General features: G+C 71.5%; 44 protein-coding genes and 2 pseudogenes (1 of these 46 running past the window's edge). 18 read left to right on the top strand and 28 right to left on the bottom strand.

Going from position 1 to position 57,671, the window contains the following annotated elements; all coding sequences use genetic code 11:
* The 5 genes from SGA01_RS01935 to SGA01_RS01915 all read right to left on the bottom strand — a co-directional run.
* Window positions 1-623 carry the 5' portion of a hydroxyacid dehydrogenase gene (locus tag SGA01_RS01935; protein ID WP_141292644.1) on the bottom strand. The gene continues 391 nt to the left of window position 1, outside the view, so the window shows 623 of its 1,014 coding nt (coding positions 1-623); the start codon lies at window positions 621-623; its stop codon lies beyond the left edge, outside the window.
* A gap of 24 nt (window positions 624-647) precedes the next feature.
* A complete protein-coding gene (locus SGA01_RS01930) occupies window positions 648-1,613 on the bottom strand; it encodes a carbohydrate ABC transporter permease (protein WP_167533976.1) in 966 nt (321 codons plus the stop codon).
* Complete coding sequence (locus SGA01_RS01925) at window positions 1,610-2,506, bottom strand: carbohydrate ABC transporter permease (RefSeq protein ID WP_055645371.1); 897 nt, start codon at window positions 2,504-2,506, stop codon at window positions 1,610-1,612. The genes SGA01_RS01930 and SGA01_RS01925 overlap by 4 nt, the downstream gene beginning before the upstream one ends.
* Window positions 2,507-2,714: 208 nt before the next feature.
* On the bottom strand, window positions 2,715-4,025 hold the full coding sequence (locus SGA01_RS01920; protein WP_141292642.1) for an ABC transporter substrate-binding protein: 1,311 nt from the start codon (window positions 4,023-4,025) through the stop codon (window positions 2,715-2,717).
* Between the two features lie 135 nt (window positions 4,026-4,160).
* Complete coding sequence (locus SGA01_RS01915; protein ID WP_141292640.1) at window positions 4,161-5,252, bottom strand: LacI family DNA-binding transcriptional regulator; 1,092 nt, start codon at window positions 5,250-5,252, stop codon at window positions 4,161-4,163.
* 234 nt (window positions 5,253-5,486) lie between these two features.
* Between SGA01_RS01915 and SGA01_RS01910 the strand changes: the two genes are divergently transcribed.
* Window positions 5,487-6,311: an SDR family oxidoreductase gene (locus SGA01_RS01910; RefSeq protein ID WP_141292638.1), complete on the top strand. Its 825-nt coding sequence runs from the start codon at window positions 5,487-5,489 to the stop codon at window positions 6,309-6,311.
* A 75-nt stretch (window positions 6,312-6,386) separates the two neighbouring features.
* On the opposite strand, the gene SGA01_RS01905 is transcribed toward SGA01_RS01910, so the two are convergent.
* On the bottom strand, window positions 6,387-7,022 hold the full coding sequence (locus SGA01_RS01905; RefSeq protein ID WP_141292636.1) for a YitT family protein: 636 nt from the start codon (window positions 7,020-7,022) through the stop codon (window positions 6,387-6,389).
* A 279-nt stretch (window positions 7,023-7,301) separates the two neighbouring features.
* Here SGA01_RS01905 and SGA01_RS01900 point away from each other — a divergent pair, with 279 nt between their 5' ends.
* Window positions 7,302-7,763 (top strand): Lrp/AsnC family transcriptional regulator, encoded by a 462-nt coding sequence (locus tag SGA01_RS01900; protein ID WP_141292635.1) that lies wholly within the window; start codon window positions 7,302-7,304, stop codon window positions 7,761-7,763.
* Window positions 7,764-7,802: 39 nt separating this feature from the next.
* On the opposite strand, the gene SGA01_RS01895 is transcribed toward SGA01_RS01900, so the two are convergent.
* Both SGA01_RS01895 and SGA01_RS01890 read right to left on the bottom strand, forming a co-directional pair.
* Window positions 7,803-9,026 carry a molybdopterin molybdotransferase MoeA gene (locus SGA01_RS01895; protein ID WP_141292633.1) on the bottom strand — a complete coding sequence of 408 codons (1,224 nt, stop codon included), beginning with the start codon at window positions 9,024-9,026 and terminating at the stop codon, window positions 7,803-7,805.
* 144 nt (window positions 9,027-9,170) lie between these two features.
* Window positions 9,171-9,386 (bottom strand): annotated as a pseudogene (locus SGA01_RS01890) (MSMEG_1061 family FMN-dependent PPOX-type flavoprotein); the annotation flags it as partial.
* A gap of 328 nt (window positions 9,387-9,714) precedes the next feature.
* Between SGA01_RS01890 and SGA01_RS01885 the strand changes: the two are divergent.
* The 3 genes from SGA01_RS01885 to SGA01_RS01875 all read left to right on the top strand — a co-directional run bounded on the left by SGA01_RS01885 (window position 9,715) and on the right by SGA01_RS01875 (window position 11,310).
* Window positions 9,715-10,104 (top strand): TOBE domain-containing protein, encoded by a 390-nt coding sequence (locus SGA01_RS01885; protein WP_055645363.1) that lies wholly within the window; start codon window positions 9,715-9,717, stop codon window positions 10,102-10,104.
* Window positions 10,105-10,198: 94 nt separating this feature from the next.
* The gene (gene modA / locus SGA01_RS01880) at window positions 10,199-11,014 is read left to right on the top strand and encodes a molybdate ABC transporter substrate-binding protein (RefSeq protein ID WP_141292631.1); all 816 of its coding nucleotides are present in this window, start codon (window positions 10,199-10,201) and stop codon (window positions 11,012-11,014) included.
* A gap of 188 nt (window positions 11,015-11,202) precedes the next feature.
* Window positions 11,203-11,310: a pyridoxine 5'-phosphate oxidase C-terminal domain-containing protein gene (locus SGA01_RS01875; protein ID WP_229917711.1), complete on the top strand. Its 108-nt coding sequence runs from the start codon at window positions 11,203-11,205 to the stop codon at window positions 11,308-11,310.
* Between the two features lie 26 nt (window positions 11,311-11,336).
* On the opposite strand, the gene SGA01_RS01870 is transcribed toward SGA01_RS01875, so the two are convergent.
* Window positions 11,337-11,759, bottom strand: coding sequence for a TOBE domain-containing protein (locus SGA01_RS01870; protein WP_141292629.1), 423 nt, complete (start codon window positions 11,757-11,759; stop codon window positions 11,337-11,339).
* Window positions 11,760-12,639: 880 nt separating this feature from the next.
* Here SGA01_RS01870 and SGA01_RS01865 point away from each other — a divergent pair.
* From SGA01_RS01865 to SGA01_RS01850, 4 genes are all read left to right on the top strand, one after another.
* A complete protein-coding gene (locus SGA01_RS01865; protein ID WP_141292627.1) occupies window positions 12,640-13,014 on the top strand; it encodes a type 1 glutamine amidotransferase family protein in 375 nt (124 codons plus the stop codon).
* Between the two features lie 187 nt (window positions 13,015-13,201).
* Window positions 13,202-15,535, top strand: a complete 2,334-nt coding sequence (locus SGA01_RS01860) for a M9 family metallopeptidase (RefSeq protein WP_229917709.1) — start codon at window positions 13,202-13,204, stop codon at window positions 15,533-15,535.
* A 173-nt stretch (window positions 15,536-15,708) separates the two neighbouring features.
* Entirely contained in the window at window positions 15,709-19,818 is a 4,110-nt protein-coding gene (locus SGA01_RS01855) for a LamG-like jellyroll fold domain-containing protein (RefSeq protein WP_141292625.1), read from the top strand.
* Window positions 19,819-19,969: 151 nt separating this feature from the next.
* Window positions 19,970-26,068, top strand: a complete 6,099-nt coding sequence (locus tag SGA01_RS01850) for an RHS repeat-associated core domain-containing protein (protein ID WP_167533974.1) — start codon at window positions 19,970-19,972, stop codon at window positions 26,066-26,068.
* Between the two features lie 82 nt (window positions 26,069-26,150).
* Here the strand turns inward: SGA01_RS01850 and SGA01_RS01845 are convergent, their stop codons facing one another.
* Entirely contained in the window at window positions 26,151-27,365 is a 1,215-nt protein-coding gene (locus tag SGA01_RS01845; protein ID WP_141292621.1) for a glycoside hydrolase family 64 protein, read from the bottom strand.
* A gap of 246 nt (window positions 27,366-27,611) precedes the next feature.
* Window positions 27,612-28,823, bottom strand: coding sequence for a glycosyltransferase (locus SGA01_RS01840; protein ID WP_167533980.1), 1,212 nt, complete (start codon window positions 28,821-28,823; stop codon window positions 27,612-27,614).
* Between the two features lie 131 nt (window positions 28,824-28,954).
* Between SGA01_RS01840 and SGA01_RS01835 the strand changes: the two genes are divergently transcribed.
* Both SGA01_RS01835 and SGA01_RS01830 read left to right on the top strand, forming a co-directional pair.
* Window positions 28,955-29,335 (top strand): FKBP-type peptidyl-prolyl cis-trans isomerase, encoded by a 381-nt coding sequence (locus tag SGA01_RS01835; protein WP_141292618.1) that lies wholly within the window; start codon window positions 28,955-28,957, stop codon window positions 29,333-29,335.
* A gap of 61 nt (window positions 29,336-29,396) precedes the next feature.
* Entirely contained in the window at window positions 29,397-30,026 is a 630-nt protein-coding gene (locus SGA01_RS01830; RefSeq protein ID WP_229917708.1) for a TIGR03086 family metal-binding protein, read from the top strand.
* Between the two features lie 187 nt (window positions 30,027-30,213).
* On the opposite strand, the gene SGA01_RS01825 is transcribed toward SGA01_RS01830, so the two are convergent.
* Together SGA01_RS01825 and SGA01_RS01820 are read right to left on the bottom strand one after the other, a co-directional pair.
* On the bottom strand, window positions 30,214-31,734 hold the full coding sequence (locus tag SGA01_RS01825) for a catalase (protein ID WP_141292616.1): 1,521 nt from the start codon (window positions 31,732-31,734) through the stop codon (window positions 30,214-30,216).
* A gap of 256 nt (window positions 31,735-31,990) precedes the next feature.
* Window positions 31,991-32,914, bottom strand: a complete 924-nt coding sequence (locus SGA01_RS01820) for an NADP-dependent oxidoreductase (RefSeq protein ID WP_141292614.1) — start codon at window positions 32,912-32,914, stop codon at window positions 31,991-31,993.
* 126 nt (window positions 32,915-33,040) lie between these two features.
* On the opposite strand from SGA01_RS01820, the gene SGA01_RS01815 reads away from it, so the two are divergent.
* Window positions 33,041-34,117 (top strand): GlxA family transcriptional regulator, encoded by a 1,077-nt coding sequence (locus tag SGA01_RS01815; protein WP_141292612.1) that lies wholly within the window; start codon window positions 33,041-33,043, stop codon window positions 34,115-34,117.
* A gap of 134 nt (window positions 34,118-34,251) precedes the next feature.
* On the top strand, window positions 34,252-35,478 hold the full coding sequence (locus SGA01_RS01810) for a cation:proton antiporter domain-containing protein (RefSeq protein WP_141292610.1): 1,227 nt from the start codon (window positions 34,252-34,254) through the stop codon (window positions 35,476-35,478).
* Window positions 35,479-35,551: 73 nt separating this feature from the next.
* Here SGA01_RS01810 and SGA01_RS01805 read toward each other — a convergent pair whose 3' ends face one another.
* The 6 genes from SGA01_RS01805 to SGA01_RS01780 all read right to left on the bottom strand — a co-directional run bounded on the left by SGA01_RS01805 (window position 35,552) and on the right by SGA01_RS01780 (window position 43,819).
* Window positions 35,552-36,514, bottom strand: coding sequence for an ABC transporter substrate-binding protein (locus tag SGA01_RS01805; protein WP_141292608.1), 963 nt, complete (start codon window positions 36,512-36,514; stop codon window positions 35,552-35,554).
* A gap of 1 nt (window position 36,515) precedes the next feature.
* A complete protein-coding gene (locus SGA01_RS01800) occupies window positions 36,516-38,489 on the bottom strand; it encodes an ABC transporter permease (RefSeq protein ID WP_141292606.1) in 1,974 nt (657 codons plus the stop codon).
* 97 nt (window positions 38,490-38,586) lie between these two features.
* Window positions 38,587-39,657 carry a quaternary amine ABC transporter ATP-binding protein gene (locus SGA01_RS01795; RefSeq protein ID WP_141292604.1) on the bottom strand — a complete coding sequence of 357 codons (1,071 nt, stop codon included), beginning with the start codon at window positions 39,655-39,657 and terminating at the stop codon, window positions 38,587-38,589.
* Window positions 39,654-41,180: a GMC family oxidoreductase gene (locus tag SGA01_RS01790; RefSeq protein ID WP_141292602.1), complete on the bottom strand. Its 1,527-nt coding sequence runs from the start codon at window positions 41,178-41,180 to the stop codon at window positions 39,654-39,656. Before SGA01_RS01790 ends, SGA01_RS01795 begins: the two co-directional genes overlap by 4 nt.
* Entirely contained in the window at window positions 41,177-42,685 is a 1,509-nt protein-coding gene (locus SGA01_RS01785; protein WP_141292600.1) for an aldehyde dehydrogenase family protein, read from the bottom strand. Before SGA01_RS01785 ends, SGA01_RS01790 begins: the two co-directional genes overlap by 4 nt.
* A 279-nt stretch (window positions 42,686-42,964) precedes the next feature.
* Window positions 42,965-43,819: a LysR family transcriptional regulator gene (locus SGA01_RS01780; protein ID WP_141292598.1), complete on the bottom strand. Its 855-nt coding sequence runs from the start codon at window positions 43,817-43,819 to the stop codon at window positions 42,965-42,967.
* A 69-nt stretch (window positions 43,820-43,888) separates the two neighbouring features.
* On the opposite strand from SGA01_RS01780, the gene SGA01_RS01775 reads away from it, so the two are divergent.
* Entirely contained in the window at window positions 43,889-44,773 is an 885-nt protein-coding gene (locus SGA01_RS01775) for an EamA family transporter (RefSeq protein WP_141292596.1), read from the top strand.
* 62 nt (window positions 44,774-44,835) lie between these two features.
* Here the strand turns inward: SGA01_RS01775 and SGA01_RS01770 are convergent, their stop codons facing one another.
* The 7 genes from SGA01_RS01770 to SGA01_RS01740 all read right to left on the bottom strand — a co-directional run bounded on the left by SGA01_RS01770 (window position 44,836) and on the right by SGA01_RS01740 (window position 53,024).
* Window positions 44,836-45,126, bottom strand: coding sequence for an SHOCT domain-containing protein (locus tag SGA01_RS01770; protein WP_055645351.1), 291 nt, complete (start codon window positions 45,124-45,126; stop codon window positions 44,836-44,838).
* Window positions 45,127-45,183: 57 nt separating this feature from the next.
* Complete coding sequence (locus SGA01_RS01765; protein WP_174867191.1) at window positions 45,184-45,642, bottom strand: DUF6325 family protein; 459 nt, start codon at window positions 45,640-45,642, stop codon at window positions 45,184-45,186.
* Between the two features lie 190 nt (window positions 45,643-45,832).
* Window positions 45,833-47,950: a SpoIIE family protein phosphatase gene (locus tag SGA01_RS01760; RefSeq protein WP_229917707.1), complete on the bottom strand. Its 2,118-nt coding sequence runs from the start codon at window positions 47,948-47,950 to the stop codon at window positions 45,833-45,835.
* Window positions 47,951-48,323: 373 nt separating this feature from the next.
* Window positions 48,324-49,946 (bottom strand): alpha/beta fold hydrolase, encoded by a 1,623-nt coding sequence (locus SGA01_RS01755; protein ID WP_141292594.1) that lies wholly within the window; start codon window positions 49,944-49,946, stop codon window positions 48,324-48,326.
* Window positions 49,947-49,961: 15 nt separating this feature from the next.
* A complete protein-coding gene (locus SGA01_RS01750) occupies window positions 49,962-51,599 on the bottom strand; it encodes an alpha/beta fold hydrolase (RefSeq protein ID WP_229917705.1) in 1,638 nt (545 codons plus the stop codon).
* A gap of 308 nt (window positions 51,600-51,907) precedes the next feature.
* Window positions 51,908-52,576 carry a hypothetical protein gene (locus SGA01_RS01745; RefSeq protein ID WP_141292592.1) on the bottom strand — a complete coding sequence of 223 codons (669 nt, stop codon included), beginning with the start codon at window positions 52,574-52,576 and terminating at the stop codon, window positions 51,908-51,910.
* Between the two features lie 55 nt (window positions 52,577-52,631).
* Window positions 52,632-53,024, bottom strand: a complete 393-nt coding sequence (locus SGA01_RS01740; protein ID WP_141292590.1) for a hypothetical protein — start codon at window positions 53,022-53,024, stop codon at window positions 52,632-52,634.
* A 162-nt stretch (window positions 53,025-53,186) separates the two neighbouring features.
* On the opposite strand from SGA01_RS01740, the gene SGA01_RS01735 reads away from it, so the two are divergent.
* Window positions 53,187-53,714 carry an NUDIX hydrolase family protein gene (locus SGA01_RS01735; protein WP_141292710.1) on the top strand — a complete coding sequence of 176 codons (528 nt, stop codon included), beginning with the start codon at window positions 53,187-53,189 and terminating at the stop codon, window positions 53,712-53,714.
* Between the two features lie 52 nt (window positions 53,715-53,766).
* Here the strand turns inward: SGA01_RS01735 and SGA01_RS01730 are convergent, their stop codons facing one another.
* Together SGA01_RS01730 and SGA01_RS01725 are read right to left on the bottom strand one after the other, a co-directional pair.
* Window positions 53,767-54,447: a class I SAM-dependent methyltransferase gene (locus SGA01_RS01730; protein WP_141292588.1), complete on the bottom strand. Its 681-nt coding sequence runs from the start codon at window positions 54,445-54,447 to the stop codon at window positions 53,767-53,769.
* A 113-nt stretch (window positions 54,448-54,560) separates the two neighbouring features.
* Complete coding sequence (locus SGA01_RS01725) at window positions 54,561-55,646, bottom strand: hypothetical protein (protein WP_141292586.1); 1,086 nt, start codon at window positions 55,644-55,646, stop codon at window positions 54,561-54,563.
* 169 nt (window positions 55,647-55,815) lie between these two features.
* Here SGA01_RS01725 and SGA01_RS01720 point away from each other — a divergent pair, with 169 nt between their 5' ends.
* From SGA01_RS01720 to SGA01_RS01715, 3 genes and pseudogenes are all read left to right on the top strand, one after another.
* Window positions 55,816-56,550 carry a DUF7873 family protein gene (locus tag SGA01_RS01720; protein ID WP_055645343.1) on the top strand — a complete coding sequence of 245 codons (735 nt, stop codon included), beginning with the start codon at window positions 55,816-55,818 and terminating at the stop codon, window positions 56,548-56,550.
* Window positions 56,551-56,584: 34 nt separating this feature from the next.
* A pseudogene (locus SGA01_RS40820) lies at window positions 56,585-56,672 on the top strand.
* A 459-nt stretch (window positions 56,673-57,131) separates the two neighbouring features.
* Window positions 57,132-57,572, top strand: a complete 441-nt coding sequence (locus SGA01_RS01715) for a VOC family protein (RefSeq protein WP_141292584.1) — start codon at window positions 57,132-57,134, stop codon at window positions 57,570-57,572.
* The last annotated feature ends 99 nt before the right edge of the window (window positions 57,573-57,671 follow it).

Below are 57,671 nucleotides of genomic sequence, written 5' to 3'. Positions count from 1 at the left end.
AGTTCGTCGAGTTCCACCCGCCGGACGCCCATGGCCGCTGCCCGCAACGTGCTGACGTGCGGGTCGGCGAGGAGGACGTCGATGTCGTACGGCCGCAGCAGTTCGAGCACCTTGCGCCCGACGAGCGACGCTCCGACCACTCCCACGGTCCGGTGGTAGTTGCCGAACCCGGGGAAGTGCCGGGACCAGTCGAGGGGAGAGCGGTGGTCGCGGTAGAGGCCGCCGATCTCCAGGACCCGCTTGTTGGCGAAGAGGATCGCGGCGACGGTGTACTCGGCGACGGGGACGGCGTTGGCCGCCGCGGCCGAGGAGACCGTCAGGCCGCGGTCCCAACAGGCCTGGGTCACATGGTGCTTGACGCTGCCCGCCGCGTGGACGACGGCCTTCAGCGCCGGCGCCCGCGCCAGCACCTCCTCGTCGAGGACGGGACAGCCCCAGGAAGTGATCAGGATCTCCACGTCTTCCAAGGCCGGTTCTTCGGTGAAGTCCTCGGCGACGTGTGCGGGGTCGATGTCGACGTACGTGCTCAGGCGCTGGACCGCGGAGGGCGGGAACATCGTGTCCCGGTGGTGACGGCCCATGGCGAAGAGGGCGCGGGGGCGGGTGGTCGAGGTCGGAAGCATGGGTGAATTCCTCACGTTGGCCGCCTACTTGACGGCGCCGGCCGTCATGCCGGACTTCCAGAACCGCTGCAGCATGAGGAAGACCGCGATCAGCGGAGCCACGGCGACGAGCGAGCCGACGACGGCGAGCAGGTAGTCCTCGGGATGGCCTTGCGTGAGCGCGGACGAGTACCAGACGTACAGCCCGAGGTTGACCGGGTACAGGTCCTGGTCGGAGAGCATGACCAGGGGCAGGAAGAAGCTGTTCCAGATCTGGGTGAACTGGAAGAGGAAGATGGTCACGAAGCCGGGTGCGATCATCGGGAAGGCGATGCGGCAGAAGGTCCGGAACTCGCTGGCCCCGTCCATCCGTGCCGCTTCCAGGACCTCGTCCGGCACATAGGACGCGCTGAAGACCCGTGCCAGGTACACGCCGAACGGGAAGACGAGCCCTGGGATGAAGACGCCCCAGAAGGTGTTCACCAGCCCGGCCTTGGCGGCGAGCAGGTACAGCGGGATCGCCATCGCCGTGCCGGGCACCATCACGCCGAGGAGCACGAGCGAGAACAGGCGCTCCTTGCCGGGAAACGTGAGCTTGTCGAACGCGTAGCCGGCGGCGACGCCGAACACCGATGCCAGGAGGGCGCCCACACCGGCGTACAGCACCGTGTTGATCAGCCAGCGCACGTACACTCCGCCGTCGGCGGCGAACAGGTGGCTCAGGTTGGCGGCGAGGTGGGTCTCGCCGCCGAGTGCGAAGCCGTTCGTGCCGAACAGGTCCTCGCGGCTCTTGGTGGAGGACAGGAGCAGCCAGGTCAGCGGCAGCAGGGTGTAGAGCGTGGCGAGGCCCAGCATCGCCGTGACGCCGGCCTTGGACAGAAGCACGGACGGGGACTTGACGGGACGCCTGCGTCCGCGAGGCGCCGGACGAGGGCCGGACGACGACGGCGGCGACGGCGACGGCGTCACGGGTGTGCGAGCCGGAGCGTCGGCTGTGGAGGACTTGGTCACGACTTGCTCCCGCGGCGTGAGATACGGGTGACGGCGAACGACAGCACGGCGGCGAACAGGGCGATCAGCAGTGAGGCGGCTGCCGCCAGGCCGAAGTCGTTGTTCTGGAAGGCCGCCGTCTGGACGTACATGTTGGGGGTCCAGCTGCTGCCGATCGCGCTGGAGGCGTTGTAGATGACCTTCGGCTCGGTGAAGAGCTGGATCGAGCCGATGACGGTGAAGAGGACGGCGAGCGCTATCGCGGGGCCGATCATCGGAACCTTGATGGAAAGCGCCGTCCGCACGGCGCCCGCGCCGTCGACCTTCGCGGCGTCCAGCGTCTCGCGGGGCACCGCCTGGAGAGCCGCGTAGAAGATGACCATGTTGTAGCCGGTCCATTCCCAGACGGCGATGTTGGCCGCGGAGAAAACGGCGTTGTCGACCGACAGGAAGTTGATGCCGATGCCGCCGGACTCCAGGAGGTCGATCACCGGGCTCAGGCCGGGGGTGTAGAGGTACACCCAGATCAGCGCGGCGATCAGGCCCGGCACCGCATGGGGCAGAAACAGCGCCAGCTGGAAGAAGGACCTGGCCTTGGCCAGACCCGAGTCGAGCAACAGGGCCAGGACCAGCGATCCGCCGATCATCACGGGGATGTAGATCGCGCAGTACGCGGCGATGACGAGGAACCCGTCACGGAACGCCTCGTCGGACAGCGCGCGGGCGTAGTTGCCCAGCCCGGTGAAGACGTTCTCGGTGCCGCCGAACCCGAGGCCGGAGGTGCGGGTGGTGAACAGGCTCAGCCATGCCGCGTACAGCAGCGGGGCGAGGGTGACGGCCGCGAACAGGCCGAAGAACGGTGTGAGGAGCAGTGCGGCGGTCCGGCGCTGTCCTCGGGCGGATGGGCTTGCCATACCGGCCTTCCTTGGGTGGGGCGGGTGCGGGAGGGAGCCGGGGGCCGGCCCGCCGCGCGGGCGGGCGGGGCCGACGCTCAGGGCTGTGGGCTCCGGGCTGTGGGCTGGGGGCTGGGGGCTGGGGGCTGGGGGCTCCTACGGGCCTCGGGGCTGTGGGCTCCGGGCTCCAGCGGGCTCCGGGCTCCTACGGGCTCGGGGCTCCGGCCCTCTACGGGGCGGTGACCGTCAGGCCGCGCTGCTTCATCTGCGCGACCGTGGCCTGCTCGGCGGTGGAGAGGACTCCGGGCAGGGTCACCGTGCCGTCGGCGACCTTGGGGAGCTGGTCCACGATGGCCGTGTTGGTGGCACCCATGACCGGGCCCCACGTCCAGCCGGGCCTGATGGCGTCGTAGGACCGCGACATGAGGGAGTAGATGTCCTGCCCGCCGAAGTAGTCCGTCGCGAAGGCCGCCTTCGTGACCGGCACGAGCTTCGGATCGGCGGGGAACATGCTGCTGGTGCCGGACGACACCCATGCCTTCATGCCCTCGGGGTCAGTGGTGATCCACTTGATGAACTCGGCCGCGGCACCGCTGTTGTCGGCCCCCTTCGGGATCACGAAGGACGAGCCTCCGTACATGGCCGAGGCCGGCTTTCCGTCCCAGGTGGGCACGGACGCGACGGCCCATTTGCCCTTCTGGTCGGGGACGGTCGCCTGGTGGGCTCCGGCGCACCAGCTGGCGCAGACATACGCGACGGTCCGGCCCTTCTGGACGCTGGTCCAGAAGGGGTCCAGCTGGCTGAGCGGACGGACGAGGTCCTTGCGGGCGAGGTCGCCCCAGTAGGCGGCGACCTTCTTCGACGGGGCGTCGTCGACGGTGACCTTCCAGGAGTCCTTCCCGGCCGAGAACCACTGGCCGCCGGCCTGCCAGGAGAGCGCGCTCAGGAGCCCGGGGTTGTCGGTGTACAGGACGCCGCCTCGGGCGGCGGGGTCGGCCTTCTTCACCTGCTCGGTCATGTTCCGGTACGCGTCCCACGTCGTGGGGACGTCGATCTTGTGCCGGGTGAAGAAGTCCTTGCGGTACATCATCATCAGGGGCGCCGCGTCACGCGGGACGGCCCAGGTCCTGTCACCGAGGTTCACCAGCTGCCGCGCCGCCTCGGGGAACCGCTCCTTCACCACCGGGCCGAGGGAGCCGCTCAGGTCCTCGATCTTGCCCTGGGCGGCGAACTCCGGAAGGTGCGGGTACTCGACCACCGCGACGTCCGGCGCGGTGCCGGCCTTCACCGCGTTGGTGAGCTTGGAGTAGTACTCCTGGCCCGACGGAACCGTCTCGAACGTCACCTTGATGTCCGGGTGGCTGCGGTTGAAGGCCGCAGCCACCTTGTCCGAGCCCTTCACGAAGGACCAGAAGGTGACCTCTCCCGTCTTCCCGGGGGCCGGGAGAGCGCCCTGGTCCGCCTCGCCGCCGCAGGCGGTGGCGAGCAGGGCGAGAGCTGTGACGGAGCAGGCCAGGGCAGCCGTGGTTCTGCGAAGCATGATGGGCACCGATCGTTCGCTGGGGCGTTGACCGGAATCATTCGTCAGTAAATATGCTTCGTCAATGCTTTCGCTTCATTCGAAAGAAAGCGAAAGCAAGCGTTTTCACATGGCACCGCTCTCCCCCGCCGGTCTCTACGCGCGTCGGCCCGATGCAGGGGAAGCCCCGCTCGAGTCCCGTACGCGCAGCTCGGGGCGGAGCAGCAGCTCGGCCAGGGGTGCGTTCGGCTCGGCGAGTCGCCGCCGCATCAGGTCCACCGCCCATGCCCCCACCGCCCTCTTGGGCGGCGCCACAGCCGTGAGCGGCACATCGCTGAGCTCCGCGACCTCGTCGTCGTACGTCACGATGGCCAGATCCTCGGGAACGCGCAGACCGCGCGCCTGAAGGAGGCCGACCAGGGCGACGGCATCGAGATCGTTGTGGACCAGAGCGGCCCGGACCTCACCTGCCTCGACCACCTGCGCGAGCTCCTCGAACCACGGGGCCGCCATCGGCCCGTCGGTCGGATCGATGCCGTACTCCGGGCCTGCCTTCAACCCCAAGGCCCGGCAGGTCGCCGCATAACCCTCGCGGATCAAAGGAGTGTTGGGGCTCTCCGCCCGGGCCACCAGAGCGATCCGCTCGTGCCCCAGCTCGGCGAGGTGCCGCACGGCCAGGCCCGCGCCGTGGGCGTGATCCGACGCGACCTGCTCCAGCTGCCCGGCCCACGCACCGGCCCTGCGGTCCACGAGAACGACCGGTATGTCGAGCCCGGCCAGCCACTCCTCGGCCAGGTCCACGGGCTCGAGGCCTGCGCGCGGCATCAACAGCAGACCGTCGACACCCGCCGCGGTCAGCCGTCGCACCTGCTCCTGGTTGTCCGCGAGCGTCTCACCGGAAACCGCGAGCACGATGCGAACGCCGTGCATGCGCGCCGCGTCCTGCACCCCTCGGATGATCTCGGGGTAGTAATACGCGCCCGGCGGAACGATCAGCCCGAAGGCATCCCCATGCCGCGTCGCGGGCCGGGGGGCGGCGGGGCCGGCCACATCGGCCGTCTGCGCCGCGGTCAGCGACATGACTCCTCCGTGCACGCGGACGACCAGCCCCCGACCGGCGAGCTCCCGGACGTCCTGGCGCACGGTGACCGCGGAGACCCCCATCTCTTCCGCGACGTCCTTCACCTTGACCGCTCCCCGACGCTCGACCAAGCGCAGGAGCACCTCACGCCGCTCTTCAGCCAGCACTCACGGGCCCCTCTCGTCGTGAGCGAAGCCGTTTGCTTTCACTCGACAAGTGAAAGGTATCAACCAAGACACGGAGCGCCGGTGACGATGTACGGGACGGAATCGCCGACAACCGGAGAGCTCGCGGGGCAACCGCGGACGGGCGACGCCTTGCAGTGAGGGAGATCCGCCCCGCCCCCTCCTGCCTCCCTGCTCTGGCGCGTTCCGCACACGGCTGCGCTAGCGTGGACCGGCATGACGGCGCTCATCATCGGAGCCAGCGGGTTCCTGGGGACCGAGCTGGTACGGCAGGCGATCTCCGCGGGCCGCCCCACGGCCGCGACCTTCAACTCCCGTCCCGGCGAACTCCCTGATGCCTCGTGGCACCGCCTGGACCTCCGCGACATCGAGCAGATCGAGACGATCCTCGACGTGGTGGCGCCCGACGTGGTGATCAACGCCTCCAGCGGCGACGCCGACTGGACGGTCACCGCCGACGGGTCCGTCCGCCTGGCCGAGGCGACGGCGCGGCGGGGCATCCGGCTGGTGCACGTCTCCAGCGACGCGGTCTTCTCCGGGGCCGACGTGCACTACGACGAGTCGGCACTCCCGGACCCGATCACCCCGTACGGGGCCGCGAAGGCCACCGCCGAAACGGTGGTACGTCTCCTGCACCCCACCGCGGTCGTCGCCCGCACGTCCCTGATCATCGGCGACGGCGGATCCGTCCACGAGAAGATCGTGCACGAACTCGCCACCGGAACACGCGAAGGCGTCCTGTTCACGGACGACATCCGCTGCCCCGTCCACGTCAAGGACCTGGCAGCCGCTCTGTGGGAACTGGCTGCCTCCGAGGCCGCTGGTGTCTTCCACCTGGCCGGCGCCGACGCTGTCAGCCGCTACTCCCTCGGCGTGCTCCTCGCCCGACGGGACGGACTCGGCCCAGCCCTTCTTCCGGCCGGCCGCCGGGCAGACAGCCGGCTGCCCGGAGCTCTCGACGTACGCCTCGACAGCCGCGCCACGCAGAAACGGCTGAGTACCCGACTTCGCGGAGCGCGGGAGTTCCTGCACAAGAGCTGAGGACAGGCGCTCACCCGTACGAAGGGTCGGATAGGAGCTTGCAACGCATACCAGCGGCCGGCGCCCTTCGATCTTTCAGAGCGCAGCCGGGTAGCGGCCGGGGCGATGGTTCATCACCAGGACCACGTTGAGAATCGCGACGCCCGCAGCAGAGAGGAGAACGGTATGGAGCGGTGCCGTGAGAGCGGAAAGCGCGACGACGGTGGCATCGAGGCCCAGTAGTACGTATCCGGCTCGCCATCCCAGGCGGTCCTGGCACAGGAGCGCGACGACGTTGAACCCGCCGAGGCTCGAGTGGTGCCGGAAGACGATGAGGATGCCGATGCCCGCGGCGAGATTGCCCACGAGGACGGCGTAGAGCGGATTGACGTGAGCCGCTTCGATGAACTTGGGGTGCAGGAGGGAGAACGTGGAGAACAGCGATACGGAGATCACGGAACTCGCCACGAACGACCATCCCTTTCGCGTCCAGGCCAGCACGGCGAACGGAAGGTTCACCACGGCGAAGATGACGGCGAAGGGCCAGTGCAGCACCTGGGCAAGCAGGAGTACGAGTCCGGCCGTGCCTCCGGTGACCGCGCCGGCGCTGTTGATCAGGAAGAGCCCGAGGGAGGCGACCAGCGTTCCTACGAGGATTCCCACGATGTTCTCGGCAGGGCTGTGCCGTACGGCGGCGCTGGGGGGCGGGGTGTCGATGGCTGCAGTGCTCATCGGGCGGCTCCGCTCTGGGCACCGGTGGGTATGCGCAGAACCCGGTCGTTGAGGCTGCCGCCGGCGAAGGCCGTCTGGCTGTTCCTGGGCTGCCTCGCGCACGGGACGACCTGCCGCCCGGAGCGTGCAGGGGGTGCGGGATGTTGGGGGACTCGACGCGTTGAGTTGGACTGGCGCATGTCGCCAGATTGCAGAAGTGGGCTGCACAAGCGCAAATGCTCATCCCTCGGGTTGAGCATAGTGAAGCATGAAGGGTGAGATTGGAGGCAGAATGCTCAGATGGACAGTCTTGATGCACGGATCCTCCTGGCTCTCGACGACGAGCCGGACGCCACGGCCTTGGCGCTCGCCAGGCGGCTGGGGATCGCCCGTAACACCTTGAGTTCCCGCTTGCAGCGCATGCAGCAGTCGGGAGCACTCCGTGAGTTCACCCGTCGTGTCGATCCAGCCCTTCTCGGCCGCGGGCTGGTCGCCTTCGTGTCCATCGCGGTCAGCCAGACCAGTACGCCGCGCGCGGTGGAGATCCTCCGATCCCTCCCCGAAGTGATCGAGATGCATGCCACCACGGGAGAGGCGGACCTGCTGGTGAAGGTGGTCGCCCGCGACACCGCCGACCTCCACCGCGTCACCAGTCGGATTCTCTCTGCGCCTGGTGTGGTGCGGACCAGTACGGCCATCTCGCTCTACGAGGAGATGCCCTTGCGGATCCGTGCGCTCATCGAGGAGGCCGCGAAGGGCTGACCCGTCGCCCGGCGCCTTCGCCCCCTCTGACGGGCGTCTTCAACCGCCCTGGAGCAGCAGGGGCGCCGGGTCCCCGTCCATCCAGCCCGGCGGAAGCGCAGCCAGGGCGTCGGCCACGGCGGCGCCTCGGAGGAAGGCCGCCCCGTGACCGCCGACGATGCAGGCCTCGCCACCGGCCCAGGAGACGGGGACCACACGGGTGAGCCCGGGCGACATCTGCGCCCGGCCCCGGACCGGCAGGTGAGGGAGGGGCGCGAGGGGGCGCCCCGACAGTCCGGCGATCAGAGGGCCGAGGAGGGTGCGGGCGGCGACCAGGGCCGCGTACGGATTGCCGGGTAGTCCCACCACCCAGCGCCCGGTGCGGAGCAGGGCGAGCAGCATGGGATGGCCCGGGCGGCAGGCGACGGTGTCGATGACCAGGCGGGCTCCGGCGTCGGCGAGGAGCCGTCGGAGCTGGTCGGTGTCTCCTACGGAGGTCGAGCCGGTGACCACGACGACCTCGGCGTCGTGTCGCGCGTGCACGGCTGCGGCGAGGCCGCCCGCCGGCAGGTCCGGGACGTGCCGCGATGACACCGTCTCGCCACCGATTTCGGCCACCAGGGCGGGGATCAGCGGCCCGAGCGCGTCGCGGACCCGACCAGACCGCGGGACGCCCGAGAGGTCGAGTTCGTCACCGCTGACCAGCAGGCCGACACGCGGACGTGGACGGACCGGCAGGGTGTCGTGGCCGCAGGCAGCGGCAAGTCCGATCAGTGCCGGGCCGATGCGCGTTCCGCCCGGCGCGAGGCGGTCGCCCGCGGCGGCGTCCTCGCCCGTGCGCCGGATGTGCCGACCTTCCGGCTGCTCGGGCCCGCGCACCCGACCGTCGGCGAACGACGCCAGCTCCTTCGGCAGAACCGCGACCGCCCCTGACGGCACCAGGGCTCCGGTGGAGATCTCCACGCCGTCGCCCGCGCCCAGCGTCCCCCGCCACGCCGTCCCGGCCCGCGTGATGCCCCGAATCCGCCACGGCCCCGGGCCGGACACGGCGAAGCCGTCCATGGCCGCCGTGTCGAAAGCCGGGACGGGGCGGAGGGTACGCAGGTCCTCGGCGAGCGTCAGACCCGCGGCGTCATGGAGCGGGACGGACCGGCTCACGATCGGCCGCGCCGCTCCGTACGCCAGCATCCTTGCCTCGGCCCACGTCACCGCCTGGGCGGCCCGAGGATGTAGCTGCGCAGGCCCGGCGGGCGCTGAGGGGGTTGCATGCGTCGTGGGCGGCATGGCGCCCAGTGTCGGGCCTCGGTGTTTCCGGTCGCCGCCCGGGGGATTTCCCGGACGCGCCGTCCGGCTCACCGCCCACGCCGTGCACCTGTGAAGACTCCGCGCCCAGCTGGTCCGGTGGTTCCGCAAGCGCCGCTAGGCCCGTCACTCGTACCGGTACTTCAGCGAATCCGCCTCCGCCTGCTCGATGTCGTCGATCGTCAGCTCCGGCATCCGCAGCTGGGCCAGCGTCACCTCGGCGGAGGTCGGCTGGGCGTCCGCCGGCAGCCACTGCTCCTGCTTCCAGGCTCCGCTGCGCAGGAGCGACTTGGGGCAGTGCGGGTAGACCTCCTCGATCCCCACGACCAGCGCGCTGGCCGGACCAGGCGGAGAAGATGATCGACCTGCATACGGGACTCCTTGCTTACGCACGGGCCAGACCCGCTCCTCACATTCACGAGGTGAATGCGAGTTCAGCCATCGTAGGTGCGAAGACGATGAAGCGAAATGCCCCTTAGATGATCCCCCAGGGGGCGGGCGTCACGACTGGAGGAAAGTGGCGCCGCAGCTGTTGCAGCGACCCGCCGACGCGACCGGCGAGACGCGAGACCTCTCCCCTCGTCCCTTTCTCCAACTACGCTCTCATTCGCCATGGAGAGTCCTACGGGCTTGTTGCAGATGAGAGCCTGAGCGGCCTACGGTGTCGCACATGCAGTCCTACACCATCGGGCAGGCCGCACGGCTGCTGGGCGTGAGCCCGGACACCGCGCGGCGCTGGGCGGACGCAGGCAGGGTCTCGACCCACCGGGACGAGAGCGGCCGGCGTGTCATCGACGGCAAGTCGCTCGCGGCGTTCTCCACCGAGATCGCCCAGAGCGGCGACGACGACGCGTCGTACACCTCGGCGCGCAACGCCTTCCCGGGCATCGTCACGGGGATCAAGCTCGGCGACATCGCGGCGCAGGTCACCATCCAGGCCGGACCGCATCGCCTGGTCTCCCTCCTCACCCGTGAAGCCGTGGAGGAGCTGGGACTGGAAGTCGGTATGCAGGCCACCGCCCGCGTGAAATCGACCAGCGTGCACATCGACCGCACCTGACCATCCCTCACGCAGTACCGCAGGAACATCGGCCGTCGGCGCGGCAGGCCTCCCACCGCACTTTCCGTTCGTCCCCAAGGAGAATCAGACCCTCATGTCCACCATCCTCACCCCCGTCAGACGCCGCACGGCCGCCGCCGCCCTCACCGCCGCCCTGCTCGTCCCGCTGTCGGCGTGTTCGAGCGACGACACCAAGAAGGACACCGGCGGGTCCACCGCCTCCGGCTCCGCGAGCGCCGCACCCAAGGCGAACCTGACGGTTCTCGCCGCGGCCTCCCTCACCAACGTCTTCAAGACCGCCGGTGCCGCCTACGAGAAGTCCCACCCGGGTACGAAGATCACCTTCTCCTTCGCCGGCTCGCAGGAGCTCGTGGCCCAGGTCGCCCAGGGCTCCCCCGCCGACGTCCTGGTCACCGCCGACACCAAGAGCATGGACAAGGTCAAGGCCGACACGGGCACCCCCGCGATCATCGCCAAGAACCGGCTCGTCATCGCCACCGGCGAAGGCAACCCGCACAAGGTCGACGAGCTCAAGGACCTCGCCGACACCAAGCTCAAGGTCGTGCTTGCCGCGCCCGAGGTGCCGGCCGGCAAGTACAGCAAGCAGGTCCTCGACGCCCAGAAGGTCACGGTGAAGCCGGTCTCCCAGGAGCCCAACGTGCGCGCCGTCCTCAGCAAGGTCGAGCTCGGCGAGGCCGACGCCGGTCTCGTCTACAAGACCGACGCCGAGAGCGCCAAGGACAAGGTCGACGCCGTCGAGATCCCCGACGGCCAGAACGCCATCGCGAAGTACCCGGCCGCCACGATCAAGGACTCCAAGAACGCCGAGGCCGCCGCCGCCTTCGTCGCCTGGCTGTCCTCGCCCGAGGGCCAGAAGATCCTCCAGGACGCCGGCTTCCAGAAGCCGTAGCGGATCCGGGATCACTCAGGACGCGAGGGGCTGCCCGTCCCGGGGGAACGGGCAGCCCCTCGCCCCTATGTCTTCTCCCTCTCATCGCCACCCGGCCGAGGCGACGGTCGTAGTCCTCTGATTGCCCCGACACCAACGCCCGGAGACTGGGAGAGCCTCATGCCGGAGAACTCGGCCGGCACACGGTCGTGCCCGACGTCGTCGAGTTCTGGCAGGCCGCCGCGCCCCGCGTCCATGTCCGGCTCCGGTACGAGCGGGAGCCGGACGGCTGGCACCGACGTCAGCTCTGGTCCTGACGCCCGGTTCACCAGCGCGAGAGCAATCAGGCGGAAGCAAGCGAGATCTCGGTCGACTTGATCAGGGCGACGACGGAGGAGCCGGCCTTCAGGCCGAGGTCCTCGACGGCGTCCTTGGTGATCGCGGCGGTCAGCCCGCCGCCCTCCACGGAGACCTTCACCGAGCCCATGGCCCCACCGGTCGCCACCTCGGTGACGGAACCCGCGAGCTGGTTGCGGATGGAGATGCCCTCCACCGGGCCGGTCGCGAGGGCGACCTCGGTGGACTTCACCAGTGCCTTGACCGCGGAACCCTCGGCCAGGCCCAGGTCCTTGACCGCGTCGGCGGTGATGGCGGCGGTGATGTTCTGACCGCCGTCCAGGCGCACCTTCACAGACGCCATGGCCTCACCCGTGGTGACGGCGGTGACGGTGCCGGGGAGCTGGTTGCGAATGGACAGGAGGGTCATGGAAACACGCCTCACCAAGCCGGAAACGAACAGTCGTCACTTCTGTGACCTGCGTCTCGATCGACGCTACCGGAAAGAAAATTTCCTTCCGGACCATGCGTCGCATCCACCAGCCGAATGGACGAATTCCCCTTGCTCATTCCATGAAGGGGTCCCGACCTCGCCCTCTCCTGCCCGGCCCATCACTGCCCTGACCTGGGCCTCAACACCCTTCCCCGCTGATCCCGTTCCCCGCACGGAAAGGGTTCCAGGAAATTGCAGATCAGCGGACTTCACAGCAATCGGTGCCGCACATGCGGACTCATGTCTAAGATCACGCACCGGGTACCAGGAGAGTGCGTCCCGATAGGCCGGTCGCCCTGATCGCAATCGGGCTGCTGCCCCTCGTCGAGGCCGGACCTTCGGCCTGCAGCCGAACCGTCGGACCGCCCAGCACACGAACGCATCCGCGAGATCCAATCCGTATTGCTCCTCGCAGATGTGCCCCCTACTCGCAGATTTACCTCTTGGATGATTCTCTGTACGTCAGCCGCCCGCGAGGGCCTCATTCCGTGCCTCAGTCCAATCGCCTCTTCGATGTGAAGCCTGTTTGACTGCTCGCACCGACCCGGCGCGGAGGAGTGGCTCTCGACGCGACGGAAGGCCGGCCAGGAGGCCCCTGCGCGCCGCTCGCGGTGTTCGGCTCACAGGGGCCCTGCCGCGATCGCCCCAAGTGGCTCGAATGCGACGAGTAGGCGATGGTCGGTGGTCGTGGTGCGGGACCCGGCGACGGAGACCCGGGTCGACGTGAGCGCTGCACTCGCCGAAGCCGGACTGACCATCCGGCCCGACGCGCCGGAGGACGACGGGGCACTCACCCCTGACCTGACGGGCGTCGAGGGTGTCAACGTCCTGGGTGCTGGCGGGGCCGGAGGCCGTCGCCGCGGACTCGGGTTCCACCACGCCGACCAAGCACCGGGCCGTCGTACCGACTTCCGCCGCCGACACCGACCCGCTCTTCGCGAAGTGCGACCCTCTCCCGGTCGAGCTGCGCCCGGCAGGCGAACGGTTCCCACCGCCCGCCGGCGCCGCCACCCTGGCCGACTGCGAAGGACGCCCGCAGCAGGCGTTCCGCCTGGGGTCCACGACCTGGGGTGTGCGCTTCCTGGAGGACGCCCCGCTCAGCCGGTCGGGTGAGCACCTGTTGCGCCGGTTCGCTGCACGCGTGGCAGCCCGGGCCGAACACACCGCCACCCGGGCCGCCTTCACACGCTGATCGGCCCCGGGAATCTACGGCGCGCGCCACGGGGCTCCGGCAGGGGGAACGCCCAACTTGCAGTCGTAGGGGCCGATCAATCTGGCCGGAAGGCTTCCACCGGGCGAGGACTTGTGCAATTTTACATGTCACACATCATTGGCCGCGCGTCCCAGCGCGGCCACAACGGCCCCGGAGGCCCCCACAGATGCACCCGTTCCGGATATCGAGAGCCAACGCGCGCAGACTTCCCGCGCTCGGCGCAGCCGTGTTCATCGCGCTCGGCCTGTTCGCGCCGCAGGCCCAGGCCGCCTCCGCCGGCGCCACGACCCCGGCCCGTACGAACTCATCGGGAGCCGCGGCCTCGGCGCCGCGGTCGATCCCGGTGCCCAAGTCGCCCGACGCGATGAGCAACAGCTCCCGCTTCCGTATCTCCGCGCAGGACAGCACCGAGGAATCGGGCCCGGCACCCGCCCCGAAGGTCGCGTCCGTCAAGGTCGGCAAGCAGTCCTCGGCCGCCGCCGCCGACGAGTGCCCCGACCTCGGCGGGGTCGTCAACGCCACGGGCAGCGCCCTCGTCCAGCAGCTCAAGGCTCTCCCCCGGATCAACTGCACCTACCCGCTGTTCGGCCTCACCGGGGAGAACGCGCGCAAGGCCTTCCACGAGGCCCAGATGGTGACCGTCGCCAACGCGCTGCGCGACGCCTCCGCCACGTACGCCGGCACCAACAGTGCCTCCATCGGCCAGTTGGTCCTCTTCCTGCGCGCCGGTTACTACGTGCAGGACAACAACGCGGACGTCGTCGGTGACTACGGCACGGCGCTCGACAGCGCGGCGCGCGGCGCCCTGGACGCCTTCTTCGCCTCCCCGCGCAGCAAGGACGTCACCGACGCCAACGGCGAGATCCTCAACGAGGTCGTCACGTTGATCGACAGCACCCACACGGCCGGCCGGTACGCCGGCGTCGTCAAGTGGATGCTCGGCGGCTACGACGGCACCTGGCCCGGCCAGATGAACCTCGCCATGCAGCACGTCGAGTGGGTCGTCGAGAACGGCTTCAAGGCCAAGGACGACGGCCGCGGCTGGCGGGCCGCCCTCAAGGCCGACCCCACCATCCTCGACACCTGGGCCGGCTTCATCACGCGCAACAGCGCGCAGCTGAACCGCCTGGACGTCGTCAGCAACGTCGGCCGCCACCTCGGCCACGGCCTCGACGTCCCCGAGCTCAAGGACCGGCTCCGGCCGCTGCTGAAGGACCTGATCAACCGCTACCCGAACGTCGGCCCCACCGCGCCGATCACCATGAACCTGGGCTGGTACACGCGCCAGTACGACAGGAACAACTGCGCGGCCTACGGCATCTGCGACCTGGGCGACCGCGTGCTCCCGGCGATCCTGCCGATCCAGCACACGTGCACCCCGGGCCTGAAGATCCGCGCCCAGGACATGTCCCCCGGTCAGCTGGCGAGCACCTGTACCAGCCTGGTCAACCAGGACGCCTACTTCCACCGGATCATCGGCGACAAGGGCGCGATCCCCGGTGACGTGAACACCAACCTGGAGGTCGTCGTCTTCGACGACTACACCCAGTACGCGCTGTACGCCTGGGCCATCTACAACATCGACGTCGACAACGGCGGCATGTACGAGGAGGGCAACCCGGCCGCCGCCGGCAACCAGGCCCGCTTCATCGCCCACGAGGCCCACTGGCTGCGCCCGGACTTCCAGATCTGGAACCTCAACCACGAGTACACCCACTACCTCGACGGCCGCTTCAACATGCACGGCGACTTCGAGGCGGGCATGACCACGCCGACCATCTGGTGGGTCGAGGGCATCGCCGAGAACATCTCGTTCGGCTACCGGGGCGAGCGCAACGCCGACGCGATCGCCGAGGCCCGCAAGAACACGTACAAGCTCAGCGACCTGTTCGACACCGTCTACGGCCAGGACGAGGACCCCGAGGTCAACTCGAACCGGGTCTACCGCTGGGGCTTCCTCGCGGTCCGCTACATGCTCCAGGCGCACCCCGCCGACGTCGAGACCGTGCTCAACAAGTACCGCGCCGGTGACTGGACCGGGGCCCGCACCTTCCTCAAGCAGACCATCGGCACCCGCTACGACGCGGACTTCGCGACCTGGCTGACGACCACCTGCGCGACCGCCGACTGCGGTCCGCTGCCGGACGCCGCCGCGACCGCGTCCGCCCCGCTCTGCACCATCAGCGACCCCCGTCAGTTCGACAAGAACTGTCGCCGGGACAATCTCGCGGCCGCCGCCGGCAACTACAGCTACCACTTCGTGTACCTGCCCGCCGGCGTCAAGCAGCTGACCATCACCAGCAGCGGCGGCACCGGCAACGCCGACCTGTACTACGGCGGCAGCAGCTGGGCCACCACCGGCAGCTACCAGGCCAAGTCCACCAACGCCGGCAACGGCGAGACCCTGACGATCGACAACCCGCCGTCCGGCTGGGTCTACTTCAGCCTCGCCGCCGCACAGGACTTCAGCGGTGTGAGCCTCTCCACGCAGTCCAGGTAATCCGGTACGCCGGGGCCGGACCCAGCCGGCCGGCCCCGGCGAACGCTCCACCATGTTCGCCGAAATGAGTGGTTTCGGAGACGATGTCCCCACCTGCGACCTGCCTCTGTTACGTTGCGTGACGAGTCGTCACAACAATGTTCGAGGCAGTTCGAGCGGCAGGAGGGTTCGGCATGGTCACGGTTCGGCTGGGTCTCACCCATGCGCTCCTGCTGGCACTGGTCCTTCTCGTCGGTCCGGAGTCCTTGCCCGCTAACTCGGCGGCGGATGGCCGTCCCACCGTGGAAGCGACGGCCACCTCGGCGTCGGCATCGGCCCGGTCGACCGGTCGACGGGCGGAAGTCGTCGCCGAACGCACGACGACAGGGCAGGTCTTCGCCAATCCGGACGGAACCTTCACCCTCGAACAGCACCTCCGGCCGGTCCGCGCCCGCGACGCATCCGGCTGGCGCGATCTCGACACCACCCTGCGCGCCGGACCCGACGGATCGGTCGCGCCGCTGGGAACCACCGCCGCTCTCGCCTTCTCAGGCGGTGGCACCGCCCCGCTCGTCCGCTACGAGGCCGGCGGCGGACGGCTGGAGCTGAGCTGGCCGAAGCCACTGCCCCGGCCCGAACTGACCGGGGACACCGCCACGTACCGGGCTGTCCTGCCCGGCGTGGACCTCGGCGTCCGGGCGACCACGGACGGGTTCTCCCACGTGCTCGTCGTGCGTGACCGGTCGGCGGCGAGCAATCCGGCATTGGCGGAGCTCCGCTTCGGCCTGCGGACCGAGGGGCTCGCCGTCACCACCGACGCGGCCGGGAACCTCACCGCCGCCGACAGGAGCGGCCGTCCGGTGCTCCGCGCGCCCGCGCCGCAGATGTGGGACGCGACGGAAGACGATCTCGCCGGCCCGCACGCACCCGGCAAGGCCGCCGCCGGCCATCGGGCGACGATGCCGGTGAAGGTGACCGATACGACCCTCACTCTCTTCCCCGACAGGAAGCTGCTCTCCGACCCGCACACCCGGTTCCCGGTCACCATCGACCCCGAGTGGTCGTCCGGCCCGGGCGGCTGGGCGCTGGTCTACGGCGTGCCGGAGGGATACCGGAACCAGTCGTACTGGCTCGGGGACGGCGACGGCATCGCCAAGGTGGGGTACAGCACGTGGGAGCGCCCGACGGTGCTCGCCCGGTCGTTCTTCCAGTACGACCTCCGGGCGCTGGCCGGGAAGCAGGTGGTGCGGGCGGAGTTCAACGTCTTCGAGTCCTACGCGCCCTCGTGCTCGCCCCGGGGCGTCGAGTTGTGGCAGACCGGTGTCGTCGAACCGTGGACGACCTGGGAGAACCAGCCGCCCGGCATCCGGAATCTGGGCACCCAACACGTCGCGCACGGCTACTCGGCGTCCTGCCCGGCCAACTGGATCGGCTTCGACGTCACCCCGGCGGCGGTCGACGCCGTGGGCGGCGCGTCGTTCGTGACCCTGATGCTGCGGGCCGAGGACGAGGGAGACAGGTACGCCTGGAAGAAGTTCCGCACCGACCCGTCGCTGATCGTCACCTACAACTCCTTCCCCGACCCGCCGGAGCGGCTGTCCGCCGGAGACCTCGGCTGCGGGCTGCAGCCCCACGAGCCGTACACGCGGAGCGCCACCCCCGTCCTGTGGGCCACCGTGGCGGATCCCGACCGGGGGCCGCTGGCCGCGGAGTTCGAGTGGTGGGTGCGCGGTGATCACCGGGTGGACTCCCGTACGACCGTGATGCAGGAGTCCGGTACGCCGTTCTCGGTGACGATCCCGCCCGGGACGTTCACGGACGGCAGCAGGGTCGGCTGGCGGGTACGCGGCTGGGACGGCCGGGTGCACGGTCCCTGGTCCCCGTGGTGCGACCTGACGGTCGACCAGACCGCGCCCCGGAAGCAGCCGGTGGTCACCTCCGCCGTGTACCCGCCCGACGAGCTGGGCGGCGGCGTGGGCCGGACCGGCGGCTTCACGCTGTCGACGGACGGCGATCCGGACATCGTGCGCTTCCGGTACGGCCTGGTCACTCCCCCGACGCGGGAGGTCGCGGTGGTCGACGGAAAGGCCGTGGTGGAGGTGACGCCCGGCCGGGGCGAGCCGCACGACCTGTACGTCGTCGGTGTGGACCGCGCGGGCAACGAAAGCCGCCCGACGACGTACCACTTCCTCGTCCGCACCACCCGCTTCCCACCGGTGCACCATTGGCGGATGGACGGGCGGCTGTCCGCCACCACGGTCCCGGACGCCGTCGGATCGGGAGCGGACGGGACCCTCACGCCCGGCCCGACGGGCTGGACCACCGGGCGGCAGGGGGACGCCGTACGCTTCGACGGCCTCACCGGCCATGTCGCCATGGGCGAGCGGTCCACCGTGCACACCGGAGGCAGCTTCTCCGTCGCCGCCTGGGTGAGGCTGGACCGGCTCGACGGGCCCTGGCGGACGGCGGTCAGCCAGGACGGTGTCCGCGCCAGCGGGTTCTACCTGCAGTACCGCAGCGACACCCGGCAGTGGGCCTTCACCGTCCCGGTGTCGGACACGGACCACTTCGGCGGCGACCGGGTGTCCTCGGACATCCCCGTGCGCGCGGGTGTGTGGACCCATCTCGCCGGGGTGTACGACGCGGGCGAACAGCTGATCAAGCTCTACGTCGACGGCCGGTTCGCCGGGCAGGCCGAGCACCGCTCCCCGTGGCACGCGAGCGGACAGGTACAGATCGGCCGCGGCCGGTTCAACGGTGCGCCGGTCGACCCCTGGCCCGGCGCGCTGGACGAGGTCCGGCTCTACGACCGGGTGCTGAGCGACGGCCGGGTACACACCGGAGACCGGGTCGCGGTCGACAGCGACATCCACGCGCTCGCCACCGGAACGTCCGTCGAGGAAGGACGCTGGACGTTCGAGGAGAACACCGCCGACAGCGCCGCGGACTCCTCAGGCATGCGCCGGCACGGCGAGCCGCAGGGCGGTGCGGCGTGGGCTCCCGGGCACGGCGGCGGCAGCGCGGTGGCGCTCGACGGCGTCGACGACCACGTCGGCACCGCCGGACCGGCGGTGCGCACGGACGGAAGCTTCACGGTCAGCGCGCGGGTCCGGCCGAGCGGGCAGGCCACGGCCCCGATGACCGCGGTGAGCCAGGACGGGGACCGTGTCAGCGGCTTCCAGCTCGGCTACGACGGACCGCGCCGGCGTTGGGCGTTCACCATCGCCGGGTCCGACGCCGACGACCCCGTACGGTACGAGGCCTCCGCCCCGGCCGGGGCGGTGTCGAGCGAGTGGACCCACCTCGCCGGGGTGTACGACGCCTCGGCCGGGGAGCTGCGGTTGTACGTGAACGGCACGCTCCAGGCGGTGGGGCGTGACGGTGAGCACCGGCACCACGCCTCGGGAGCCTTGCGGATCGGCCGGGCCAAGGAGCGCGGAGCCGCGGCGGAGCACTGGGCCGGATCGGTCGACGACGTCCGGGTGCACTCCGGGGTGCGTACCCCGGGTCAGATCGCGGAAGAGGCCGCGGACCCCCAGGAGGGCCGGCCCTTCGCCCGCGACGGGCTGAACCGCTACCTCGGACACAACGGCGAGCACGTCACCACCGGTGGCCCGGGCAGCGGCGGTCTCGCTCCGCCCGGCTACCACATGGAGCACGAGCTCGGCTGGTTCGCACCGGCGGGCGCGCCGGACACCACTCTCCTCTACTCCTGTCTGACGGGTGAGGACCAGTTCACCTCCGTCGACGCCCGGTGCGAGGGACACCGTCGTCTGGCCGTCCTCGGCCCCGTGTACCGGAACGCGCCGGCCGGCGAGGCGACCGTGGCGCTGTACCGGTGCCGCACCACGGCCGGCGAGCACTTCGACTCCTGGCACCCCGGATGCGAGGGCCAGGAGACCGAGTTCCTCCTGGGCCATGTGCGGGCGTACGCACCGCTGGTGCGCCACGTACAACCGGACCGGCCGGGCGACCACTGGAGCAGCGTGGGCGGTGTCCCCTCCGGCTATCGGGCGGAGGGCCGCATCGGTGTCCTCTCCTTGGTCGAACGGCCCGACACCCGACCGTTGTACGCCTGCCTGGACGGCGTGGACGCGTTCAGTTCCCTCGCCGCGGACTGCGAGGGGGCCCGGCAGGTCCGGCTGCTCGGATGGATCCGTACGCGGGCACTGCCCGACGAGACGGGCTACGAGCTCAGACGCTGCCGGGTGACCTCCACCGGGGAGCGCTTCGATTCGACCGACGCGTCGTGCGAAGGCCAGACCGTCGACATGTCGCTGGGGCACCTGCTGCGCCGGCTCTGAACACCCCACCGCCCGGACCACCCGACTGATGACCGATGGCCACTGACCTTGGCCGCACACGCTGGATCGGAGAACTGCGATGGACCGGGCCGTTGCGATGCGACGCAGGCCGCGGACACGGCACCGTGCCCGCGCGACCGTTCTGGCCGCCGTGTTGCTGAGCTCCCTGCTCGCCGCCCTGCCGGCGGATGCCGGTCAGCTGTTGCCGGACAGGGCTCGACGGGGAACGCCCAGCCCCGTGCAGTACGACGCGCCGGTCGAGGTCACCCCGGTGAAAGTGCGGCCGATCGCGCCGGATCCGGCCGCCGCCGCCCAGCAGAGGGGCACTCCGCCGGTGGCCTGGCCCGCGGCCGAGGCCGCGGACGTGGATCTGCCGGCCTGGTCGTCGGACGGCCTGCCCGGCCTCGTCCACGCGGGCCGGACTCCGGTGTGGATCGGCCAGGTGGACCCCGCGCTCGACGCCCCTTCGCCCTCCGAGGTCGGCGTCACGGTGCTCCCCCGTGAGTCGGCCGTCGACGCCGGACTGCCCGCCGCCCTGCTGTTCGACCTGCGCGCGGCAGACCGCGGGAGCGACTCCGCCTCGGTGGCCGTGGAAGTGGACTACTCCTCGTTCCGTCATGCCTTCGGCGGGGACTGGGCCGCCCGGCTCCGGCTGGCCGCCCTCCCGCCCTGCGCGGCCCGGACCCCGCGACGCGCGGAGTGCCGCACTCTGACACCGGTCCCCACCCGCAACGACCTCGCGGCGGGCCGGGTCGCGGCGCGGCTGGACCTCTCCGGGCCCTCCACCCGGTTCGCGCTGGCGGCGACCCCTGAGGGGGCGACCGGCGACTACAAGGCCACTCCCCTGTCGCCGTCGGCGACTTGGCAGGTCTCGACGAACAGCGGGACGTTCGGCTGGACCTACCCGATGCGCGTTCCGCCGGTCCCGGGCGGCCTCCAGCCCACGGTCTCGCTGAGCTACTCGACCGGCGCGGTCGACGGACGGGTCGCCGCCTCCAACAACCAGCCGTCCTGGATCGGCGAAGGGTGGGACCTCTGGCCCGGTTACATCACGCGGTCGTTCGCCTCCTGCTCCCACGACATCAGCGACGAGCGCAAGAAGACCGGCGACCTGTGCTGGGCCGGTGACCACCATGTGTCGATGGTGAACGGCGGCCGCGCGACCGAGTTCGTCCACGACGGGTCGGGCGCGTGGCGGCCGAAGGACGACGACGGCTCCAGGATCGAGCTGCTCACCGGTGCCTCCAACGACGACAAGTTCGGCGAGCACTGGAAGGTGACCACGGCGGACGGCACCCAGTACTTCTTCGGGTCCCGCCCGGAGCGCCGGTCCACGTGGACGGTCCCGGTGTTCGGCAACGACGCGGGTGAGCCCTGCCACACCGGCACGTTCGCCTCCTCGTGGTGCCCGCGGGCGTGGCGCTGGAACCTCGACCACGTCGTCGACCGGCACGGCGGCACGATCTCGTACCACTACGGCAAGGAGACCAACTCCTACGGCCTGAACATGGCCAAGGCGAAGGCCGAGTACACCAGGGGCGGTCAGCTGGAGCGGGTCGAGTACGGCACCAGGGAGGGCGTGGAGGGACCCGCCCCCGCCCGCGTCCTCTTCGAGTCGGCCGACCGGTGCGCACCGCAGGCGGACTGCGCGCAGCACACTCCGCAGAGCTATCCCGACGTGCCCTGGGACCAGGACTGTGCGGCGACGGCCGCGGCATGCCCGGAGAAGTACGCGCCCACCTTCTGGACCACCAAGCGGCTCGCCAAGGTCACCACCCAGGTCCGCGGCGACTCCGGCTACTCCGACGTCGACTCGTGGTCGCTGAATCACCTCTTCCCGCTTCCGGGTGACAGGACCAGCCCGGCACTGTGGCTGAGCGACGTCACGCACACGGGGCTGGCGGGCGGACGCACGAGCGTGCCGCCCGTCGAGTTCCACGGCGAGGCGCTGCCCAACCGCGTCGACTCCAGCCCCGACGGACTTCCGCCGCTGAACAAGTTCCGCCTCCACGCGGTGCACAACGAGGCCGGCGGTGTGCTGAGTCTCGGTTACGCGCCGGCGAACTGCCGGGCCTCGGCCCTGCCCACCGCCGAGACCAACACGCTGCGCTGCTTCCCGGTCCACTGGGCGCACGAGCAGGGACAGGCGCGGGACGACTGGTTCCACAAGTACGTCGTCTCACAAGTCGTGCAGACGGACCGGGCCGAGGGCGCGCCGAGTCAGGTGACCACCTACGACTACCTCGACGGCGGCGCGTGGCGCTACAACGACAACGAACTGATCCCGCGGGAGCGCCGGACGTGGTCCCAGTGGCGGGGCTACGGCAGGGTGCTGGAGCGCAAGGGGGACCCGACCGATCCGGGCGTGGCGCGCACGGAGAAGGAGTTCCGCTACTTCCGGGGCATGCACGGAGACCGGCTCGACCCGGCCGGGGGCACCAAGCCACCCGTGCAGCTGGAGGACACGGACGGCCGCCTGGTCGAGGACTCCGAAGGCCTCCAGGGCTTCCTCCGCGGGGAGATCACCCGCCGGGGGCCGGGCGGGCCGGTGGTCACCGACGTCATCACGGACGCCTGGCGCAAGCAGACCGCGAGCCTCGGCAGCCGGACCGCCGTGATGGTCCGGCCGAGCCGGGTGGTCACCAAGACGGCGCTCGACGAGGGCCGGTGGCGGCGTGCCGAGCGGCACACCCGCTACGACGAGCACGGTCTGGTCTCCGAGACCGACGACCTCGGGGACACCGCGACGGCCACCGACGACCGCTGTGTGCGCACGAGTTACGCCCGCAACACCACGAGCTGGCTGCTGTCGCCGGTGAGCCGTACCGAGACGGTGGCCGTCTCGTGCGGTACGCCCGCCCGCTACCCCGAGCACGCCGTGTCGGACGAGCGCACCTTCTTCGACGGAGGCGCGTTCGGTGCCCCGCCGACCGCCGGTGACCCGACCAGGACCGAGCGGGTCGTGTCGTACCGCGACGGTGTTCCCGAGTACGCCGTCAAAGAGCAGGCCCGGTACGACGTCCACGGCCGGGCGGTGGAGACGACCGACGCGCTCGGCCGGCGGACCACCACCGTCCATACGCCGGCGACCGGACCGGCGCTCAGCACCACCGTCACCGATCCGCTGGGCCACACGACCACCACCGACCTGCGGGTCGAGTGGGGCGAGCCGCAGACCGTGACCGATGCCAACGGCCGCCGCACCGATCTGTCGCACGACCCGCTGGGCCGGCTGACCTCGGTGTGGAAACCGGGCCGGGCCAAGGCCTCCGAGGAACCGCACACGCGGTTCCGGTACCTCCTGCGCAAGGACGGGGCGAGCGCCGTCACCACGGAGAAGCTCGTCGGCTCCGGGGACTACACCTCCGAGGTCGCCCTGTTCGACGGTCTGCTGCGGCCTCGTCAGACGCAGAAGCCGGCCTGGGGCGGCGGCCGGGTCGTCACCGACACCCGGTACGACTCGCGCGGGCTCGTCGTGCTCACCAACAAGCCGTACAACACGACCGGACAGCACGGCCCCGACCTGGTCGAGGCCGACCCCATCGCGGTGCCGTCACAGGTGCTCACCGAGTACGACGGCGCCGAGCGGGTGACCGCCTCGGTCGCCAGGACTCCCGGCCGCGAGTGGCGGACCGTCACCCGCCACCACGGGGACCACACGGAGGTCGTCCCGCCGAGCGGCGGCACCACCACGTCCACGTACACCGACGCCAGGGGCCGCACCACCCAGCTGCGGCAGTTCCACGGCGCCGAGCCGCTCGGCGCCCACGACGCCACCGCCTACACCTACACCAAGGGCGGCGAGACCGAGACGGTCACCGACGCCGGGGGCAACATCCTGCGGTACGTGTACGACCTGGCCGGCAACCGCGTCGAGACCCACGACCCGGACAAGGGCACCACCCGGATGACCTACGACGCCGCCGGGCAGCTGCGCACCCGCACCGACTCGCGCGGGAAGACGACCGTCCACTCCTACGACGCCCTGGGCCGGCGGACCGCCGTCCGTTCCGGCTCGGAGACCGGACCGCTGCTCGCGGAGTGGACGTACGACACCGTCCCCGATGCGAGCGGGCGCCCCCTCAAGGGCCTGCTCGCCTCCTCCGTCCGCCACACCGACGACGGTGCCTACCGCACGCTCGTGACCGGGTACGACGCCGGGAACCGGACCACCGGCACGGTGCTGACCCTGCCCGAGGCCGAGGCGGGCCTGCCGCGCAGCTACGAGACGGTCACCGCCTACAACCCCGATGGCAGCCTGGCCGGCAGGCGCCTGCCCCGGGTCGGCGACCTGCCGGCGGAGAGCCTGGTGTACCGCTACGACGCGCTCGGTCTCCTCAAGTCGCTGACCTCGTCGGCCGGCGAGTACGTCACGAACATGCACTACACGGCGTTCGGGGAGCCCGCCCGGCTGTCGCAGGGCACGGAGGGCGCCTCGCTGTGGCAGAGCACGTACTACGAGCCCGGCACGCGCAGGATCGAGCGCACGCTGACGGAGCGGGAGAGCGGTTCGCTCAAGGTCGACGAGACGACCTACGGGTACGACCCGATCGGCAACGTGACCCGGATCCGCAGCGACGCCCCGGACGGCCTGGACACCCAGTGCTTCGCCCATGACCACCTTCGGCGCACGAAGGAGGCGTGGACGCCGTCCGGGGACTGCCAGGGTGCACCGGGAAGCACCGTCGGCGGGCCCGCGCCCTACTGGGCCGGCTTCACCTACGACCCGGCGGGCAACCGGCGCACCGAGACCCGGCACGGTCTCGCCGGCGCGGCCGACACGGTCCGGACCTACCACTACCCGGAGCCGGGTTCGGCCCAGCCGCACACCGTCCGGTCGGTGACCACGACCGGTCCCTCGGGAACGGCGGCCACGGGCTCGGGTTCCGGTTCCGGGGCCCTCGACGAGCAGACGCAGGTCTACGCGTACAGCCCCACCGGAGCCACCACGCTGCGGCCGGGCCCTTCCGGCACGCCCCAAGAGCTCACGTGGGACGTGGAGGACCGCTTGGCCTCCGTGGAACAGGACGGGCGGACGACCTCGTACGTCTACGACACCGAAGGGGTCCGGTTGATCACGCGGGATGCCGGCGGGCGTTCCCTCCACCTGCCGATCGGCGAACTGCGAGCGGACGCCGACGGCCGGCTGCGCGGGACCCGTTACTACGCGGACGGCAAGGACCGCACGATCGCGGTCCGGGTGGGCGCGCGCGTCAGCTACCAGGTCAGCGATCTGCACGGGACGGGCACCCTCGCCGTCGACGCGGCGAGCCTGGCGCCGACCCGCCGGAGGCTCGACCCGTTCGGACTTCCCCGGCAGGCCGCCGCCGGGCCGGACGCCGCGCAGCCTGCGCTGCCGGGCCGCCGTGGCTTCGTCGGCGGTACCGAGGACGCCGTCACCGGGCTCACGCGGCTCGGCGCCCGCGACTACGACCCCGGGACCGGCAAGTTCCTGTCGGTCGACCCGATGGTCAATCCGATGGACCCGCAGTCCCTGAACGGCTTCGCCTACTCGAACAACAATCCGGCCAGCTTCAACGACAGCACCGGCTTGATGATCTGCGCGCTGGTCGACGCTCCCGGCGGTGCCCGCTGCATCATTTCCGGTCTGACCCGCCCGCCGCTGAGGATCGAGAACGTGCCTCCGTCGTCGAGGGACGGGCACCGCTGCCTCGGGCCGCTGCGCTGCGACAGCCCTCTGGACAGGAAGTCCGGCATCTTCGGGAGCATGGACCTCTGCTCCGAGCGGGCGTCGGCCTACGCCGTGGGCTGCGCCGCCACGCGCAACCGCGACCGGGAGGCCCGGCAGGAGGCCGAGAAGCAGCGGCGCGCCCGCGAGGCCGCCGAGCAGCGCGAGGCCGCCCGTCGGAACATGCAGGGAAGCATCATGGAGTGCACGTCCTTCTCCGTCTCGCTCATCATCGTCGGCTTCGGCTTCGAGTACTGCAGCGGCCATGACTCCGCCGGACCTGGCGGAAGCGTCTCCGTGAAGTTGTCGGGCGGCTGGGGACTGCCGGGCGTCAGCGTCGCGAAGACCGTCAAGGGCAGCGAGGGCGACATCGACCCGCCCGGGACGCTGACCATCAGCAAAGACCTCTCGGCGACCACCGGCCACCTGGGCATCGGACTCGACGGCTCCCTCACGACGTCGACCCGCGACGGCTCGCTCACCGGCGGCACCGGGATGTCCTGGGGAATCGGAGGCCCACGGGTGTCGGCGGGCGTGGAGTTCGGCTGGAGCTTCCGCTGACCGAGGACGACTCCGGCCCTGAACCGAGGCAAGCTCGGTGCAGGGCCGGAGCCTTGGTCTGCGGGTCACGTCAGAGGTGGGCCTAGTCGAACGGGTCCAGCGTGATGTAGGCCTGTCGCGGATCGCCGTCGTGCACCAGGGACTCGTGTGCGCCGACGTCGTCGAAGGCGAAGCCGTACGCCTTGCCGTCGGCCATCTGGGCGTGGATCTTGCGGGAGTAGTGGTTGGTCACCGCGTCCTTGTAGAAGCCGGCCGACGAGGTGTCCGGCTGGTTCGGGTTGGTGAGCAGGGTGGAGCGGTTGTAACCCGCGCAGAGCGTGCGGGAGATGGGGCCGCGCACCTGGTCGTTCGGGGCGTCGAGGAGCTTGTAGCAGCCGAAGACGCTGTCGGAGTCGGGCTTCTGGAAGGAGGTGACGACGGCCCCCGCGCTGTTGGTGAAGTTCATGACGTTGCCCGAGACCCGGCCGTGGTACTTCACCGAAGGTTGGTTCGCGAAGGGCGTCACGGTCAGGGTCGAGGTGGCGTACTTGGTCCAGACGCGGTTGATGTAGTCGTTCATCACCCCCGAGGGCAGCGCGCCGGCCTCGATGCCGTGGCCCGGGGCCAGGGCGCGCAGCACGGTGCCGTCGGCGCGGGTCTGGATGAGGTTGGCCCAGCCTCCGGGCTGGCCGCGCAGTGCGTCGTAGAAGCCGCGGTAGCCGCCCGGCTTGAGGCGGCCCGTGTTCGCGACGGTGCCGTCGGGGCGCTTGACGCCGACGGCGTACGGCGCGGAGACCATGTCGACCTGGGTGCTGTTGATCCACAGGCCCGAGTCGTTGAGGGTGTACTCGGACCAGTTGAACAGGATGTTCCTGTTGGGATCGCTGGGGTTCTGCACCGCGGGCTGGACCAGGCCGCCCGTCGCCAGTTTGAAGACCAGCTTCTGGCCGTAGCTGAAGTAGATCCGGCCCGAGAACTTCGGCATCCGGATGGTGATCGAGCGGCCGGTGGCCGGGCCGGTGATGGCGGCGTCGGGTGCGGGCACGGGCGTGGAGCCCCCGGCCGGCCACGGGTGGAAGGTGCCGTTGGCGTCCGCCCACCCCTGCCGGCCGGTCGAGAGCTCGGTGCCGAGGTTGTAGACGTAGACCTGCTCGCCACGGGCCGAGTTGTTCGTGAAGGTGAGCGGGATCGTCGCGGGGACGGCGGCGGAGGCCGGGTCCGGGTCGGAGGCTCCGACGACGGTGACGGTGGCGCCGATCAGCGCGGCGGCGGCCAGGGGGATGAGCCGGATGCGGGTGCGCCTGTGCCGTGGGGACATGAGGGCTCCTCGGAGGTGGGGACTCCGTGCTGGGGGACGTGAGCTCGTGAGAGCGCTCTCAAGAGTGGCGAAGATGGCCTGGACCTGTCAATGAATCAGGCGGTGGCCGGGCAGAAAGACCGTGCCCACAACGCACAAATACGGTGGGTCAGCGGTCAATTCGGGAGGCGAGCCGAAAGCGCGTCAGGGGGCGAGCGGTCAGAGCGACGGCCGGTCGAGCGCTCAGCGCGACAGTCGGTCGAGCGGTCAGCGCGACAGTCGGTCGAGCGCGGCGAGCACCGGCGCGACCCCGTCCTCCGCGGCCAGGCGGTCGGCCAGCGCGCGGGCACGCACACAGTGGGATTCGTCCGTCGTGGCCCGGTGCAGGGCCCCGGCCAGGGCCCCGGAGGTGAGACGGCGCAGCGGCACCACCCCGGGCGCGGTGCCCAGCGCGGTCAGCCGGGACGCCCAGAACGCCGCGTCGAACTGGACCGGCACCGGAACGCTCGGCACCCCGGCCCGCAGGACGGCGCCGGTCGTGCCCGCCCCCGCGTGGTGGACGACGGCGGCCGTCCGCGGGAACAGCAAGGAATGCGGTACTTCGTCGACGGTCAGGATGTCGTCGCCCACGGCACCCAGTCCTGCCCAGCCCCGCTGGACGATCCCCCGCACCTTCGCCGCGCGCAGCGCGGTGACGATCTCGCGGCTCACGCGCTCGGGATCAGGAACGGTGGCGCTGCCCAGGCCGACGAAGACCGGTCGGGGCCCGGCGGCGAGGAAGTCCTCCAGTTCCCGGGACAGCTGCCCGGTCTCGTGCGGCCACCAGTACCCGGACACCTCAAGGCCGGCAGGCCAGTCCCGGGGCCGGGGGACGACGAGCTCGCTGTAGCCGTGAAGCACCGGCCGCACACGCCGAGTCCGGAACCTGCCCGCCGTCACGAGCCCGTGCCGCCGCCCCAGTGACCGTACGGCGTCGGAGAACAGCACCTCCACCGACGTCATGACGACCCGTCCGCTCAGCCGGTTCCCCACCGCGCCCAGGGACCTCGCCCCCAGGACCGGAGCGGGGAACTCCCCGGTCGGATGCAGCGGCTGAAGGTGCAGCCCCAGGGCGGGCACCGACAGGCCATCGGCGATGGCGTACCCGAGCGGCCCCAGCGACCCGCTGACCAGCAGGACCTCACCCTCCCGCGCCACGTCCACCAGCGCCGCCGTCATCTCGTCGGCCGCTCCCCGGGCCATGGACGCCAGCCGTACGAGCTTTCCCGCGCCGGTCCTGGCGTCATTCAGCCGTCGGCCCCGCGCGGAGTGCAGCTCGGCACGGGGGTCGATCGGCAGCGGACGGAACCGCACCCCCGACCCTGCCACCAGCGGCTCGAACACCCCGTGCGCGGCCAGCGTCACCTCATGCCCGGCCCGTACGAGACCGGCACCCAGACCCGTGAACGGCGCGACGTCGCCCCGCGACCCCGCCGTCATCATCACGATGCGCACGCCGCCAGTGTGCCCCACCCGATACCGGCCGAGCGCCGTGCTCGGCCGGATTGCCTATGCTCCCTGTGTCCGGCAGTGCTGTGCCCGGGCTTCCGGCGGAGAGTGATGAGGCTGCGATGAGTGAACCGACGAAACCCGAGGTCAACGTTCCGGAGGGGGACGCTCCGACGGAGCTGACCGTTCGGGACCTGGTCGTCGGGGACGGAGCCGAGGCGAAGCCGGGCACGGTCGTCCGGGTTCACTACGTCGGCGTCACGTTCGAGTCCGGCAAGGAGTTCGACGCCTCCTGGGACCGGGGCCAGCCGTTCAAGTTCGCCCTGGGCGGCGGCAGGGTCATCAAGGGCTGGGACCGGGGGGTGCGGGGGATGAAGGTCGGCGGTCGGCGCGAGATCATCGTTCCCCCGCGTCTCGGCTACGGCAAGCAGTCGCCCTCGCCGTTGATCCCTGCGGGTTCGACCCTGGTCTTCGTGGTGGACCTGCTGTCCGTCGCCACCTGAGGCAGGCGTGCCGGAAGCCCGGCCGCCTTCGCTCTCCGCGAGGATCGCACCGTATCGACCGATGAGTTTCCGGCGGCCCAGCGGTCTGCCCTGCATGGAGAACACGTCACTCACGGAACCGATCGATCTCGGAGCGGCCGCGGAGCGCGTCGCCCGGCTCGCGGAGGGCGTCGACGACGCGCGGCTCGACGACCCGACGCCCTGCCCCGAGTACGCGGTACGGGAACTGCTCGGCCATCTCACCGGGCTCGGCGTCGCCTTTTGCGACGCGGCTCGCAAGCAGGTCGGGCCGACGACCGGCACACCGCCCGGCTCGTCCCGTCCGGTGCTCGCGGACGACTGGCGGGCGGCCCTGCCGAAGGTGCTGGACGAACTGGCCGCCGCCTGGCGCGAGCCGGGCGCCTGGGAGGGGGACACACAGGCGGGCGGGATCGACCTGCCGGCCGCCGTCATGGGGCGGATCGCGCTCGACGAGCTGCTGATCCACGGCTGGGACCTGGCGCGGGCCACCGGTCAGGCGTACGAGGTGAGCGAGGAGGAGCTACGAGTTTCCGAGGCTCTGCTGACTCCGACCGACGACGCCTCCGACGACGGGTTCTTCGGCCCCGTCGTCGCGGTACCGGACGGCGCTCCCCTGCTCGACCGCGTGATCGGCCTCAGCGGCCGCCGACCCGACTGGCACCCGGCCTGAGACACGGCCATGCGGCGATCGGCCTGGACGGATCCGGCGCTGGCCTTCCCGCACCTGTGGTGTCGGAACGGACGGCCGCCGAAGGCGCGCGGGAGCACCCGGGCGCCTTCGGCGGAGTCGTCACCGCTCCGGCGGCCGTCGCGTTCGACCGGCCGGGATACGCGGCCGGACGCCGCGACGGGTTCCGTCAGGCCTTCCGTTGCATGGAACGGCGCGCCGGGTTGCCCTGTTCGGCCGCCTTGGGATCCTTCTCGTCGGCCTTGGTCCGGACGCCCTGGGCGATGCGCTTGCCGAGGGTCCCGTCGATGTTCGTCCAGTAGGCGAAGGCACGCTCCAGGACGGGCTCGGTGACGCCGTTGAGAAGGTGGCCGACGACGTTGTCCACCAGGCGGTCGCGGGCCTCGTCGTCCAGGACCTCGCGCACGAGAGTGCCGGGCTGGCCCCAGTCGTCGTCCTCGGCGTGGGAGACGTAGGCCGCCCGGGTGATCTCGCCGTCCGCCGCCCAGCTGGGCGGAGTCCCGTGGCGGGCGGTGTCGGCGGCCGGGCCGCCCTTGGAGTTCGGGGCGTAGACCGGGTCCGTCGTCTTGCGGTAGGCCATCGCGCCGTCCTTCGAGTACGTGTGGACGTCGACGACGGGCGCGTTCACGGGCAGCTGCTGGTAGTTGCCGCCGATGCGGTGGCGGTGGGCGTCCGCGTACGAGAACAGCCGGGCCAGCAGCATCCGGTCGGGGCTGGGTCCGATGCCGGGGACGAGGTTGTTGGGCTGGAAGGCGGCCTGCTCGATCTCGGCGTGGTTGTCGGTCGGGTTGCGGTCGAGCGTCATGCGGCCCACCGGGATGAGCGGGTAGTCCCCGTGCGGCCAGACCTTGGTGAGGTCGAAGGGGTTGAACCGGTACTCCGCGGCCTTCTCGTACGGCATGACCTGCACGTGCAGGGTCCAGCTCGGGAAGTCGCCGTCGCGGATGTGCTCGAAGAGGTCGCGCGTGTGGTAGTCCGTGTCGACGGCCGCCATCTGGTCGGCCTCGTGCTGGGTGAAGAACTCGATGCCCTGATCGGTCTTGAAGTGGTACTTCACCCAGAACCGCTCGCCGGACTCGTTGATCCACATGTAGGTGTGGGACGTGTAGCCGTTCATGTGGCGCCAGGAGCGCGGGATGCCACGGTCCCCCATCAGCCAGGTGACCTGGTGGGCGGACTCCGGGGAGAGCGTCCAGAAGTCCCACTGCATGTCGTGGTCGCGCAGGTTGTTGTCCGCGCGGCGCTTCTGGGACCTGATGAAGTGCTGGAACTTCATGGGGTCCTTGACGAAGAACACCGGCGTGTTGTTGCCGACCATGTCGTAGTTGCCTTCGCTGGTGTAGAACTTCACCGCGAAGCCGCGCGGGTCGCGCCAGGTGTCCGGGCTGCCGCGCTCGCCGGCGACGGTGGAGAAGCGGGCGACCAGATCGGTGCGGGTGCCGGGCTGGAACAGCGCCGCCTTGGTGTAGCCGCTGACGTCGTGGGTGACCTCGAAACGGCCGAACGCGCCGCTGCCCTTGGCGTGCGGCTGGCGCTCCGGGATCCGTTCGCGGTTGAACTGCGCCATCTGCTCGATCAGGTAGGCGTCCTGCATCAGGATCGGACCACCCGGGCCCACGGTGAGCGAGTGTTCGTCGCTCTCCACCGGGGCACCGGAATCGGTCGTGGTGGCGGGTCGGCTGTCGGTCATCGCTCGTACTGCCTTTCCTCGCGTCGGGCGGTAACGCGCCCCTCGATCGGGGGGCCTCGGGTGCGGGCGGGCGCGCGACAGCGGGGCGGCTGTCCTCGCCGCCCCGCACACACACGTCCCACCCTGCGCCCACTCGCCCGGGGCCACCACCGGAGGCCGGGCATCGCCCCTCTCCACAGCGGGCGGAAAGGAGTCGTGCGCCGAGGGCGAGGGCGGTACCGCCGTCGCCCACCGGCGCCGTGTCCACGCCGACCGGTCAGGCGACCGTCAGGACGATCTTCCCGGTGGTGCGGCCCCGTTCGCCGATCTCATGGGCCTTCGCGGCCTCGGCGAGCGGCAGGACGGTGTCGACCACCGGCCTCAGCCGCCCCTGCTCCACGAGGGCCGCGATCTCCCGCAGGCCGAGGTGGTCGGGTTCGACCAGGACCCAGGCCGCCAGCACGCCGTCCGGGGCGGCGGGGACGTCGTCCGGTCCCGGCAGGGTGATCAGCCTGCCGCCCTCACGGAGCACCGTGAGGGAGCGCTCGGCCGTCTCCCCGCCGAGGCCGTCGAGGACGACGTCCACTCCCGTGACGACGTCCTCGAAGCGGTGCTCGCGGTAGTCGATCACCTCGTCCGCGCCCAGCTCCCTCAGCAGGTCGTGCTTGGCGGCGCTCGCGGTCCCGATGACGTACGCGCCGCGCGCCTTGGCGATCTGTACGGCGAGGTGCCCCACCCCTCCGGCCGCGGCGTGCACCAGCACCCGCTCCCCGGGGCGGACGTCCGCGGTGTCGACGAGGGCCTGCCAGGCGGTGAGCGCGGCCAGTGGCAGCGCCGCGGCCTCCACATGGGTGAGCGAGGCGGGCTTGGGGGCGAGGTGCCGGGCCGGGGCCACGACGTACTCGGCGTACCCGCCGGCCTGCCGGGGGAAGAGCGGCATGCCGAAGACCTCGTCGCCGGGGCGGAAGATCCCCACGCCGGGCCCCACGGCCTCCACCGTGCCGGACACGTCCCACCCGACGGCCGGGACGGCGCCCCACTCGATGAGGGCCCCGCCCGCGCGGGTCTTCCAGTCCACGGGGTTCACCCCGGCCGCGTGGACCCGCACCAGGACCTCGTTCAGACCGGGCGTGGGGCGCTCCACCTCGCGCTCCACCAGGTTCTCGGGTCCGCCCCACTGCTCCACGACCACCGCACGCATGTGTCCGCCTCGTTTCCGTCTCGATCCTCGTGCCCCGGAACTCCTCCGGCGGCGATGAGTCCACGATCCGGTGCGCCGGCCTCCCACGGTATTGGCCGTCCGGCCAGCATGTGACAGGATCTGGCCATGAGAGAAACGGTCGGCCGGACGACGCCGGACAGCCACGAGGAGCCGCGGGTGACACCGCACCGGGTCGCCGTGCTCGCGCTGCCCGGAGTGCCGCCGTTCGAGCTCGGCATCCCCTCCCGGGTCTTCGGCTGCGTCGAGGACGCGGAGGGCCGCCCCCTGTACGAGGTCACGATCTGTACGGCCGACGGCGCCCCCGTCCTCAGCGACGCCGGGTTCACCGTGCAGCCCGCGGCCGGTCCCGAGGCTCTGGCCGCCGCCGACACGGTCGTACTCCCGCCCACGCACGCCATGCCGGAGCTCGGGCACGGCGGCCCGCTCCCGCCCGAGGTCGCCGCGGCCATCGCCGGCATCCGGCCCGGCACCCGTCTGGTGTCCATCTGCACCGGGTCCTACGTGCTGGCCGCCGCCGGACTGCTCGACGGCCGGCCGGCCACCACGCACTGGAACCTGGCGCCGGAGTTCCGCCGGGCCTACCCACGGGTCAAGGTCGACGAGGACGTGCTCTTCGTGGACGACGGCGACGTGCTGACCTCCGCGGGCGTGGCCGCGGGTGTCGACCTGTGCCTGCACATGATCCGCCGCGACCACGGTGCGGCGGCGGCGAACCGCGCGGCCCGCATGTGCGTCGTGCCGCCGTGGCGGGACGGAGGACAGGCCCAGTTCATCGACCGGCCCGTCCCCGAGCCCACCCTGGCCAGCACCACGGCCACCCGTGCCTGGGCCCTGGAGCACCTGGGGGAACCGCTCACCCTCGCCCGGCTCGCCGAGCACGCGCGGATGAGCCTTCGCTCCTTCACCCGCCGCTTCCGCGACGAGGTCGGCATGACCCCCGTGCAGTGGCTCACGGCGCAGCGTCTGGAACTGGCCAAGCAGCTGCTGGAGACCACCGACCTGCCCATCGACCTCGTCGCCCACCGCGCGGGCCTCGGCTCCGGGAACTCGCTGCGCGCCCATATGCGTACGGCCTTCGGCACCTCGCCCGCCGCCTATCGGCGCACCTTCGGCACCACGGCCCCGCCCGTACCCGTCGGGACCCATCAGGGAGCCGGAGCGCCGTCCGAGCGGCAGCACTGACGAAGCTCCGACGGAGGGCGCGCAGCCGCTGACAGAGGGTGAGCGGAGCCGCCGTCGGCGTGCTCGCGGGTGTCGGCGCCGGCCCCGCCTTACGCTGCGTCTGTCAGAAAACCCCTCCGAAAGCGCGGATGGTCTTGTCTGCCGGCACCGTCATCGCGGGCATTCTGTTCATGTGGTGCGTCCTGTCGTACCGGCTCGCGCGATGGAGCATCACCGCGCCGATCGCCATGATGCTGGCGGGCATCGCCCTCACCAGCGGTTCGGACCCGCCGCTCGCCTTCGACTTCGGCGACCTCGGCGGCCTCGAACGCACGGTGGAGTTCATCGTCGCCCTGCTGCTCTTCGTCGACGCGACCGAGGTGCCGGCCGGCGTGATCCGCCGGGAGCGGAACATCGTCGCCCGCCTCCTGGGGGTCGCGCTGCCGCTGACCCTGGGCGCCGCCTTTCTGATCTCTCTCGCGTTCTTCCCCGACCAGCCCGGATGGGTCCTGGCGGTACTGGCGACCGTCGTCGTCCCTCTCGATCTGGCGCTCGCCGGTGCCCTGGTCAGGGACAGGCGCGTGCCCGCTCGCCTCCGGGACGTACTGAACGTCGAGGGCGGTCTGAACGACGGCGTCATCTCACCGGTCTTCCTGCTCTGCGTCGCCGGCGCCGCCGCGTCCCGCACGGCCGGCGGCGACTACGCCGAGGCCCTCCTCACCGCCGTCGGAGCGGCGGGCTGGGCGGTCGGAGCGGGTTCGCTCGTCGGCTGGCTGGCCGGACGGCTGCTGCGCCGGTCCTGGGCGAAGGGCTGGACACTGCCCGCCGCGACGCGGCTCGCGGTGCTGAGCGTGCCGATCGCCGCGTACACCCTGTCCGTGTCCCTGGGCGGCAACGGCTTCGTCGCGTCCTTCGTGGCCGGTGTCTGCATCGCACCGGCGCTGCGTCATCTTCCGGAGGACGCCGTGCAGATGACCGACGACCTGTCGACACTGCTGACGCTCGCCCTGTGGTTCCTCTTCGGCCAGATGGTCAACGACGAGTTCTGGGACGGTTTCCACCTCTCCGTCATCTTCTACGCCGTCCTCGCCGTCACCCTGGTGCGCCTGGTGCCCGTGATGCTCGCGCTGATCGGTACGGAGCTGCCCCTGGCCGACCGGCTGTTCCTCGGGTGGATGGGGCCCCGAGGAGCGACCACGGTGGTCTTCGGCCTGCTCGCCGCGATCGAGCTGCCCGCCGCCGGCGGCGGTGACTTCATCTCCCGGGTGATGGTGATCACGGTCATGGTCAGCATCGTGCTGCACGGACTGAGCGCCGAACCCGTCGGCCGCCTCTACGCCCGCCGCCGGCGCGCCTCGCGGGAGCTGCGGGGCGCGGAATGAGGCGTGGAGGGCGGGGCCGGACGGTGGGAGGGTGCGGCGGACCGGGGTGCGTGTCCGGGCCGCCGCACCGGTGTCAGGACGGGAGCCATGCCCGCCAGGTGGTCTCGTTCTCCTTCACCCAGCGCCCCGCCGCCTCCTGCGGCGACAGCTTCTGCTCCGCGATCATCAGGGCGACCTCGTTCTGGTCCTCGGTCGTCCAGCGGAACTTCTTCAGGAAGGCGGCGGCGTCACCGCCTCCGTCGGCGAAGCGGGTGTTGAGGAACTTCTGCAGCGGCGTGTGCGGATACGCGCAGGCCACCTTCTCCGGGTCGGCGTCGCAGCCCTCCTTGTAGGCGGGCAGCTTCACCTCCGTCATGGGGACCTTCTCGAACAGCCACTGGGGCTTGTACCAGTAGGTCAGGAACGGCTTCTTCTCCTTGGCGAACTGCTTGATCTGCGTGATCTGCGCCGCCTCGGAGCCCGCGAACACGACCTGGTAGTCGAGGTCCAGGCTGTTCACGAGTGCCTTGTCGTTCGTGACGTAGGACGGGGAGCCGTCCAGCAGCTGGCCCTTGCCGCCGCTCTCCGCGGTGCGGAACTCGTCGGCGTACTTGTTCAGGTTCCGCCAGTCGGTGACGTCCGGGTGTCGCTCGGCGAAGTACGTCGGCACGTACCAGCCGATGTGGCCGGTCACCCCGAGGTCTCCGGCCCGGGCGATCGTCCCCTTGTCGTCGATGTACCGCTTCTCCTGCTCCGGGTGGCCCCAGTCCTCCAGGATGGCGTCCACCCGGCCCTGGCTGAGCGCGTCCCAGGCGGGGACCTCGTCGATCTGGACGGTGTCCACCCGGTAGCCGAGCTCGTGCTCCAGCAGATACTGGGCGACGGCGACGTTGGCCTGCGCGCCCACCCACGACTGCGTGGAGAGGGTCACCGTGCGGGAGCTCTTCGCGTCGGCGTACGGGGACGCCTGCCGGGTCATGTCGGCGGCGCCGCAACCGGTGAGGCCGGCCGCCAGGGCGGCCGCGGTGACGAGTGCGGCGATGCGTGTACGGGTCATCTCAGGCCCCCTTTCCGGTGAGGCCGCGGCGTTCCGTCGGCTGGGTGACGCGGTCGAGCATCAGGCCGAGGCAGACGATCGCGGCACCGGCGACCAGGCCGGTCGCGAGGTCGCCCTGGGCGAGGCCGAAGACCGCGTCGTACCCGAGTGCGCCACCGCCCACGAGGCCGCCGATGACGACGACGGCGAGGACCAGGACCACGCCCTGGTTGACGGCGAGGAGCAGCGCGGGCCGGGCCAATGGCAGTTGTACGTGGAAGAGCTGCTGCCGCCCGGTCGCGCCCAGGGAGCGCGAGGACTCCAGCGCGGACGGGTCCACCGCGCTCAGCCCCTGGGCGGTGATCCGCACCACCGCGGGCAGCGCGTAGACCACGGCGGCCGCGACCGCCGGGGCGCGGCCCACACCGAACAGGGCGACGACGGGGATCAGATACACGAACTGCGGCATCGTCTGGAAGACGTCGAGAACCGGACGCAGCGCGCGTCCCGTTCGGCTGCTGCGGGCCGCGGCGACCCCGAGGGCGACGCCGAGCAGCAGCGTCACGGCGACGGCGGCCAGGACCTGGGACAGCGTGTCGAGCGCCGGGTCCCAGACACCGAGCACGCCGATCGCCGCCATCGCGAGGACGGCGGTCGCGGCGGTGCGCCAGGTGCCGATGAGCAGGGCGAGTGCGCCGACGGTCAGCAGAACCGCCCACCAGGGCAGCCATTGGAGGCCGTCGCGCAGGGGGTTGAGGACCCAGGTGGTGAAGCGTCCCGCCCAGTCGGCGGTCCCCCCGACGAGGGGGACACCGGAGTAGAGGTGGGCGGTCATCCAGTCGACCGCCCCGTTGACGGGTCCGGCGATGTCGACCGTCCAGGAGGGGGGCCAGGCGAGCCGGTCGGACAGGCGGCCCGCGACGGCGACGGCGGAGGTCGCCGCGAGAGCGACGGCCCAGCCGAGTCCGGCCCGGCGGGCCGGAGCCGTGCCGAGCCGCTCCCCGGCGGCGGCGGTGACCCGGTCCAGGACGACGGCGAGCAGCACGATCGGCACGCCGGCGGCGAGCGCGGCACCGACGTCGACGGAGCCCAGTGCCTGGTAGACGCGGTCGCCGAGGCCTCCCGCGCCGATGACGGACGCGATCACGGCCATGCCGAGGGCCATCATGATGGCCTGGTTGACGCCGAGCAGGAGTTCCTTGCGGGCCAGTGGCAGCCGGGCCGTCAGCAGCCGCTGCCGGCCGGTGGCGCCGAGGGACGCGGCGGCCTCCATGACGCCGGCGTCCGCGCCGCGCAGCCCGAGCGCGGTGAGACGGGCCATGGGCGGGGCGGCGTAGACGACGGTCGCGAGGACGGCCGCGGGTACGCCGATGCCGAAGACCAGGACGACGGGCAGGAGATACGCGAAGGCCGGCAGCACCTGCATGGTGTCGAGGACCGGCCGCAGGATCCGGTGCATGCGGTCCGACAGTCCGGCGGCGAGGCCGAGGAGTCCCCCGAGCAGTACGGACGCGGCGACGGCGACCGCCATCAGGGCGAGCGTCTGCAGGGTGGGCACCCACATGCCGAGCAGTCCGCACACGGCGAAGGCGGCGACGGAGGTCAGAGCGAGCCGCACGCCCGCGACACGCCAGGCGACGAGCCCGGCGGCGGCGGTGACGCCGGCCCAGCCGAGTGCGAGCAGGACCAGGTACACGGCGCGGACGGACACGACCACGACGTTGCTGACGTGCCCGAGGAAGTAGAGGAACAGCGGGTGGCCGTCGCGGTTGTCGATGATCCAGTCACTGGTGCGGTCCAGCGGCCCGGACAGATCGACGGAGAGCGAAGCGGGCCAGCTGCCGCCGCCCAGGAGTACGGCGCCGAGCACGAGCGCGACGACCGCGCCTGCTCCGATCAGTCGGCCGCGATGGCACGCGAGGGAGCGCAGCGCACCGGGCCCGGGGGCAACGGCGGTCGTGGAGCCCGGAGTGACAGGAGTGGCGGTGGCGGTCATCGGCCCCACCGCCCCTGGCCGGGAGCGCCGGTCGGGCGCCCCGGGACGGTGGTGCCCGTCGTGCCGCCCGGCGGCGGCCAGGTCGTATGGGAGTGCATCAGGCCACCGCCTTCCCCGTCGCGGCCGGGATCCCGGCGACGACACCGAGGAGTCCCGCCCGGTCGACGACGCCGAGGCAGCGGCCGTCCTCGACGACCCGCGCGTTCTCGCCCGTGCGGGCGACGGCCTCGATGGCCTCGTGGACGGTGGCGCCGGGGGCGAGCGCGGGGCCGGTCTCGCACTCGTCGGCGACCGCGGGGCGCATCGCCGAGCGGACGGTGAGCACCTGCTCGCGCGGTACGTCGCGGACGAAGTCCCTGACGTACTCGTCGGCGGGGGCGCCCACGATCTCCTCGGGCGTGCCCAGCTGGACGACGCGGCCGTCGCGCATCAGCGCGATGCGGTCGCCGAGCTTCAGCGCCTCGCTCAGGTCGTGGGTGATGAAGACCATCGTGCGTCCCTCCTCCCGGTGCAGGCGTACGACCTCCTCCTGCATGTCGCGGCGGATGAGCGGGTCCAGCGCACTGAACGGCTCGTCGAACAGCAGGACTTCGGGGTCCACCGCGAGGGCGCGGGCGAGTCCGACCCGCTGCTGCTGGCCGCCGGACAACTGGCTCGGCCTGCGGTGCTCCATGCCGTCGAGGCCGACCTTGGTGACGAACTCCGCCGCCCGCTCGCGTCGTTCGCCGCGCGCCACGCCCTGGATCTCGAGCCCGTAGGCCACGTTGTCGAGCACCGTCCGGTGCGGCAGCAGCCCGAAGTGCTGGAAGACCATGGCCGCCCGGTGCCTGCGCAGCTCGCGGAGCCGGCCGGCGTCCATGGACAGCACGTCCTCGCCGTCGATGGAGATCCGTCCCGAGGTCGGCTCGATGAGCCGGGTCAGGCAGCGGACGAGCGTCGACTTGCCGGAGCCCGAGAGGCCCATGACGACGAAGACCTCGCCCTTGCGGACGTCGAAGGAGACGTCCCGGACGGCGGCGGTGCAACCGGTCCGCTCACGCAGCTCGGCGGCGTCGAGGGAGGCGAGTGCCTCGTCGGAGGGCACGCGGTCGGCCTTCGGGCCGAAGACCTTCCACAGCTCGCGTACGGAGAAGACGGGTTCGGCGGTGTCCTGCGTCAGGCCGTTCATCGTCGGGTGCCTCCCAGCAGGTCCACGCATTTCTCGCCGACCATGAGGACGCCGATCATGGGGTTGACGGCGGTCATGGTCGGGAAGACGGACGCGTCGGCGATCCGGATGTTGTCGAGTCCCCGGATCCTCAGGTCGGGTGCGACGACGGCGAGTTCGTCGTCCACGGCCCCCATGCGGCAGGTGCCCGCCGGGTGGTAGACGGTGTGCGCGACATGGCGGGCGTACGCGCTGAGTTCCTCGTCCGAGGTGACCTCGGGCCCGGGGCACACCTCGCGCTTCAGCCATCCGGCCAGCGGCTCGCTCGCCGCGATCTGCCGGGCGATCCGGATCCCGTCGACCAGGGTCCGGCCGTCGTAGTCGTCCTCGTCGGTGAAGTACCGGAAGTCGAGCGCGGGCTTGACCTCGGGGTCGGCGCTCGTCAGGTAGAGCCGGCCGCGGCTGCGCGGCTTGGGGATGTTCGGTGTCATCGACACACCGTGCGGGGGCCGTTCGTAGCCGATCCGCTCCGGGTTGTCGGTGAAGGGGATCTGGTAGAAGTGGAACATCAGGTCCGGCCCCTTGGACTCCGGGTCCCGTCGTACGAAGAGCCCGGCGTCGGAGTCCATCGCGGAGTTCTCCGGGATCGGGCCGTGCGTCTCCCACACGATGACCGACTCGGGGTGGTCGAGCAGGTTCTCCCCCACGCCCGGCAGGTCGTGCGCGACGGGGATGCCGAGCTTCTCCAGGTCGGCACGCGGCCCGATGCCCGAGTGCAGCAGCAGGCGCGGGGTGTCCACGGCGCCCGCGCAGACCAGGACCTCGCGCCGGGCGCGTACGACGTGCTCTTCGCCCTCCTTGGTGCGGACGTGCACACCGGTGGCGCGGGTGCCCTCCAGCTCCAGCCGGAACGCCCAGGTCTCCAGGGCGATGTGCAGGTTCGGCCGGTCCAGGAACGGGTGCAGATAGGCGACGGACGCGGACGACCTCTTGTTGTTCTCGGGGTGGTAGGCGAGGTCGAAGAAGCCAACGCCCTCGTGGAAGGGCTGCCGGTTGAAGCCCTCGACGTGCGGAACACCGAGCGTGGTCCGGGCGGCGTCGACGAAGTCCCGGGCTATCGCGTTCCGGTCGGCCTCGTCGACAGGGACGATGTTGTTGCGCAGCCGGGCGAAGTAGGGGTCCATGGCCGCCGCGTCCCACCCCTCGGCACCGGCCTCGGCCCACTCGTCCCAGTCGGAGGGAAGGGGCTTGAACGCGATGAGGGTGTTGTGCGAGGAGCAGCCGCCGAGGACTCGCGCCCGGCTGTGCCGGATGTACGAGTTGCCGCGCGGCTGCTCGGTGGTGGGGTAGTCGTAGTCCAGCTCACCGCCGAGCAGGCCCATCCAGCGGCGCAGGGTGAGGACGTCGTCGCGGCCGACGTCACTGGGGCCGCCCTCGATGACGGCGACGGTGACGTCCGGGTCCTCGGTCAGCCGGGACGCGATCACCGAGCCCGCGGTGCCGCCGCCGACGATGACGTAGTCGTACATGTGCTGGTCGTTCATGCCTGGTCCTTCGCCGCCGTGCCCGCGAACCAGCGCACGGGGCGCGGAGCGAGGTTCTGGTAGATGTGCTTGGCCTCGCGGTACTCGGCGAGACCGCTGGGGCCCAGCTCGCGGCCGATGCCGGACTTTCCGAAGCCTCCCCATTCCGCCTGCGGCAGGTAGGGGTGGAAGTCGTTGATCCAGACGGTGCCGTGGCGCAGCCGGGCCGCGACCCGCCGGGCGCGGTCCTCGTCGGAGCTCCACACCGCTCCGGCGAGGCCGTACTCGGTGTCGTTGGCGAGGGCGACGGCCTCCTCCTCGGTGCGGAAGGTCTCCACGGTGAGGACGGGGCCGAAGACCTCCTCCCGCACGACCCGCATACGGCGGTGGCACCGGTCCAGGACCGTGGGCCGGTAGAAGTAGCCGGGGCCGGCCGGCTTCTCGCCGCCCGCGCGCAGGACCGCGCCCTCGCCGAGGGCGGAGGCCACGTACTCCTCGGTCCTCGCCAGCTGGGCCGCGGAGACCAGCGGCCCGCATTCGACGCCCTCGTCGGTGCCTCGGCCGAGGCGGATCAGTCCGGCCCGGCGGGCGAGTTCGGCGACGAAGCGTTCGCGCAGCGAATCCTCGACGATGAGGCGCGATCCGGCGGAGCAGACCTGGCCGCTGTGGATGAAGGCGGCGTTGAGCGCCTGGTCGACGGCGGTGTCGAACCCGTCGGGCGTCGAACAGGCGTCGGCGAAGACGACGTTGGGGTTCTTGCCGCCCAGTTCGAGGGCGACCTTCTTCACGCTGTCGGCTGCCGCCCTCGCCACCTTCGTACCGCTGGCCAGGCCGCCGGTGAACGACACGAGGTCGACATCGGGATGTTCGGCGAGCCGGGCCCCGACCGTGGCGCCGGGACCGGTGACGATGTTGGCCGCGCCGAGCGGCAGACCCGCTTCCAGGAGCAGTTCGATCAGCACGACGGTGGTCAGCGGGGTGATCTCGCTGGGCTTGACCACGAACGTGTTGCCGGCGGCGAGGGCCGGTGCGATCTTCCAACTGGCCTGGAGCAGCGGGTAGTTCCACGGTGTGATCAGGGCGCAGACCCCGACCGGTTCGTGCACGACGACACTGCGGATCTCGTCCGAACCGGCGTCGACGACCCGCCCGCCGCTCTCGTTCGCCACGAGGTCGGCGAAGTACAGGAAGGCGTCACGGACGCAGTCGACGTCGACGCGGCCCTCCTCCAGCGTCTTGCCCGCGTCCTGGCTCTCCAGGGCCCCGATCCGCTCGCGGTCCCGCTCCAGCAGAGCGGCGACCCGGCGCAGCAGGGCGGCGCGCTCGGCGACCGGCGTACGCGGCCAGGCCCCGTCATCGAAAGCGGCTCGCGCCGCGGCCACGGCGTCGTCGGTGTCCTGGACGTCACCCTCCGCCACGACCGCGAAGGCGGTCGCGTCGACGGGGTCGATGATCTCGCGCGTGGCCCCGGTCAGGGCCGAGCGCCATTCTCCGCCCACATGGATGGTCTGTAGTGCTGCCGTCACGTCGCGTCTTGCCTTCCGTTCCCATGGATCCCCCTGCCGGTCGGACCGGCGAACCCGCCGCCTGCCCTGCCTCCCGGGATCCATGCGCAATGCATGACGGAGAGTGTCCTGCGTCACTCCGGAAACGGGCACAGACAGGGGCATAGGCGCCATCGCGTCGGGCAGGCGGAGCCGGGCGGCCCGCGTCACACGCGGACTGCGGCCGGGCCACTCACGGGCCGTGGCCACGTCACTCGTGGACCGCGTCCGCGTCACTCGTGGACCGCGGCCGGGGTCGCGTCAGGCCTCGCGGTAGAGGGCGGTGAGCAGTTCGATCACGTGCTGCGCCGCCGGGTGCGGATCGTCGCGCCACCAGGCAAGCCGCACCGCGACCGGTTCGGCATCGCGCACCGGGCGGTACACCACACCGGGCCTGCGGTACTGGCTGGCGGTGGCCTCCGCGCTCATGCCCATGCGGCGACCCGTAGAGATCGCCGTGAGCCAGTCGTCCACGTCGTACGTCTCCTCGGTCGCCGGCCGGGAGTCCGGCGGCCACAGCTCCGGCGTCGTGGTGCCGGTGCGCCGGTCGATCAGCAGGGTGTGACCGCTCAGGTCCGCGAGACGCAGCGACCGGCGCCTGGCCAGCGGGTCGTCGGCAGCCATCGCGCACAGGCGTCGTTCGAGCCCCACGATCGCCGAGTCGAAGCGGCGGTCCTCCAGCGGTCTGCGCAGCACGGCCAGGTCGCACGAGCCCTCCGCGAGCCCGGCGGTCGCCGAGTTGACCCGGACCAGGTGGAGCTCGGTCCCCGGATGCGCCGCGGCCCACCGGCGCTGGAAGGCCGGGGTGTGGCGGCCGAGGGCCGACCAGGCGTAACCGATCCGCAGGACGTGCTGCCCCGCTGTCGCCTCCCGGACCAGCTCGTCCGCCTCCGCGAGCACCCGCCTCGCGTGCGTCACCACCCGCACCCCGGCGGCCGTCGGCGTCACCGACCGGGAGGTGCGCCGCAACAGCCGTACGCCGAGGGCTCGTTCGAGTGACGCCAGGGTCCGCGAGACCGCGGCCTGCGAGACGCCGAGCGCCAGCGCGGCGTCGGTGAAGGTGCCCTCGTCGACGATCGCGACGAGACAGCGCAGCTGCCGCAGGTCCACATCCATGACTTCAGCGTATAGATCCGATGCGCACATGCATTTTGTGCAAGGACGGTCCGGCGCCACGATCAGCCCATGCACACAGCCCCGGCCGGGCCCGCCCCGGCGACGCACACCGAGCCGACGCACCGCACCTCCCCGGCCGGTGTGGCCGCCATGCTCGGCAGCGGCATGTCCAATCAGATCGGCGCCGCGACCGGCTCGCTCGCCTTCCCCGTCCTCGGCCCCGTCGGGGTCGTCGCGGTCCGCCAGTACGTCGCGGCCGCCGTGCTGCTGGTCGTCGGCCGGCCCGCGCTGCGGAGCTTCACCTGGTGGCAGTGGCGGCCCGTCATTCTGCTCGCGGTCGTCTTCGGCACGATGAACCTCTCCCTGTACACCGCGATCGACCGCGTCGGCCTCGGGCTCGCCGTGACCCTCGAGTTCCTCGGCCCGCTCGCCATCGCCCTGGCCGCCACCCGCCGCCGGGTCGACGCGCTGTGCGCCCTGATGGCGGCGGCCGGGGTCGTCACCCTCATGCGCCCGCAGCCCTCGACCGACTACGTCGGGATGGGCTTCGGTCTGCTCGGGGCCGTCTGCTGGGCGTCGTACATCCTGCTCAACCGGACGGTGGGCAGCCGTGTCCCCGGCGCACAGGGCAGCGCGGCCGCCGCGCTGCTGTCCGCCGTGATGTTCCTGCCGGTCGGGCTCTACGTCGTACTGCGCCACCCGCCGACAGCCGCGTCCCTCGGGTACGCCGTGGCGGCCGGCGTCCTCGCCTCGGCAGTGCCGTACCTGGTGGACCTGTTCACCCTGCGCCATGTACCGGCCGCCGCCTTCGGCCTGTTCATGAGCGTCAACCCCGTGCTCGCGGCCCTGGTCGGCTGGATCGGGCTCGGCCAGGGCCTCGGCTGGACCGAGGGGGCGGCCATCGGAGCCGTCGTCGGCGCCAACGTCCTCAGCATCCTCACCTCACGCCGCTGACTCATTCCCGGCCAGCGGGTGCGCGACCGAGATGCGCGACGACGGAGCCGTCGTCGACCGGGTCAGGAGCCGAGGATCTTGCTCTTCTGCGCCGCGAACTCCTCCTCGGTCAGGATGCCTTGCTCCTTCAGCTCTCCCAGCTCCTTGAGCTGCTCGATCTTGCTGCTCATGTCGGTGGCCGGCGGGGCGGCGGGCGGGGGCGGCTCGGCCGGTGGCGGTGCGTACCGTTCCGTCTGGGCCGATTCCTGCTGGGCCCAACGGCCCGCCTGCCGTCGCGAGACCCTGTTGGAGACGGCGGTCGCCGTCCCTGCCACCACTGCCGTACGCGCCACGCCTCGAAGAAGTCCTGGCATGTCGTCCCTCCTTGGCCGCTGTTCGAGTGGATCGGTTTACTCGGCAGTCCGGAGACGTCAGGCAGCGGCGCTGCCGCCCTCCGCCTCCACGGCGTCCAGCGAGGCCAGGAGCGCCTGTACGGGGATACGTCCGCCGGCCACGAGCTGTGCACCGCCGCGCCGCAGCTCCCGCGCGAGGGGGGCGGCCCAGACGTTCTCGTAGACCAGGATGCCGGCCGAATTGCCCGGTTCGAGGGCCATCCCCGCCTCGTCGATGTCGTCCTGCCCGAGGAGTCCGGACGAGGAGCCCTCGAACACGGACAGGTCCAGCTCCCCGTCGTCGTCGAGATCCCGCAGTTCCATGGCGACGACGCTGCCGTCGGTGTCCTTCCGGACGAACGTGAGGTCGAGAACACGGACGATGCCTCTGTCGACCAGGTCGAGGACAAGGGCCAGCGCCTTGCCCGTCATCCGATTGCCCGGGAACTCGATGACCACGAAGTCGACCGGCCCCATGTCCTGGAATTCGTTGCTCATCACCGCTCCAGACACCTTCGGGAGGACATGACCGAGCCCGACCCCGTCCACGTCCCCGTCGCATGTCCAAGGACGCGACGCGGCCGGAGCCGGTCCTGATTCCATTGCAGCATTCGGCAGAGGGCTTCGCACATTCACGGCGGGGAGCGGGAAGCTCCGGCGCCGACGGCCGGTGACCGTCCCGTCGCTCTCAGGCCGCGGTGTTGACGCGGGCGACGAGAAGAGCGATGTCGTCGTCCGCGGAGGCCGGTACGAGGTGGGTGAGCAGGCGGTCGCAGAGGGCGGGCAGGGACGGGCCGGGATCGGCGAGCAGGTCGGTCAGCTCGGTGAGGCGGGCGTCGATGTCGCTGCTTCGGGACTCGACCAGGCCGTCGGTGTACAGGACGAGGAGGCTGCCGAGGGGCAGGGTGACCTCGGTGGTCGTGAAGGGGATGCCACCGACTCCCAGCGGCAGACCCGGCGGTACGTCGAGCAGGCGGACGACGCCGTCAGGAGAGACGGCCACAGGAGGTGGATGGCCGGCACGAGTGATACGGCAGCGGCCGGTGGCCGGGTCGACCACGATGCACAGGAAGGTCGCCAGCATCGGCTCGGCGAGATCGTGCAGGGCGGCCTCCAGCTGGTAGAGCATGTCCTCGGGCGAGAGGTCGAGGCGCGCGAGGGCCCTGACGGTCGCGGAGAGCCGCCCCATCACCGCGGCTGCCGCGGTGCCGTGCCCCATCACGTCGCCGATGACGAGCACGGCCCTGCCGTCCTCCAGGGCGATGACGTCGTACCAGTCGCCGCCGACCTCGTTGACGTCGCTGGCGGGCAGGTAGCGGTGGGCGACCTCGATCCCGGGTGGAGGGGTGATGTGCTGCGGCAGCATGCTGCGCTGCAGCACGGCGGCCGTGTCGTGTTCACGGCGGTAGAGGCGCGCGTTGTCCACGCAGACCGCGGCGCGCGCCGCCAGGTCACCGGCGAGGTCGATCTCCCCCTTGGTGAAGGGGCCGACGGCACGGGTCCGGTAGAAGGTGGCGAGGCCCAGCACCACGCCCCGGGCGAGCAGCGGGGTCATCATGAACGAGTGCACTCCCAGCCCCAGCAGCTCGGCGGGGGCGCTGGAGTGGCCGGCCGCCGGCGCGATGGACTCCTCGTCGAACTCGCCCACGACGAAGGGGCGGCGCTCGCCGAGTGCCCGGGTGTACGGCGCGTTGGCGGGAAAGACCAGTGTGCGTCCCAGTGGGGCGAGGACCGCCGTGACGGACGATCCCGTCAGCGGGGCCTTGGCCACCCGGCGCAGCGTGGCGCCGCCCACCAGGCCGGCCCCGAGTTCGCCGCCGGCTGCCAGTGACTCCAGGACGTCGACGGTGACGACGTCCGCGAGCTCGGGCACGGCGACGTCGGCGAGCTCCTGTGCGGTGCGTTCCAGGTCCAGGCTGGTGCCGATCTTCAGCGTGGCCTCGTTCACGAGGGCGAGATGGCGCCGGCCCGCCTCGGCTTCGAGCTGCGCCTGCTGCTGGGCGGTGATGTCGATCAGGGTGGCGGCCAGCCCGATCGGACGTCCGTCGGCGTCCTCCAGCCGGACGTACGACCCCGACCACACGTGGTCGTGGTCCGGGTCGGCCGGCGTGCGGCCCGTACGGCGGGAATCCACCACAGGCCTTCCCTCGTCCAGGGCCCGGCGCATCGCGCGTTCCATGTCCGCTGCGTTGACGTCGGGCAGGATCTCGACGAGGCGGCGCCCGATGTGGGCGGCCTGTGACAGGCCGTTCATCGCCTCCAGCGCCGGGTTGACGCGGAGGAAACGCAGCTGGGTGTCGAGAACGGCGATGCCGACCGGGGAGCGGGAGAACAGTCCGTCCCACACCACCGACGACCCGCGGATCCGTCGTGCGGCCTCCGCCTCCGCGGCGAACACCAGCACCGTCGTCCCGCCGCGGTGGCGGGCCGGCACCGGGCACGCCCAGATCTCCAGGTCCAGCGGGCGTCCCTCCCTGTGCCAGGCGGTCACCATTCCCATGACCCCGCGCCCGGTGGCGGCGCCCTCCCACAGCGACCGGCCGAGACTGCGGTCCGCACCCGGGTGCAGCAGGTCGGAGATGTGCCGGCCGAGCACCTCGTGCGGGGTGTAGCCGAGCAGGTCCTCCGCCGCGTGGTCCCAGCGGACGATCGCCCCGTCCGCGCCTGTGGCGACCACGGCGACCGGCAGGGCCCCCAGCCAGCCGCCCGCGTCCCGGGCCGCGCCGGTGGTCATCTCGTCGAAGGGCACCTGCTCCATCGCCACCGCGATTCCGGTACCTACGCAGCCCTGGTCGGCTGCCGTCATCCTCAGTATGGGCGCGCGCCCGCGCTTCGTCGCGCGGACCGGACGCGCGGGCTCGTACGCCCGCCCATGCCGGCCGGAGCTCGAAACGCCGACCGGGCCACGACGCTGCCCCGCCCCGGCGAGACCGGAGCGCGCGGGTGTTCCCGCGTGGAAGGCGCCCCCTTTCTTTCACGGCGTCTTCGAGGCGTACGAGCGCGGTGACTGCGCCTTCACCACCTCGGCGGATGAACCGCCGGACGCCCGGCGCGGCCTGACGGCTTCACAGGACCCATGCCATCGTCGCCGAGGTGGTGTCTCATCGACCGCCCGGCCCCCCGCTCCGATGCGAGCGGGGGGCCGGGCGGTGGGGTGTCTCCGGTGCGGTCGAGCGTGTCTACGGCGCGATCTCGAACTGCGGCGGCTGGAGGCCCGCCAGGCAGCGGGTGTCCGGGCGGGCCGGGTCGGCGAAGAACGAGGTGGTGATGGTCTGCGCGCACTGCGAGTCGGCGAAGACCACATGGGCCACGTAGGGGACCGTGACGGCGTGGGACCGGCTCAGCGTACGGGCCACGTAGGCCCCGTTGCTGGGCGCCGTCTGGGCGTCGAAGCCGCCGGACAGGGCGAGGGTCGGGATGTCGCTGTGGGTCACGTCCCTGATCCAGGGAGGCGCCGGGGGGACGTCCCAGGCGCGGCAGTCGTCGTGGAGCCAGGCGAGCTGCGGCGCGTTGGCCAGCATCGAGCGGGGGAACGACGGGAACGCGCGGCGTCCGCCCCGGATGATGTCGGCCCGGCTCTCGTACGGGGTCCACTGGCTGCAGAAGACGCCGTAGACCAGCCCGTGGGCGACCCTTCCGATGGCCTGCGGGCTGTACTTGCCGCCCGCGAGCTGCTCGGCGATGCGCTGCCCGTTGCCGTGGGCCAGTTCGTCGATGGAGCGCGGCACTCCCTCCGCCAGGTGGCTGGCGAACGTCAGCCAGGTGACGAGCTGGCTCCCGTCCAGCACGACCTTCACCGGCTCCGGGTGGACCGGGACCGTGACGGTGACGGTGAGCGGATTGGCCTCCAGCTCACTGACGAGGCGGAGGAAGGTGGCCTTCAGGTTCGGGTAGCGGGTGTTGCAGGCGGCCTGCTCCGCGCAGGCCTTGAACAGGCCGTCGAAACCCTCTCGCGCGGCCTTCCAGGTCACGGCCCCGCCGCCCAGGGACGGCGGCAGGACGCCGTCGATGCCGACCGACCGGATGCCCTTCGGGTGGAGGCGCATGTAGTTGAGCGCCAGGTGGGTGCCGTAGGAGATGCCGAAGACGTTCCACTTCTTGACCCCCAGCGTCTTTCGCAGGGCGTCGTAGTCGGCCGAGCTCTCGATGTCGTTGTAGGCGCTGCGGTCGGCCCCCGTTCCGTCCACCCGGTCCCGGCAGGCCCGGGTCGCCTCGACGTGCAGGCGGGCGGTCGACGGCGCGTTGGAGACGAGCCCGAGGGCGCGGGCGTTGAACTCGTCGATGTCGGGACAGGTGAGCACCGGGTCGGCCGAGTAGGTGCCGCGCTGGGACATGAAGATCACGTCGCGGTCCCGGTTCAGGTCGCCGGCCAGCGCCATCGGGATCTCGGACACCGCGTCGTCGCCGGGACCGCCGGCGAGCCACACGATCGGGTCGGGCGACGGCCTGCTGCTCTCCGCGGGCATGATCGCGACGGCGAGGGTGATCTTGCGTCCGCCGTGACCCCTGGGCTCCTTGGGCCCCTTGGGTCCCTTGGGCCGGCGCTTCTCGGGCACGGTGAGGGTGCCGCAGCGGGCGCGCGCGAGATCGGGGATCGGGTCCGCCGTCCTGGGGCAGGGGCCCGGTTCGAAGTGGGCGTCGCCCACCGTACGGGCGACCGTGCCGATCGGGCCGCCGGTGCCGGTTTCGGCGTGTGCGGGGATCGCGGCCAGGCCGACGACGAGGGCTCCGGCCGTGGCTCCGGCCAGCGTTGCCGGGAGCCGTCGCGCAGTGCTCCGGCGCGGGGTCGTTCTTGGGGACATCGTGCGTCCTCCGGGTCAGGGGATGATGGTGAACGGCTTGGGCACGACACCTGCGACGCATCGGGTGTCGGGCGCGGTCGGCCGGGTCAGGAAGGAGCGCAGGACCGAAGCGGCGCAGGGTTCCTGGGGCACCACCCAGTGGGTGATCCCGGGAATGACCACGGCGGTGGAGCGGGGCAGCGTGCGGCCGGCGAACGGCCCCCAGCTCGCGCCGGTCTTCGCGTCGAAGGTCCCGGTGATGATGAGCGTGGGCACCTTGCTGTGGGTGGCCACCCGCTGGACCTCGGTGCGGTCCGGGACGTTCCAGGCGCGGCACAGGTCGTGCTCGAAGGGCAGCTGCGGCGCGTGGGCCAGCACGGAGTCCGGCCAGCCGGGGAAGGCCCGCCGGCCCGCCTTCAGCACATCCCGCTTCGAGTAGCCCGGGGCCCACTCGGCGCAGGCCACCGAGTGCGTGAGTCCGTGGGCGAACTCGCCGATGGCGGGCGTCGCGCCGGCGGCCTGGGCCCGGGCGAGGCGTTCCGGATTGCCGGCGGCGAGTTCGTAGAGCGCCGCGGGGACGTCGGCGGACGGGACCAGTCGGCCGTTGGTGACCAGCAGGTTCACCAGCGTGCCGCCGTCGAGGACGACCTTCACCGGGGTTCCGCCACCGGGCGGCGGCACGGTCAGCTTCAGGGGGTTCGCCTCCAGCCGCCGGACCTGCTCCGTGAGCGTGCGGGAGAGGTCCGGGTAGCGGGCCTTGCAGGCGGGCTGGGCCTCACAGGCCGCGAAGATCGCGTTGATCCCCTCCTGGGCACTGTCCCAGGCCCACGGCAGGCTCACGATCTGCGGCGGCACGACGGAGTCGATCGCCAGCGAGCGGATGCCCTGGGGGTGCCGGCGCAGGTAGGTGAGGCCCAGGTCGGTGCCGTAGGAGTAGCCGTAGACGTTCCACTTCTTGATGCCCAGGGCCTTGCGCAGGGCGGCGAAGTCCGCGGCGTTCTCGGTGGTGTTGTAGGCGCTGAGGTCGGCTCCCTCGGCCGTCAGGCGGTCCCTGCACTCCTTCGCCGCGCGCACCAGCCCTCGCCCGGTGGACGGCGCGTCGTAGGGCATGCCGACGGCGGACGCGTTGAACCGGTCCATCTCCGGGCAGGCGAGGTTCGGCTGTGAGTAGAGGGCGCCGCGCTGGGTCATGACGATCAGGTCGCGGTCCCGGTTCACCTGGGAGGCGATCAGGAAGGGGATGGCCCCGATCGCGTCGCCGCCGGGACCGCCCTCCATGAAGACGACCGGGTCCCCGGCGGGCTTCGCCGACGTGGCCGGGATGATCGCGACGGTCGTCCGGATGGTCCGGGTGTGCTTGCGGGAGCGGTTCTCGGGCACCTCAAGGAAGCCGCACTGCCCGGGGATCGGCTCCGGTGTCTCCGGGCACGGACCGGGCACGAACCGAGCCGGGTGTTCCGGCCGGGGCCCCTCCGCGGAGGGTGCCAGGGCGCTGCTCGGTGTGGGGCCGAGCGCGCCGAGTACGGCCAGGCCGGCCGCGACGAGCGCCGTCCTGGTGCGCGCTCGGTGGGGGCGCCCCGTTAGGGGGGTGTGTCGCGCCGTCCGGCGCCGTACGGTCCTGCCGGTCCCGTGCCCGGACGGCAGGTCGTCCGGGCCGGTGATCTGTTCCGCCATGTCATCCCGTCTCTCGGACGGCCCCGGTCACTCGGGGTGCCGGGGCACGAGGGCGTGGCCGCCCACCGCATGTCCGGCGAGGTCGGCGTACGCCAGCCTGCGTCCGCGCCGGGAGGCCCACCACTCAAGGACTCCACTCGGAGCAGGGGGTCGTCGCGGGGACGGGGTACGCCGCGAAGGAGATGAAGGGGTTCGGTCCGTGGGCGCCGTAGCGCCAGTCCGCGCCGGAGCCCGATGCGCACGGGGTCACGCCACCACCTGCATTGCGGGATTCAGGACCGACCCACGCGTCCTCCTCGACCGCGGCCTCAGGACGAGGCGTACCAGCCGTTCGCGCCGCTGCCTTCCGACGGGTCGTACGACTGGTGGAGTCCGAGCAGCGCGGCCACCAGCCTGGGGTCCCAACTCCCGTCGAGGACGCGGTACTCGTCCGCGACCCCTCGGAAGACGAGGTGCGCCCGGCGTGAGGAGTCGCGCCAGATCACCCTGCGCGGCTTGCCGAAGGCATCGTCGCCCTCGCCCAGCAGGGACAGGATCAGCCACAGCAGGCTCACGGGCAGGCCGACGGGCCACCACACCGCCCACCAGAACAGGCGCCCGCGGAAGCCGCGCACCGACTGTCCGGTCACCGACTCGACGGTCCAGCGCGCGCGGGCGCCGCGCAGAGCGCGTCCGCGCCGGTAGGTGATCCGGCCGAGCGGGGCGCCGTACGGGTCGTCGACGCGGTAGACGGCCGGGCGTCCGCTGATGCGCGAGCCGGTCTGTTCGGTCGTCACCCGGGCTATCGCGGTCTGCCCCTCACCGACGACGTCGAAGGTGCGGGCGGAGGAGTCCGCGGCCTCGCCCCGGCCGTCCGACACGCGGCAGAGCAGCCCGATCGCGATGTCCCCTTCGCGGCCCGCGCCGTCGCCTCGACGGACGACGACCGGCCAGGACGTCCCGTACCGCACGTTGTACGTCATCCGGCCCTCGGCCACGCTCGGTCACCCTTCCTCGCGTCGCCGGACGACGACGTTCCCGCCGGTCATGATGTCACTCGCCTTTGCGCTTCAAGGCGGTGGCCAGGAGCGCGACGGCACTCGTGACGGCCAGGGTCCCGATCATCACCAGAATCGTGCCGATCACGAAGAGGCCGCTGGCGTCGTCCGACCAGTCGTAGAAGGCGGCAACGGTCAGGCCCGCGGTCGTGCCGACCACCCCGGCCACGGCGTACCCCCGGAACGCCGCCCAGCAGACCGGAGCCAGCAGCGTCAGCCCAAGGCCGACCACCTGCCACGCCTCGTACGGGCCGGTGGTCGAACCGTCGGGGTGCACATCGCGGTGCTGGTCCCAGCCCAGCCAGGCGGCCCACGCCGCCATCGCCACCGCCGCCAACGCCACGCCGGCCCACACCTGGAAGGTTCTTCTCTGCTGTCCTGTGCTCATGGCTCCAGTGTTCCGGCCCGCCCGAACACCCGTCAGAGTCCTGATACTCAGTTCCGTCCGAGTACGTGCACGGCCGCGGACGATGCGGATTCCCACCCGGCTGGCAGACACGCGATCTGGGCCGAAAGGCCGTCAGGTAAGTATGATCAAGCGATGTCTGACATGACTGAGACCACGCCCGGCTGGCTGACCACGGACGAGCTGAACACGGCCCGGGCCCAGATGCCGATCCTGTACGTCGAAGCCGTGCCCGTGCGCGTGGACGACAGCGGCGAGGTCACGAGCATCGGGCTGCTCCTGCGGATCGGCGCGGACGGGACCATCAGCCGGACCCTGGTGTCCGGCCGTGTGATGCAGCACGAGAGAGTCCGCGACGCGCTCCTCCGCCACCTGGAGAAGGACCTCGGTCCGGTGGCGCTGCCGCGTGTCCCCGCCTCACTGCAGCCCTTCACCGTCGCCGAGTACTTCCCGACGGCAGGCATCACCCCCTACCACGACCCGCGCCAGCACGCGGTGTCCCTGGCCTACATCGTGCCCGTGGCCGGCGACTGCCGCCCCCGCCAGGACGCCCTGGACCTGGTCTGGTTCAGCCCGCAGGAGGCGGCCTCCCCCGCGGTGCAGAGCGAGATGCCGGGCGGCCGCGGGGTGCTCCTGAAGCAGGCCCTCGCGCACGTGGGACACACGTACTGAGATCACCGATCGCCCCTGCGGCCACCACGGGTGCCCGGCGAACCCCGGGCGCTCAGCGCAGTCGGCGGGCCCGCAGCACCACGTCGTCGGTGTGGTGCGCGCCGGCGCCGCCGTCGGGGGCGACGCGCGGCCGCTGCTCGTCCACCTCCACCACCCAGTCGTCGGTGAGCTGCGCGGTGACCATCGACGGCCAGACGTAGTCGGCCGGGTCGAAGCCGCTCTCGTCCGCGTCCCGGGCCTCCATCCCCGCGTGGTGGACGAGCAGCAGCACCCCACCGGGCGCGACGGCCGCGAGCAGCGCCCGCTCGGCCGCGGCCTCGGGGGTACGCAGCAGGGCCGGGTACTGCGCGGAGACCAGGTCGAAGGAGGCCGGCGCGAGCCCCGCCTCCGTCAGCGCGGCGTGCACCCAGCGGACGTCGACGTCGGCGTCCCGCGCATGCCCGGTCGCCCGTTCCAGCGCCACGCCCGAGACCTCGAGTGCGGTCACGTCCCAGCCGCCGCGCGCCAGCCAGACGGCGTCCGCGCCCTCGCCGCAACCGACGTCGAGCACCCGCCCGGGGGTGAGCCCGGCGACCTCGGCCACGAGTGCGCCGTTGGGCTGCCCGCTCCACAGTTGCCCGCGGTCGGCGTACCGGTTGTCCCATTCCGCCCGCACCGCCGGGTCTCCGAGGTATCCGTCACCGGCAGAGAAGATGTCCGAGCTCGGCGATTTCGCTGTGATGTCTTCGGTCATGCGCCCCACGGTCGCCGACCGTTCCCCGGTCACGCCACTTCTGTTGCCGAACCGGCAAAGGGGCACCCGAGGCCTGCCGGCCTTCCTGTCACGCCATGGCGCGTCCGCTCCGGCTACGACCGTGTCGCGGTCCCGCAGCCCCCGTGCGCCTTCCCCATCGCCTTGCTGCGGTCGTACGGATCGACCTTCCGGTCCTCGTCCGTTCCGGAGTCCGAACCGCCGCCGAACACCGGCCTGAAGAATCCGTTCGTCTCGCCGCAACCGCCGTTGGTCATGTCGGTCTTGTACGAGAGAAGACTGAACGTTCCTGCCTTGGTGATCACCTTCTCCGGGTCGTCCCAGCTGACCACCGTCTCCCGCCGCACGATGGTGCGCACGACCTCGTCGCCGCCGCCCGCCGGTGCGACCGGGTACACGTAGGTGACGTCGGCCGTCACCTCGAGGGCCCCGCGCTTCCCCTCCCGGAACGTGATCCGTCCGCGGGCCTTCACCACGTCCCCGACCAGGCGCGCCTGCGCCGGGTCGAAACGGCTGAAGAGCACCAGCGGGTCGTTGTCCTCGTCGGGTGCGCTCAGCGCGGTCGACACGAAGGTCCTGGCACTCTCCTGCTCCGGGTTCATCAAGGTGATCGCCTTCTCCGGACGTCCACCTCGCAGCACGGTCCGATCCAGGTTGGACGCCGCGAGGAAGTCGCGTGTCCGTGCGAGCGCCTGCCGCACCTCCGCCTCCGTCATCCACCCGGTCGCCTTGGCGGCCGGGACGGTGATCCCCGCCGAGCCGTTCGCCCAGCGCGCCGCAGGGGACCCCCGGAAGGGGTCGGCGAGTGTGGCCCGCCCGCCCGGCTCGTCGGCCGGTGCCTCCCGCGGTCGCTGCGACTCCTGTGCCAGGGGCTCCCCCGCCGGGCCCTTGCCGTCGGACCAGCCGACGATGCCCCCTGGGTCCACCGCCACGACCAGGAGGGCCAGCGAGGCCACGAAGCCGGCGACGTACCAGCCCTTCTTCCGCCGCGGCCGGGCGGGAGTGTGCGCACGCCACGGCGTCGGCTCCGCGGGCTCCGTCCCCAGCCGGCCCGCCACCTCGCGGGCCCGCGCCGACGGCTCCGTCGGCGCGTCCCCCGCACCGTCGGCCGCGCTGCGCAGGAACTCCTCCCATGCCTCGTCCGGTACGGACGAACCGCCGCGCTCCCCACCCTTGTCCACGAACTACCCCTCAAACCCCGTGCGTTCTCTGCCCCTCTTGCGGGGCCTCCGCATGATCGCATACCCCGGCCGGCCCCATCCGCGCAGCTCAGAGAGGCTCCGACCCGGAGAGACCTCCGGGCAGAAAATCATTCGATACGGCATCGTCCGCCGCACTAAGGTCGCCGACGTGGCAACGAAACTCAATCAGATCATCGCAGTGGAGAAGGGCGTCAAGTCCCGGGCTCACCAGGACCTGACGACGGCGCATCACGGTCTGCAGAAGCCCGCGTTGCTCGCCGGGATCTCCCGTACCTACCAGCCGAAGGACGAGGAGGGTGAGCAGCTGCCGCCCGAGTCGACGCTCGTGCAGGTGAAGGCCGAGGACGTGCTGCGGGACACCGCGCGGGCGCTGACCCGGCTCTTCGATGTGACGGCCACCAAGGACTGGGCGAACTGCGCGGCGCGCGCCGACATCACCGTCGACGGACGCGTGCTCGTGGGGCAGGTGCCCGTCGCCTATCTCCTGTTCCTGGAGAAGCAGCTGACGGACATCAACACCTTCGTCCGCAAGCTTCCCGTCCTCGACGCCGCCGAGTCGTGGACGCAGGACCCGTCCACCGACGCGTGGAAGACCGAGGTCGTCCGCACAGTCCGGACGAAGAAGGTGCCGCGCAACCACGTCAAGGCGGAGGCGACGGACAAGCACCCGGCGCAGGTCGACGTGTACTACGAGGACGTGCCGGTCGGTTACTGGACCACGGTGAAGTTCTCGGGCGCGCTGCCGGCCCGGCGGGTCAACGAGCTGCTTGAGCGGGTGGAGAAGCTCCAGCAGGCGGTGAAGTTCGCCCGCGAGGAGGCGAACAGCGCCGAGGTCACCGACCAGCGGGTCGGCGACGCCGTCTTCGGCTACCTCTTCGGGTAGCCGGGACACACAGACTCCCCGGTCGCGGCATGCGGCCGGGGTGCGCGAGGAGCGCAAAGCTGAAGCTGAGCCTTGTCGTGACATCCGCGGTTCCAGTGGAGGTTCGAGTCCTCCTCCCGGCACTTCCTGCCGGGATGGCCCAAGCAGGCAGAGGCAGACCGCGGTCAATCTCAGACTATTGCTCCAGACTCAGCATGCGCCGCTCATCGCCGGATCGACCGGGCCCGGGCCCTGGTGCGTCGAAATGCCAGTTCGAATCTGGTCCGCCGAGCTCGATCGGCGGTGGTCCAACGGCAGGACGCGACGCAATGACGAATGACCCGGGTCCTCAAGTGTGCCGGCGTGTGATGTGAGCGGCATCGACAGGGTCCGGGGGCAGGCTACGCCCCCGGACCCGCTCCTTTTCCGCTGCCGTTGTCGAGCGGCTCTCGTCGGCTCTCCTCCGCTCTCATCGGCTCTCGTCGGCTCTCGTCGGCTCTCGTCGGTTCGGTCGGTTCTCGGAGGGAAGCGGCCCGTCGGCCCCGTTTCCCCGGCGTGTGCGGCCATCGTGGCTCGTACACCCCTACCCGAGGAGACACACCATGACGATCCGGCGGATGGACAACGTCCTCATCGTCGTCGACGACCTCGACGCCGTCATCGCGTTCTTCGTCGAACTCGGCATGGAGCTGGAGGGCAGGATGCCCGTCGAGGGACGCTGGGTCGAGCGGGTCATCGGGATCGACGACGTCCGGCAGGACGTCGCCACGCTGCGGACGCCGGACGGCCACGGACGGATCGAGCTGGCGATGTTCCACACGCCGAAGGCGGTCGGTGCCGGGCCGAAGGACGCTCCGGCGAACACGCTCGGCATCCGTCGCGTCATGTTCGCCGTCGACGACATCGAGGACGTCGTCGCCCGCCTGCGCGCCCACGGCGCCGAACTCGTCGGCGAGCTGGCCCAGTACGAGGACAACTACCGGCTCTGCTACGTCCGTGGACCCGAGGGCATCGTCGTCGGACTGGCCGAGCAGTTGAACTGACCCCCGTTCAGACCGTCTCGTCTCGTCTCGGCTCGGCTCGGCTCGGCTCGGCTCGGCTCGGCTCGGCTCGGCTCGGCTCGGCTCGGCTCGGCTCGGCTC

Origin of the sequence: Streptomyces gardneri (assembly GCF_006539185.1) — a bacterium.
Lineage (GTDB): Bacteria > Actinomycetota > Actinomycetes > Streptomycetales > Streptomycetaceae > Streptomyces > Streptomyces gardneri.
The sequence above is the reverse complement of the archived record's forward strand: the minus strand, read 5'-3'. Positions and strand labels throughout refer to the sequence as shown.

Coding starts and splice junctions, on each gene's coding strand:
- SGA01_RS01925 (WP_055645371.1), bottom strand. CDS start 2,506: ATGGCAAGCCCATCCGCCCGAGGACAGCGCCGGACCGCCGCACTGCTC.
- SGA01_RS01920 (WP_141292642.1), bottom strand. CDS start 4,025: ATGCTTCGCAGAACCACGGCTGCCCTGGCCTGCTCCGTCACAGCTCTC.
- SGA01_RS01910 (WP_141292638.1), top strand. CDS start 5,487: ATGACGGCGCTCATCATCGGAGCCAGCGGGTTCCTGGGGACCGAGCTG.
- SGA01_RS01905 (WP_141292636.1), bottom strand. CDS start 7,022: ATGAGCACTGCAGCCATCGACACCCCGCCCCCCAGCGCCGCCGTACGG.
- SGA01_RS01900 (WP_141292635.1), top strand. CDS start 7,302: ATGGACAGTCTTGATGCACGGATCCTCCTGGCTCTCGACGACGAGCCG.
- SGA01_RS01895 (WP_141292633.1), bottom strand. CDS start 9,026: ATGCCGCCCACGACGCATGCAACCCCCTCAGCGCCCGCCGGGCCTGCG.
- SGA01_RS01885 (WP_055645363.1), top strand. CDS start 9,715: ATGCAGTCCTACACCATCGGGCAGGCCGCACGGCTGCTGGGCGTGAGC.
- modA (WP_141292631.1), top strand. CDS start 10,199: ATGTCCACCATCCTCACCCCCGTCAGACGCCGCACGGCCGCCGCCGCC.
- SGA01_RS01870 (WP_141292629.1), bottom strand. CDS start 11,759: ATGACCCTCCTGTCCATTCGCAACCAGCTCCCCGGCACCGTCACCGCC.
- SGA01_RS01860 (WP_229917709.1), top strand. CDS start 13,202: ATGCACCCGTTCCGGATATCGAGAGCCAACGCGCGCAGACTTCCCGCG.
- SGA01_RS01855 (WP_141292625.1), top strand. CDS start 15,709: ATGGTCACGGTTCGGCTGGGTCTCACCCATGCGCTCCTGCTGGCACTG.
- SGA01_RS01845 (WP_141292621.1), bottom strand. CDS start 27,365: ATGTCCCCACGGCACAGGCGCACCCGCATCCGGCTCATCCCCCTGGCC.
- SGA01_RS01840 (WP_167533980.1), bottom strand. CDS start 28,823: ATGACGGCGGGGTCGCGGGGCGACGTCGCGCCGTTCACGGGTCTGGGT.
- SGA01_RS01835 (WP_141292618.1), top strand. CDS start 28,955: ATGAGTGAACCGACGAAACCCGAGGTCAACGTTCCGGAGGGGGACGCT.
- SGA01_RS01830 (WP_229917708.1), top strand. CDS start 29,397: ATGAGTTTCCGGCGGCCCAGCGGTCTGCCCTGCATGGAGAACACGTCA.
- SGA01_RS01825 (WP_141292616.1), bottom strand. CDS start 31,734: ATGACCGACAGCCGACCCGCCACCACGACCGATTCCGGTGCCCCGGTG.
- SGA01_RS01820 (WP_141292614.1), bottom strand. CDS start 32,914: ATGCGTGCGGTGGTCGTGGAGCAGTGGGGCGGACCCGAGAACCTGGTG.
- SGA01_RS01815 (WP_141292612.1), top strand. CDS start 33,041: ATGAGAGAAACGGTCGGCCGGACGACGCCGGACAGCCACGAGGAGCCG.
- SGA01_RS01805 (WP_141292608.1), bottom strand. CDS start 36,514: ATGACCCGTACACGCATCGCCGCACTCGTCACCGCGGCCGCCCTGGCG.
- SGA01_RS01800 (WP_141292606.1), bottom strand. CDS start 38,489: ATGACCGCCACCGCCACTCCTGTCACTCCGGGCTCCACGACCGCCGTT.
- SGA01_RS01795 (WP_141292604.1), bottom strand. CDS start 39,657: ATGAACGGCCTGACGCAGGACACCGCCGAACCCGTCTTCTCCGTACGC.
- SGA01_RS01790 (WP_141292602.1), bottom strand. CDS start 41,180: ATGAACGACCAGCACATGTACGACTACGTCATCGTCGGCGGCGGCACC.
- SGA01_RS01780 (WP_141292598.1), bottom strand. CDS start 43,819: ATGGATGTGGACCTGCGGCAGCTGCGCTGTCTCGTCGCGATCGTCGAC.
- SGA01_RS01775 (WP_141292596.1), top strand. CDS start 43,889: ATGCACACAGCCCCGGCCGGGCCCGCCCCGGCGACGCACACCGAGCCG.
- SGA01_RS01770 (WP_055645351.1), bottom strand. CDS start 45,126: ATGCCAGGACTTCTTCGAGGCGTGGCGCGTACGGCAGTGGTGGCAGGG.
- SGA01_RS01765 (WP_174867191.1), bottom strand. CDS start 45,642: ATGAGCAACGAATTCCAGGACATGGGGCCGGTCGACTTCGTGGTCATC.
- SGA01_RS01760 (WP_229917707.1), bottom strand. CDS start 47,950: ATGACGGCAGCCGACCAGGGCTGCGTAGGTACCGGAATCGCGGTGGCG.
- SGA01_RS01755 (WP_141292594.1), bottom strand. CDS start 49,946: ATGTCCCCAAGAACGACCCCGCGCCGGAGCACTGCGCGACGGCTCCCG.
- SGA01_RS01750 (WP_229917705.1), bottom strand. CDS start 51,599: ATGGCGGAACAGATCACCGGCCCGGACGACCTGCCGTCCGGGCACGGG.
- SGA01_RS01740 (WP_141292590.1), bottom strand. CDS start 53,024: ATGAGCACAGGACAGCAGAGAAGAACCTTCCAGGTGTGGGCCGGCGTG.
- SGA01_RS01735 (WP_141292710.1), top strand. CDS start 53,187: ATGACTGAGACCACGCCCGGCTGGCTGACCACGGACGAGCTGAACACG.
- SGA01_RS01730 (WP_141292588.1), bottom strand. CDS start 54,447: ATGACCGAAGACATCACAGCGAAATCGCCGAGCTCGGACATCTTCTCT.
- SGA01_RS01715 (WP_141292584.1), top strand. CDS start 57,132: ATGACGATCCGGCGGATGGACAACGTCCTCATCGTCGTCGACGACCTC.